45 protein-coding genes (1 of these 45 running past the window's edge) are annotated in these 57,671 nt (G+C 43.7%); 39 read left to right on the plus strand and 6 right to left on the minus strand.

The features are described 5' to 3' along the window. Window positions 1-337 precede the first annotated feature (337 nt). Together M0Q51_08680 and M0Q51_08685 are read left to right on the plus strand one after the other, a co-directional pair. Complete coding sequence (locus M0Q51_08680; protein ID MCK9400049.1) at window positions 338-1,237, plus strand: NAD(P)/FAD-dependent oxidoreductase; 900 nt, start codon at window positions 338-340, stop codon at window positions 1,235-1,237. Beyond that, window positions 1,209-2,162 (plus strand): hypothetical protein, encoded by a 954-nt coding sequence (locus tag M0Q51_08685; protein ID MCK9400050.1) that lies wholly within the window; start codon window positions 1,209-1,211, stop codon window positions 2,160-2,162. Before M0Q51_08680 ends, M0Q51_08685 begins: the two co-directional genes overlap by 29 nt. Window positions 2,163-2,233: 71 nt before the next feature. Here the strand turns inward: M0Q51_08685 and M0Q51_08690 are convergent, their stop codons facing one another. After that, window positions 2,234-2,596, minus strand: a complete 363-nt coding sequence (locus M0Q51_08690; GenBank protein MCK9400051.1) for a four helix bundle protein — start codon at window positions 2,594-2,596, stop codon at window positions 2,234-2,236. 213 nt (window positions 2,597-2,809) lie between these two features. Between M0Q51_08690 and M0Q51_08695 the strand changes: the two genes are divergently transcribed. The 3 genes from M0Q51_08695 (at window position 2,810) to murA (ending at window position 7,227) form a co-directional block, all read left to right on the plus strand. After that, the gene (locus M0Q51_08695; GenBank protein MCK9400052.1) at window positions 2,810-5,122 is read left to right on the plus strand and encodes a UvrD-helicase domain-containing protein; all 2,313 of its coding nucleotides are present in this window, start codon (window positions 2,810-2,812) and stop codon (window positions 5,120-5,122) included. A 147-nt stretch (window positions 5,123-5,269) separates the two neighbouring features. Beyond that, complete coding sequence (locus tag M0Q51_08700) at window positions 5,270-5,926, plus strand: DUF4290 domain-containing protein (protein MCK9400053.1); 657 nt, start codon at window positions 5,270-5,272, stop codon at window positions 5,924-5,926. Next, window positions 5,923-7,227, plus strand: a complete 1,305-nt coding sequence (gene murA, locus M0Q51_08705) for a UDP-N-acetylglucosamine 1-carboxyvinyltransferase (protein ID MCK9400054.1) — start codon at window positions 5,923-5,925, stop codon at window positions 7,225-7,227. The genes M0Q51_08700 and murA overlap by 4 nt, the downstream gene beginning before the upstream one ends. Window positions 7,228-7,246: 19 nt before the next feature. Here the strand turns inward: murA and M0Q51_08710 are convergent, their stop codons facing one another. Continuing rightward, a complete protein-coding gene (locus M0Q51_08710; GenBank protein ID MCK9400055.1) occupies window positions 7,247-8,614 on the minus strand; it encodes a TlpA family protein disulfide reductase in 1,368 nt (455 codons plus the stop codon). A gap of 181 nt (window positions 8,615-8,795) precedes the next feature. Between M0Q51_08710 and M0Q51_08715 the strand changes: the two genes are divergently transcribed. Genes M0Q51_08715 through M0Q51_08730 form a run of 4 tightly spaced genes read left to right on the plus strand, consistent with a single transcriptional unit; the run spans window position 8,796 to window position 12,815 of the window. Continuing rightward, window positions 8,796-9,392, plus strand: a complete 597-nt coding sequence (locus M0Q51_08715; protein MCK9400056.1) for a nucleotide exchange factor GrpE — start codon at window positions 8,796-8,798, stop codon at window positions 9,390-9,392. A 2-nt stretch (window positions 9,393-9,394) separates the two neighbouring features. Beyond that, entirely contained in the window at window positions 9,395-10,549 is a 1,155-nt protein-coding gene (dnaJ, locus tag M0Q51_08720) for a molecular chaperone DnaJ (GenBank protein MCK9400057.1), read from the plus strand. After that, window positions 10,546-11,463, plus strand: a complete 918-nt coding sequence (locus M0Q51_08725) for an ABC transporter ATP-binding protein (protein MCK9400058.1) — start codon at window positions 10,546-10,548, stop codon at window positions 11,461-11,463. The genes dnaJ and M0Q51_08725 overlap by 4 nt, the downstream gene beginning before the upstream one ends. Beyond that, complete coding sequence (locus M0Q51_08730) at window positions 11,460-12,815, plus strand: ABC transporter permease (GenBank protein ID MCK9400059.1); 1,356 nt, start codon at window positions 11,460-11,462, stop codon at window positions 12,813-12,815. The genes M0Q51_08725 and M0Q51_08730 overlap by 4 nt, the downstream gene beginning before the upstream one ends. Before the next feature lie 35 nt (window positions 12,816-12,850). Here M0Q51_08730 and M0Q51_08735 read toward each other — a convergent pair whose 3' ends face one another. The 3 genes from M0Q51_08735 to M0Q51_08745 all read right to left on the minus strand — a co-directional run bounded on the left by M0Q51_08735 (window position 12,851) and on the right by M0Q51_08745 (window position 16,265). Continuing rightward, on the minus strand, window positions 12,851-13,870 hold the full coding sequence (locus tag M0Q51_08735) for a deoxyhypusine synthase (GenBank protein MCK9400060.1): 1,020 nt from the start codon (window positions 13,868-13,870) through the stop codon (window positions 12,851-12,853). Between the two features lie 88 nt (window positions 13,871-13,958). After that, window positions 13,959-14,813 (minus strand): agmatinase, encoded by an 855-nt coding sequence (gene speB, locus M0Q51_08740; GenBank protein MCK9400061.1) that lies wholly within the window; start codon window positions 14,811-14,813, stop codon window positions 13,959-13,961. A gap of 60 nt (window positions 14,814-14,873) precedes the next feature. After that, on the minus strand, window positions 14,874-16,265 hold the full coding sequence (locus M0Q51_08745) for an arginine decarboxylase (GenBank protein ID MCK9400062.1): 1,392 nt from the start codon (window positions 16,263-16,265) through the stop codon (window positions 14,874-14,876). Between the two features lie 320 nt (window positions 16,266-16,585). Between M0Q51_08745 and secDF the strand changes: the two genes are divergently transcribed. The 8 genes from secDF to pyrF all read left to right on the plus strand — a co-directional run bounded on the left by secDF (window position 16,586) and on the right by pyrF (window position 30,733). After that, on the plus strand, window positions 16,586-19,723 hold the full coding sequence (gene secDF / locus M0Q51_08750) for a protein translocase subunit SecDF (GenBank protein MCK9400063.1): 3,138 nt from the start codon (window positions 16,586-16,588) through the stop codon (window positions 19,721-19,723). Between the two features lie 101 nt (window positions 19,724-19,824). After that, entirely contained in the window at window positions 19,825-20,178 is a 354-nt protein-coding gene (locus tag M0Q51_08755; GenBank protein ID MCK9400064.1) for a twin-arginine translocase TatA/TatE family subunit, read from the plus strand. A gap of 70 nt (window positions 20,179-20,248) precedes the next feature. Beyond that, window positions 20,249-22,723 (plus strand): OmpA family protein, encoded by a 2,475-nt coding sequence (locus tag M0Q51_08760; protein MCK9400065.1) that lies wholly within the window; start codon window positions 20,249-20,251, stop codon window positions 22,721-22,723. Beyond that, window positions 22,723-23,892, plus strand: a complete 1,170-nt coding sequence (locus M0Q51_08765) for an AIR synthase-related protein (protein ID MCK9400066.1) — start codon at window positions 22,723-22,725, stop codon at window positions 23,890-23,892. Before M0Q51_08760 ends, M0Q51_08765 begins: the two co-directional genes overlap by 1 nt. A 541-nt stretch (window positions 23,893-24,433) precedes the next feature. Next, complete coding sequence (locus M0Q51_08770; protein MCK9400067.1) at window positions 24,434-24,832, plus strand: hypothetical protein; 399 nt, start codon at window positions 24,434-24,436, stop codon at window positions 24,830-24,832. Window positions 24,833-25,080: 248 nt separating this feature from the next. After that, complete coding sequence (locus M0Q51_08775) at window positions 25,081-28,452, plus strand: gliding motility-associated C-terminal domain-containing protein (protein ID MCK9400068.1); 3,372 nt, start codon at window positions 25,081-25,083, stop codon at window positions 28,450-28,452. Window positions 28,453-28,783: 331 nt separating this feature from the next. Next, entirely contained in the window at window positions 28,784-29,851 is a 1,068-nt protein-coding gene (prfA, locus tag M0Q51_08780) for a peptide chain release factor 1 (protein ID MCK9400069.1), read from the plus strand. 69 nt (window positions 29,852-29,920) lie between these two features. Then, window positions 29,921-30,733 (plus strand): orotidine-5'-phosphate decarboxylase, encoded by an 813-nt coding sequence (gene pyrF / locus M0Q51_08785; GenBank protein ID MCK9400070.1) that lies wholly within the window; start codon window positions 29,921-29,923, stop codon window positions 30,731-30,733. An 87-nt stretch (window positions 30,734-30,820) separates the two neighbouring features. Here the strand turns inward: pyrF and M0Q51_08790 are convergent, their stop codons facing one another. Beyond that, window positions 30,821-31,840 carry a branched-chain amino acid aminotransferase gene (locus M0Q51_08790; protein ID MCK9400071.1) on the minus strand — a complete coding sequence of 340 codons (1,020 nt, stop codon included), beginning with the start codon at window positions 31,838-31,840 and terminating at the stop codon, window positions 30,821-30,823. A gap of 195 nt (window positions 31,841-32,035) precedes the next feature. On the opposite strand from M0Q51_08790, the gene htpG reads away from it, so the two are divergent. From htpG to M0Q51_08900, 22 genes are all read left to right on the plus strand, one after another. Continuing rightward, entirely contained in the window at window positions 32,036-33,940 is a 1,905-nt protein-coding gene (gene htpG / locus M0Q51_08795; GenBank protein MCK9400072.1) for a molecular chaperone HtpG, read from the plus strand. Between the two features lie 74 nt (window positions 33,941-34,014). Continuing rightward, the gene (locus M0Q51_08800; GenBank protein MCK9400073.1) at window positions 34,015-34,617 is read left to right on the plus strand and encodes a LemA family protein; all 603 of its coding nucleotides are present in this window, start codon (window positions 34,015-34,017) and stop codon (window positions 34,615-34,617) included. 31 nt (window positions 34,618-34,648) lie between these two features. After that, window positions 34,649-35,092 carry a TPM domain-containing protein gene (locus M0Q51_08805; GenBank protein ID MCK9400074.1) on the plus strand — a complete coding sequence of 148 codons (444 nt, stop codon included), beginning with the start codon at window positions 34,649-34,651 and terminating at the stop codon, window positions 35,090-35,092. 13 nt (window positions 35,093-35,105) lie between these two features. After that, window positions 35,106-35,924: a TPM domain-containing protein gene (locus M0Q51_08810; protein MCK9400075.1), complete on the plus strand. Its 819-nt coding sequence runs from the start codon at window positions 35,106-35,108 to the stop codon at window positions 35,922-35,924. 311 nt (window positions 35,925-36,235) lie between these two features. Next, window positions 36,236-37,411, plus strand: coding sequence for a c-type cytochrome (locus M0Q51_08815; GenBank protein ID MCK9400076.1), 1,176 nt, complete (start codon window positions 36,236-36,238; stop codon window positions 37,409-37,411). 24 nt (window positions 37,412-37,435) lie between these two features. After that, complete coding sequence (locus M0Q51_08820) at window positions 37,436-40,477, plus strand: TAT-variant-translocated molybdopterin oxidoreductase (protein ID MCK9400077.1); 3,042 nt, start codon at window positions 37,436-37,438, stop codon at window positions 40,475-40,477. A 32-nt stretch (window positions 40,478-40,509) separates the two neighbouring features. Further along, complete coding sequence (gene nrfD / locus M0Q51_08825; GenBank protein MCK9400078.1) at window positions 40,510-41,892, plus strand: polysulfide reductase NrfD; 1,383 nt, start codon at window positions 40,510-40,512, stop codon at window positions 41,890-41,892. Next, window positions 41,879-42,427, plus strand: a complete 549-nt coding sequence (locus tag M0Q51_08830) for a DUF3341 domain-containing protein (protein MCK9400079.1) — start codon at window positions 41,879-41,881, stop codon at window positions 42,425-42,427. The genes nrfD and M0Q51_08830 overlap by 14 nt, the downstream gene beginning before the upstream one ends. 13 nt (window positions 42,428-42,440) lie before the next feature. Further along, a complete protein-coding gene (locus M0Q51_08835; GenBank protein ID MCK9400080.1) occupies window positions 42,441-43,016 on the plus strand; it encodes a c-type cytochrome in 576 nt (191 codons plus the stop codon). A gap of 8 nt (window positions 43,017-43,024) precedes the next feature. Beyond that, on the plus strand, window positions 43,025-44,218 hold the full coding sequence (locus M0Q51_08840; protein MCK9400081.1) for a hypothetical protein: 1,194 nt from the start codon (window positions 43,025-43,027) through the stop codon (window positions 44,216-44,218). Between the two features lie 24 nt (window positions 44,219-44,242). Beyond that, window positions 44,243-45,643: a hypothetical protein gene (locus M0Q51_08845; GenBank protein MCK9400082.1), complete on the plus strand. Its 1,401-nt coding sequence runs from the start codon at window positions 44,243-44,245 to the stop codon at window positions 45,641-45,643. A gap of 128 nt (window positions 45,644-45,771) precedes the next feature. After that, window positions 45,772-48,888 carry a cytochrome c biogenesis protein CcsA gene (gene ccsA, locus M0Q51_08850; GenBank protein ID MCK9400083.1) on the plus strand — a complete coding sequence of 1,039 codons (3,117 nt, stop codon included), beginning with the start codon at window positions 45,772-45,774 and terminating at the stop codon, window positions 48,886-48,888. 161 nt (window positions 48,889-49,049) lie between these two features. Next, window positions 49,050-49,544 carry a cytochrome c gene (locus tag M0Q51_08855; protein MCK9400084.1) on the plus strand — a complete coding sequence of 165 codons (495 nt, stop codon included), beginning with the start codon at window positions 49,050-49,052 and terminating at the stop codon, window positions 49,542-49,544. 9 nt (window positions 49,545-49,553) lie between these two features. Then, window positions 49,554-50,042 (plus strand): DUF4920 domain-containing protein, encoded by a 489-nt coding sequence (locus M0Q51_08860; protein MCK9400085.1) that lies wholly within the window; start codon window positions 49,554-49,556, stop codon window positions 50,040-50,042. A gap of 15 nt (window positions 50,043-50,057) precedes the next feature. Continuing rightward, entirely contained in the window at window positions 50,058-51,647 is a 1,590-nt protein-coding gene (locus tag M0Q51_08865) for an acyl--CoA ligase family protein (GenBank protein MCK9400086.1), read from the plus strand. Window positions 51,648-52,058: 411 nt separating this feature from the next. Further along, window positions 52,059-52,841 (plus strand): SCO family protein, encoded by a 783-nt coding sequence (locus M0Q51_08870; protein MCK9400087.1) that lies wholly within the window; start codon window positions 52,059-52,061, stop codon window positions 52,839-52,841. Window positions 52,842-52,845: 4 nt separating this feature from the next. Continuing rightward, entirely contained in the window at window positions 52,846-54,447 is a 1,602-nt protein-coding gene (ctaD, locus tag M0Q51_08875; GenBank protein MCK9400088.1) for a cytochrome c oxidase subunit I, read from the plus strand. A gap of 20 nt (window positions 54,448-54,467) precedes the next feature. After that, window positions 54,468-55,091: a cytochrome c oxidase subunit 3 gene (locus tag M0Q51_08880; protein ID MCK9400089.1), complete on the plus strand. Its 624-nt coding sequence runs from the start codon at window positions 54,468-54,470 to the stop codon at window positions 55,089-55,091. Window positions 55,092-55,175: 84 nt separating this feature from the next. Beyond that, window positions 55,176-55,493: a cytochrome C oxidase subunit IV family protein gene (locus M0Q51_08885; GenBank protein ID MCK9400090.1), complete on the plus strand. Its 318-nt coding sequence runs from the start codon at window positions 55,176-55,178 to the stop codon at window positions 55,491-55,493. Window positions 55,494-55,575: 82 nt separating this feature from the next. Beyond that, complete coding sequence (gene coxB / locus M0Q51_08890) at window positions 55,576-56,481, plus strand: cytochrome c oxidase subunit II (GenBank protein MCK9400091.1); 906 nt, start codon at window positions 55,576-55,578, stop codon at window positions 56,479-56,481. 28 nt (window positions 56,482-56,509) lie between these two features. Then, a complete protein-coding gene (gene cyoE, locus M0Q51_08895) occupies window positions 56,510-57,400 on the plus strand; it encodes a heme o synthase (protein ID MCK9400092.1) in 891 nt (296 codons plus the stop codon). A 97-nt stretch (window positions 57,401-57,497) separates the two neighbouring features. After that, on the plus strand, window positions 57,498-57,671 hold the 5' portion of the coding sequence (locus M0Q51_08900; protein MCK9400093.1) for a DUF4492 domain-containing protein. It continues 48 nt past the right edge of the window; 174 of the gene's 222 nt are visible here — the first part of the coding sequence; the start codon lies at window positions 57,498-57,500; its stop codon lies off the right edge, out of view.

Raw genomic sequence — 57,671 nt, forward strand, 5'->3', positions numbered from 1 at the left:
CAACAAGGGTTACAGTCCTTATATCTGAGGATGAAGGTGTAAAAGTTAATAGAAACCGCCTTGGTACGATTAAGTATGCCGGGTGGTGTGGGGGGACAGCGGCGTGAGCCGCTTCCTACCCGATTAGAAATGGCGGCATCCCGATAAATTTTTCCCCTCCCGCGACAATCCGTGTTTTTCTTGCCAATATTGGCATGGGAGGGGACTAAGGGGAGGGTATTAAGTACATTTCACATTGAGCATTTCACATTTCACATTGAGCATTTCGCATTCCAATTTTCAATTTTCAATTTTCAATTATAGCTATGGTTTTCTACTTTTACATGAAATTTATTGAATGAAGCATCATGAGGTTGCCGTCATCGGGGCAGGTCCTGCAGGGATCGCCTGTACCATCCAGCTTTCCCGCTATGGGATCATGCCATTGCTTTTTGAACGCGACATTCCGGGGGGATTACTGAAAAATGCCAACCTGGTTGAGAATTATCCTGGCTTCCCGGGTGGGATTAAGGGAACTAAGCTGATTGAAAAGATGACCCGGCAGCTTGATATGGTTAATGTTCCCGTGATTCATGAAAATGTGATAATTGTAAACTATAAGGAAGATCTCTTCAGGATTAAAACTGATCAAAATACCTATATCTCACAAAAGCTGGTCATTGCCTCAGGTACTGTTCCGGCAGAATGGACTGAATTTGCCATTCCTGAAACAATTCGCTATAAAATCTTTTACGAAGTTTATCCGCTGAGGGAATTGAGGGATTCTGTTATTGTCATTATTGGCGCTGGTGATGCCGCGTTCGATTATGCTATCCAGTTGGCGGTTAATAATAAGGTAATGATCATGAACCGGACAGAAGATCTAAAATGTCTGCCTTTGTTATGGCAAAGGGCTAAGGCAAATCCGCGGATTTCTTATTACGAAAATCATGTCCTCCGCCAGGTCACAGAAGTACCCTCTTCATCTCAGTTAAAATTATTATTTCAAACCAAAAATGAGATGGCATCCTTTTTAGCAGATTATGTTATTTTTGCCACAGGTCGCCGGCCTGAACTAAGTTTTTGTGATCCTGAACTCCTTAACCATCTGGATGAATTGCAACAGGATGGAAAACTGTACCTGGCCGGGGACGTGAAGAACGATCTGTTCCGCCAGGCATCGATTGCGGCAGGCGACGGGATAAGGGCAGCCATGGAGATATATTTCAATGAGAGTAATAAAAAAAACAAAGAATAGCAGTTTAGCAGGTGTGTATATTGCTGAATCGGATTCCGGAAAGCTCGTCGAATTCGTCGAATCCACCCAGCCGCCTTTTACCCGTGAGGAGAAGTGGGTGCTGGTCATTTCGACCTTGTACGGTTGTCCGGTTGAATGTAAGTTCTGCGATGCAGGAGGCAATTATAAAGGTAAGATCAGTTATGATGACCTGCTGTTGCAGGTCGATTATCTCATCCGCGAATTTTACCCAGACCTGAATGTGCCTTGCAAAAAATTCAAGATACAGTTCGCAAGGATGGGAGAACCTTCCTTTAATCCAAATGTGTTGCAAGTACTGGAAGACCTTCCCGGGCTTTATAATATCCCCGGTTTTATTCCATCCTTATCAACGATAGCCCCCAGGGGAACCAACTATTTTTTCAACCGCTTGCTTGAAATCAAGAAGACAAAGTACCCTTTGTCATTTCAGCTACAGTTTTCAATCCATTCCACTGACAAAACCCAGCGTGATCAGATAATCCCGGTGAGGAAATGGGATTTCAATGAAATGGCCCGATATGGCAGGCAATTCTTCGATCCGGGAGGCCGAAAGATCACCCTGAATTTCGCACTATCGACGGTTTCCATCATCGATCCAATTGAATTAATCCGTCATTTCGATCCGGATATCTTCATCATCAAGTTAACACCGCTAAATCCGACTTATAAAGTTGCCGCAAACAAATTGCAAACCCTCATCACGCCTGAGCATTCAGACTATGATATCATAGACCAGTTAAAAAGCAAGGGATATGAAGTGATCCTGAGCGTAGGGGAATGGGAAGAAAACCTGATCGGCAGCAACTGCGGGCAGTTTGTGCAGGCTTGCCTGAATTCAAAGAATAAGTTGACTGACGTTTACACGTATGATTTATCCACAAGAAGTAACGAGGTAACGAAGTAACGATGTAGCGAGGTAACGAAGAGAAGGAAGAAGTACCAATTAATTCGCTACGTCGTCAACTCGTTACCTCGTTACTTCGCTACTTCATTTTGTTTAGCTGTTTGTACCAGGCGATAAAAGATGGACACCAGCTGATTGCACTCATCTACTAGATAATTAAATTTTTCGAAATCTGTAATTATACCTGAGCCAAGCATGATCTTAAGATTCACATGGGTTTCACGAAGTTCTTTCAGCACGATGCTGTTTTTGTGGATAAAATCCTTTTTGGATTCTGCGGCCTGGGCTTCGCCATAATTTAACGCAGCACTGGTCCCCGACCGTAGTATTTGAGACGATAAATGCTGGCTGATGAAATTCTGTTTCATTCCAGCGCTTGCTTCCGTCAAACCAATTGCAAATGCAATCAGACGTTCTTCAAGTTCTTTTCTCATAAGTCTTTTATTTTGTTTATCCGGATTTTTGAAAAAAATACCCGGTGGATGGGAAAAAAATGATGTGGCGATGTAACGAAGTAACGATGTAGCGACGTAGCGAATTAATTGGTACTTCTTCCTTCTCTTCGTTACCTCGCTACATCGTTACTTCGTTACTTCGATAAATCTTTAGCTAAAAACCTTACTTTTGTCACCGAATTTGTATTGGAGATGGAAAAGTTGCTAAAAGATCTTAACGAAGCCCAGAAGCAGGCGGTAATCCATACGCAGGGAGCTTCCATGGTACTGGCCGGCGCCGGTTCCGGGAAAACACGCGTCCTGACTTACCGTGTGGCTTACCTCATCCACCAGGGAGTTGATCCGTTTCATATCCTCGCCCTTACCTTTACCAACAAGGCGGCAAGGGAAATGAAAGAGCGTATCACCAACCTTGTCGGGCAGGAAGCACGCAACGTCTGGATGGGGACCTTCCATGCGATCTTCTCCAGGGTCCTGCGTATTGAAGGTTACAGGCTTGGTTACACTTCACAATTTACTATCTACGATACGGAAGATTCAAAAAGGACCCTGCGGAATATTATCAAGGAACTTGACCTTGATCCTAAAGTATACCAGCCGGGTTATGTCCTCCACCGGATTTCGGCCTCAAAAACAAAACTGATCTCAGCCAGGCAATACTTCGATGACCCCGAGATCCGCCTGGCCGACCAGGCCTCCGGAAAACCACATATCGGCCAGATCTACCTGAACTACGCCGAACGGCTGAAAAAATCCGATGCCATGGATTTCGACGATTTGCTCGTCAATATGAATATCATCCTCGAACATTACCCCGAAGCCCTGCTTAAATACCAGCGGAAATTCGAGTTCATCCTGGTCGACGAATATCAGGACACGAATTATTGCCAGTACCTGATCCTGAAACACCTGGCTGCCAATAATGAGAACATCTGCGTGGTCGGCGATGATGCACAGAGTATTTATGCCTTCCGTGGCGCGAGCATCCAGAATATCCTGAACTTCCGGCACGATTATCCCGATCATAGAGTTTTTAAACTGGAACAGAATTACCGCTCTACGAAAAATATTGTCAACGCTGCTAACAGCATCATCCTGAATAATAAAGACCAGATATCGAAGAAAATATGGACACAGAATGATGTTGGGGTTAAGCTTCACCTGATCCGCTCTAAAAGCGATACGGAAGAAGGAACGCTTGTCGTGAACGCGATTTTCGACCTTAAAATGAACCGGCAACTAGGGAATGATGCCTTCGCCATTCTTTATCGTACCAATGCCCAATCGCGTGCTTTTGAAGAATCGCTCCGGAAAATGAACATCCCCTACAAAATTTACGGCAGTGTCTCGTTTTATCAGCGTAAGGAGATCAAGGACGTTCTGGCCTATTTCCGCCTGGCCATCAACAACCGGGATGAGGACGCACTGGCCAGGGTGATCAATTACCCAGCCCGGGGAATCGGCCAGACTTCGGTCGAAAAGATCATTGTGGCTGCCGGCCAGCACCAGGTCAGTGCCTGGCAGGTCATCGAAAACACGGTGGAATACGGGCTTAATGTCAATTCCTCGACACGCCGTAAACTGGAAGAATTCGTGGTGATGATCCAGAGCTTTTCTACCAGGCTCAAATCTAAAAACGCTTATGACATAGCACGGAACATTGCAACCACTGTCGGCATCCTGAAAGATCTTTATGAAGATCAGACTCCCGAAGGGGTCAGTAGGTTCGAGAATGTGGAAGAGCTGCTTAACGCAATCCGGGAATTTTGCGATACCCCACGCCCGGAGCCCGAACCCGGTGAGGAGAATCCTCCGGAAGCCCTGCCTTTCCGCACCCTCGATGAGTTTATGCAGGATGTGGCCCTGATCACCGATGCTGATGATAAAGATAAAGAAGGGCGGAACCATGTTTCCCTGATGACGATCCACGCTGCCAAAGGGCTGGAGTTCCCGCACATTTTCATTTCCGGGTTGGAAGAAAACTTATTTCCTTCGATTCAATCCCTTAATAACAGGGCAGACCTGGAAGAAGAGCGCCGCTTGTTTTATGTGGCGCTGACCCGCGGCATGCAAAGCGTAACTCTTTCCTATGCTGAAAACCGTTATCGTTGGGGCGATCTTATTCCCACAGAACTAAGCCGGTTTATCGATGAAATCGACAGTGAGTTTATAGAAATCCCCAGGAAAGCTTCCCCTTACAAACAAAATTACGATTTCAGGAAAGTCCCTGGTGCAGACTCAAAAGAAACCCTGACCGGTTTTCCCGACCCGGGCAGAAAACTTAAAAAGCTCAGTACTTTCACTAATTCCCTTCCTGCTAAAAGCGGGGATACTGATGAGTTGTCCCATCTACAGCCTGGTATGATGGTCGAACACGACAGGTTCGGCAAAGGAAAGGTATTAAATGTTGAAGGTGAAGGAAGCAACAGGAAGGCCACTATTTTCTTCCAACAGATCGGTCAAAAGCAGTTATTGTTAAAATTTGCAAAACTTAAAATATTATAATCAAATATTTTTCGTACTTTTGCAGATGAATTTTCGATTTGTGACAAACGCGGTCAGATTTTCTTTTCATAAAATTATCTCTCAAACAATCAGATTCTTTTAAAACCGGTCCGTCAGTCGGAAATATTTTCAACAAATCTCAATTTAATGGAATATAACACCCAAAAAAGCAAGCTGGTCATTGCCGAATATGGCAGAAATCTTCAACAGATGGCAGAGGACTGTGCCAAAATCGAAGACCGGGCAATACGCACCCGGACAGCAGAATTTATCGTAAATGTCATGGCCCAGATGAACCCAAAAGTGAAAGAGTCGGGCGACTACCGCCAGAAATTATGGGATCATCTTCATATCATGTCAGACTTCAAACTGGATGTCGACTCACCTTATCCGCAGCCTTCACAGGAAGTCCTCCACCTCGGGCCCAAACAGCTCAAATATCAGCAGACCAATATCAGGTACCGGCATTATGGTAAGAATATTGAGCAGATCATTGAGAAAGCAGCTACTTATGAAGACGGTCCGGAAAAGGAAGCCCTTATCCGCACCATTGCCAATCATATGAAAAAATCTTATCTCAACTGGAACAGGAATTCAGTTGATGATGATGTAATACTCAAAAATCTGGCGGAGCTATCAACAAATCGCCTTCAGCTTTCTGAGGAACATAAACTGAGCCATACAAACGAAATCCTTGCAAGAAACAAGAAAAAGAAATTCATCAAGCCGGGGACAAACCTTTATGGAAATTCTAACGGGAATTCCGGTGGATCTTTTAACAAACTAAGAAAAAAGATCGGATGAGTTCTTTCGAGATCCTCGGTGGAAAAAAGCTGAAAGGCGAAATCCAGCCGCAGGGAGCTAAGAATGAAGCCCTTCAGATACTCTGCGCCGTTTTGCTAACTCCTGAAAAGGTTACGATAAGCAATATCCCGGATATCCGTGACGTCAACTTTCTGATAGATTTGTTAAGAGAAATGGGCGTCAGGGTTGAACGACTGACTTCTGATACTTATACCTTCCAGGCCGACAATGTCAACCTTGAGTATTTACGCACCCCTCAATTCAAGCAGAAAGCCGCCAGTCTCCGCGGATCAGTGATGATCCTCGGACCGCTGTTATCCAGGTTCAAAAAAGGTTATATCCCCCACCCCGGCGGTGATAAAATAGGCCGCCGCAGGCTTGACACGCATTTTATCGGGTTGCAGAATCTTGGCGCTAAATTCATCTTTGATGATGCCGAGCGATTATACAAAGTGGAAGCCGATAATTTACAGGGTTGTTACTTGCTTCTGGATGAAGCTTCGGTCACGGGTACAGCCAATATTGTCATGGCAGCCGTTATGGCCAAAGGTAAAACCGTCATTTTCAATGCCGCCTGTGAGCCTTATATCCTGCAGCTTTGCAATATGCTTAACAGAATGGGCGCAAAGATCAGCGGAGTGGGCTCAAACCTGCTCACCGTAGAAGGTGTTGAATACCTCACAGGTTGCAGTCACGAGATGATGCCGGATATGATCGAAGTCGGCAGCTTTATTGGCCTGGCAGCCATGACACAGTCGGAATTAACGATTAAAAATGTTCAGCTTGATACCCTTGGGCTGATACCGACAGTTTTCAGCCGGCTGGGAATTACTGTCGAACAGAGGGGGAATGATGTTTTTATCCCGGAACATCTGAATTATGAAGTCGAAACATTCATGGATGGCTCCATCATGACTATCGCAGATGCCCCCTGGCCCGGCTTCACCCCTGACCTTATCAGTATAGTGCTGGTCGTTGCAACGCAAGCTAAGGGCAGCGTACTGATCCACCAGAAAATGTTCGAAAGCCGCCTGTTCTTCGTCGATAAACTGATCGATATGGGTGCACAAATCATTCTTTGTGATCCTCACCGTGCAACTGTGATCGGCCTGAACCGTGAACACATGCTGAGGGGCATAGATATGGTCTCACCGGATATCCGCGCCGGGGTTGCTCTTCTCATCGCAGCCTTATCCGCAGAAGGAAAAAGTGTAATCCACAATATTGAACAAATCGACAGGGGTTACCAGCAGATCGATCAGCGGCTGAACCTGCTGGGCGCTGACATTAAGCGAATATAAGCGATCAGCCCTGAGCCGCTTACTTCTGCAAAGCATCTTTTAACTCCGCCAGGCCAGTCGGTTTCGACTTGATCCTCAGGTTGGTATCTATTAATAAAAAAGTCGGGGTCGCATAAACAAAATAATCCTGGATAATTTTACCATCCCATCCTTTCAATTCGGCAATGTTTGCCCAGGAAATCTCATTTTTCTCCAAAGCCGTCCGCCATATTTTTTCATCCTGGTCTACAGAAACCCCTATAAATCTGATTCTGTCCTTGTATTGACCATTGAGGATCTTTAATTCCGGCATAATGGCCTCACAATGTGGACAATCACCTGACCAGAAAATGAGAAGAGTCTGCTTACCACAGGTATCCGACAAGTGGATTGTGTCTCCCGCTGCATCGACGGTCTTAAAATCGGGAGCCGCACTTCCAATAGTAAGTTTTTTAAACCCTTCTATCCTGATCTTTAATTTTTCCTCCTGCTGGTCGCTCACGCAGGATTGTCCAAGGACATAGTGCTCAACGAGATAGGTCAGTACGGTTTCAAAACCATAAGTCTGGAAACCGTTAATCAGGTAATTCACAACCATTTCCCTGACCTTTGGGCCACCTTCAGTAAACTTCATAAGGGAATCCACCGCCTGGATGAAGGATTTTTCCTGGTTTTCGCGGGAAGCGCCCGGCGTAACATATAATGATAGATAATTGACAACTTTGGCAGGCAATAACGGCGTATTCAGGTTCAGCGAATCAGTGAGATCGATGCTGCTGAAATACCGGCTGCGATATTGGGCAACAACTTTCGGCGGCAATTCTCCCGGCCGGATATCAGGCAACTGATCAAGACGGATTATCCTGGTGGCCAGCTTCCCAGGAAAGTTATCCAGCAGGCTGTCAAGATAATGCTTGTAGTTTAAGGATAATCGCTCTGCGTAAGCGGCAGCCTCGTTATAAAATGAATCAACAGGGGGATAATATCTTAAAAAACCGGTCAAAACATCGATCCTGGTTTCCATATCCAGCCTGTGACGATAATAGTCGAAGAATATTTTATTTTCTTCTGATTTATTGACCACAAGGCTTTCCAGGCCAAAATCCGGTCCGGAAGTGATATTCACATCTTCCTTATTGAAGATAAAATCGAGCCCCTGCTTTTTGTCCTTTTCCAACCGGTACATGCCTTCCTGGTCATGCTGATCCATCACAAAAACGACCTTGCCTGAAGCATCGGTAACTGCGGTATCCTGCCTGATCTGCTGATCGCCGTAATAAAAAATCAACCAGATTTTTGAAGCCGGGAGACCATCAATCTGAAAGCTGAGCTCGTAGGTTTTCTGCCCGTAAATCATAATGCTGACGGGCAGTAGCAGAAATAACAATATCGTTTTTCTGATACTCATAAGATAATTGACATTTTGTCTTTCAAAGATATAAATATGTTCTTTTCATTCTCATCTGCCAAAATGTCCTTTCACCTTCACTGGCAAATAATTTGATGGTCGTCCGCTAAGTTTCACTAATTTTGCGCCTTTTAACCGTAATTTAGAAGGCCTGTTTTTATTAATTCAAGTTAACAATATAATGAGTAAAGAAGATAAGATAAAGGAGCAGGAATCTCACGACGAAATACCGACTAGCCGGGAAAAGGATGATCATGTTGGTGCTGAAGGGGTTAAAAGCCATTCAAAAAAAGATAAACAGAAGAAACATGATCATGATGGCGAGGCGATAAAGCAATGGCAGTTGAAATGTGATAAATTGAATGATAAATATCTCCGTTTATATTCTGAGTTTGACAATTACCGCAAGCGTACCCAGAAAGAAAGGATCGAATTCAATAAAACGGCTTCAGAGGACATAATCCTTTCATTATTGCCTGTTATCGATGACCTTGAGCGGGCTTTAAAATCCACCCTTAAAACCGGCGATGAAATGGAAGTGGTCCCGAAAGAAGGACTGCAGCTGATTTACCAGAAATTTAAAGGTCTGCTTGCCCAGAAAGGGTTGGAAGTTATTCCTGCACAGGGGGAAATATTCAATGTCGATTTTCATGATGCGCTGACCAATATTCCTGCTCCATCGGAAGATTTGAAAGGTAAAGTAGTTGACGAGGTTGAGAAAGGATATATGCTTAACGGGAAAGTGATCCGGTATTCAAAGGTAGTAGTAGGAAATTAAAAATGACAAAACGCGATTATTACGAAATCCTTGATGTTCCTCGTACGGCATCTGTCGATGAGATCAAAAAAGCTTACCGGAAGATGGCATTAAAGTACCATCCGGATAAAAACCCGGATGATCCGTCCGCCGAAGGTAAGTTTAAAGAAGCCGCTGAAGCCTATGAAATACTCAGTGATGCTGACAAAAAGCAGCGTTACGACCGATATGGACATGACGGGGTAAAAGGTATGCCTGGCGGCGGCTTCAATATGACCATGGATGATATCTTCTCCAATTTCGGCGATATTTTCGGGGATGCTTTCGGAGGCGCTTTCAGCGATGCTTTTGGATTTGGAACCCGTGGCCGGACGCGCCGCCGGGTAAACAGGGGCACTAATCTCCGGGTTAAAGTGAAACTTAGTCTGGAGGAAATCTCCACAGGGGTCGAAAAGAAGATCAAAGTCAATAAATACATTCCTTGCGACCAGTGCAGCGGGACGGGAGCGGAAAAAGGCGCTTCTATGAATACCTGCCCGGCCTGCCATGGCCAGGGCCAGGTTACACGGGTCACCAGTACTTTCTTAGGTCAGATGCAGACCACCTCTACCTGTCCGACCTGTGACGGAGAAGGTACCGTGATCGGCACAAAATGCAACAAATGCTTCGGGAACGGTATAATCAAAGGAGAAGAAATTATCCCTGTCCGGGTCCCGGCAGGAGTAACCGACGGTATACAACTTTCCATGAGTGGCAAAGGAAATGCTGCCGCAAGGGGCGGAATTCCCGGGGACCTTCTTATACTGGTCGAAGAGCATGAACATGAGCATTTCATACGCGATGGGAATAACCTGATCTACGAGCACTTTATGAGCCTCCCTGAAGCTGCCCTTGGCGTTTCAGTAGATATACCCACACTCGACGGAAAAGCAAGGATTAAAATCGAAGCCGGCACTCAAAGTGGAAGAATTTTAAGATTGAAAGGGAAAGGATTACCTGACCTGAATGGTTATGGTCGCGGTGACCTTTTGGTGAACCTGAGCGTATGGACACCAAGGAATCTCTCACGAGAAGAACAGCAAATTCTTGAGAAATTGCGGGATTCCGAAAATTTCAGGCCAAATCCCTCCAAAAAAGACAAAGGTTTTTTTGACAGAATGAAAGACATTTTCCAGTGAACTTGATTCAAGTTGAAAACGTAACCAAGCGCTTCTCCGGTCACACTGCACTGGCAGAGGTAAGCGTTTCCGTCCCCGAAAAGAGCATTTTCGGCCTGCTTGGCCCTAATGGAGCAGGCAAAACAACACTGATCCGCATCATTAATATGATCACAGCACCCGATGAAGGCCATATTTTATTTGATGGCCACAATATTCAACCCGGTGATATTGATCAAATAGGCTATCTCCCGGAAGAAAGAGGCCTATATAAAAAAATGAAGGTTGGCGAACAGGCCCTTTACCTCGCCCAGTTGAAAGGAATGAGCCGGCATGAAGCACAACTGAAGCTAAGGGATTGGTTTGAAAAATTCGACATCGGTTCCTGGTGGAATAAAAAAGTGGAAGAGTTGTCGAAAGGTATGCAACAGAAGGTTCAATTCATCATCACAGTGCTCCATCAGCCTAAATTGCTCATTTTCGATGAGCCTTTCAGCGGGTTTGATCCCATCAATGTCAACCTGTTGAAGCAAGAGATCCTGAAATTGCGCGAAAACGGGTCCACTATTATATTTTCCACCCATAATATGGCCTCGGTAGAAGAACTATGTGATAATATTGCCCTGATCAACCGTTCCCGTAAAATTCTCGAAGGAAATGTAATGGAGATCAGGAAAAAACATCGCACCGAGACTTACGAAGTGGAAATTTCAGGTTATTACGACAAGGACCTTACCCTGCCGCCTGCCTGCCATATCCTCGAAAAAGCAGAGACTGCAGGTCATACCGTTCTTAAAATCCAGGGCTTCATGAACCATAAGCCAAATGAGCTTCTTTCCCAGCTTATGCGACAGGGAGAGGTGCATGCTTTCCGGGAAATTCTGCCTACCATGAACGATGTTTTTATTGCCACTGTAAACGCTGCCGAAAAATGAAAAAGATCTGGCTCATCATCCAACGAGAATATTTAACGAGGGTTAAAAAGCGGTCATTTGTGATCATGACTTTCCTTGGTCCCATCCTGATGGCATCCGTGTGGATCGTCCCGCTGCTGCTGGCCACTCGTTCAGAAGGCACAAAAACCATTGAGGTCATTGACGAAACAGGACTTTTTTTCGAGCAGTTCAAAGAAACCAACGATACAAAGTTTATTTACATCACGGACGATCTTCAGACAGCAAAAGCTAATCTTGGAAAAAGTGAAGACTTTGCCATTCTTTATATACCCCTTTCATCTTATACAACCCCTAAGGCCTTCTATCTTTATTCTTACAAGAAACCGGGACTAAGCCTGAAAATGTATCTCCAGGAATCAGCCAATAAAATTCTGGAAAACAAGAAACTGATGGATGTATATGGGATCGATGAGGAAACACTGGCTTCGGTTAAATCGAACATTTCATTGGTGGTGGAAGATATTGAGACGAGTAAGAAGTCTTATACCGAGATTAGCTGGGCGCTTGGGTTTGTCGGTGGGATGCTGATATACTTTTTCATCTTTATGTACGGGGCGCAGGTAATGCGCGGCGTTATCGAGGAAAAAACGAGCAGGATCGTTGAAGTAATTGTATCTTCCGTCAAACCGATTCAGCTTATGATGGGTAAGATCATTGGTATTGCCATGGTTGGCCTGACGCAATTCCTTTTATGGGTCGTCCTCACGCTTGGGATTGTTACTGCCTTCACGGCTATTTATGCGGACCAGATCGATCAGTATAAAATGGGTGAACAACCGGTTACTGCTCCCGGTCAGTTTTTTTCATCGGATGCCATGGGGATGCCGGATACACAGCAAGGGTTGGATGCACTGGGATCTGATGAGAATATCGGCCAGATCCTTGATGTTTTCTTCTCAATCAATTACGGGGTGATTATTTTCACCTTCATTTTCTTTTTCATCGGAGGGTACCTGCTCTATGCGGCACTTTTTGCCGCAATAGGATCTGCAGTCGACAATGAGGCCGATACACAGCAATTCATGCTACCTGTTACCATTCCGTTGATTTTCTCGATTATTATCGGGCTTTCTTTCGTACTGAATAATCCGGATGGCAGTGTGGCTTACTGGCTTTCACTGATACCCCTGACCTCCCCTATCATCATGATGATCCGGGTCCCTTTCGGGGTCAATATTTATACGGACCTTATCCCATCGATGATCTTACTGGTTTTGGGGTTCCTGGCCACGACCTGGTTAGCCGCGAAAATCTACCGGACAGGTATCCTGATGTATGGAAAGAAAATTTCTTATAAAGAGTTATGGAAATGGCTTACTTACCGGCCTTAATCCTAACCCTTACCGGATTTGTTTTCCAATATTGATTATTTCTCATACAATTTGCTCCAGCGGAATTTCCCCCTGTTCTTCCAATCGCCACAGTGGTAGGCATAGCTGACAATTAGCGGCAGCACTGAAGTGGCTTCAGCATATACCATTTGCTCGTACACCGTTTCAACTTTTCCCCATGACGAAGCCTCTTTGAGGGTGGAACCGGAACATGCGCCATCACGGGCATCGGCTACTGTGATCTGAACTGCATATTGATGCATCGGAACATCTTTACCCAGGATCTCAGCGCAAATGACGGTATCCTGCGCAAAATTCTTAGGAACCCCGCCTCCGATCATAAAAAGACCGGTGGTTTTTGCTGCCATTTTAATCAGGGTAAGCTCCAGAAAATCCTTTACCGCATCTATGCTGACATGACTCTCCGGCCGCTCCCACTGATGCTTGACCAATCCGAAACCTGCGCTGCTGTCGGAAAATGCCGGGCAGAAAATGGGTACATCATGCTCGTAACAAGCCTGTACTAATGAATCCTTCTTTTTAGAATGATCAACAAGGTGCCGCCCCATTTCCTTGATAAATTCCCTTGAGGAATAAGGCCTGGGTTCAAGCATATCCGCTATCTTCTTTACCGTCTCATCACATTGCTGCAATTCTTCTTCATCAATATAGGTATCATAAATACGGTCAATATAATTGTTTCGCAGCATGTGGTCATCAATAAAAGGCGTTCCTTTATAATGCCTGAATCCCAGCGCCTCAAAAAAATCCATATCAACGATGGAAGCGCCTGTGGCCACAATGGCATCGACCATATTATTTTTCACCATATCGACATAAACCTGCATACAACCACCTGCACTGGTACTTCCTGCGAGAGTCAGGATGATAGAACAACCTTTATCTTTGATCATACGTTGCAGAATATCGGCCGCGTTTGCCGTTTCACGGGAGGTAAATGACATCTTCCTCATGGCTTCGATGATGGGGGTAGCGTCAAAGGATTTAATATCAATATGCTCGATCGTTTGCTTTAAAAGGTCTTTTTTTCCCATTTTTGTAATTATTTTAAATCTGATCGACTTAAACAAACAATTTCTTATCGATCCGGGTTAGTTACATTATCAATAAATTAAAGATCAATTACTTATTTTTACTCATAAACTGATAGCTCAACAATTGATAGATTAGTTTAGAGGCCAGGAAATCAGATGCTTTATTATTATCTATTGGGCATAATTCGACCACATCAAACCCAACAAGTTTTTTCTTAACGATCAGCTTTCGCATGAGATTGATCACATCATAGTAAGCAAGTCCACCAGGCTCCGGAGTGCCTGTAGCGGGCATGATGGAAGGGTCAAATCCGTCCAGGTCAATCGTCACATAAACGTGATAATTAAGCTTTTCGATCACATCATCGATCCAGCCGGAATGCCCTCCAGTAATATCTTTAGCGAAGAAAATCCGGTCTTTGGCCAGGTACGGTTTTTCAACCACATCCATGCTCCGGATTCCTACCTGGACAATAGGGCACCATTCCCTGACACGGGCCATAACGCAGGCGTGATTGAAACGGGATCCCTCATATTCCTGCCTCAGGTCTGTATGCGCATCGATTTGCAACACACATAAACCGGGTATATGTTCTGCAAATGCCTGAACTGCGCCAATTGTAACTGAATGCTCTCCACCAAGGGTAACAACGAATTTTTCGTCTTCCAGGAATTTGATGATTGTTTTATGAACCTGCCGGGTTAAGGCTTCCGGAGAAGTTTTTTCAATCACAGGTTTGGCGGTATGGATACCTTTCAGGTAAACTTCCGAATCGGTTTCAATGTCATAGAGCTCCATATTGGCTGAAGCCTCGAGGATCGCATCCGGGCCCCTGTCAGCGCCTTTTATCCATGTACTGGTCGCATCGAAGGGCACCGGCAGTATTACGATCGATGAGCTTTCATAAGCCGAATAAGTTGGCGGTATTCCTCCAAAATTCATCAATGATCATATTTAATAATTAAGAAAGATACAACTAAAATAAGATTTTTTTTTCAGGTATCAGTAACCAAGGATTTTTAGCATCGATTTGTAGCTTTGTTCTTTTGCAAAAAGCTTCGTATAATATTCACCTTCAGCATCACGGTCGATAATGATATGTTTGGGGGCTGGTATCAGGCAGTGTTGGATACCGCCGTAACCGCCGATGGATTCCTGGTATGCCCCGGTATGGAAAAGCCCGATGTATTGAGGTGTACCGGGCCTCATCTTGGGAAGGAATATCGCATTAGAGTGTGCTTCAGAATTATAGTAATCCATACTGTCGCAAGTCAGTCCGCCGAGGAAAACACGTTCATATTCATAATCCCAGTTATTAACCGCCAGTAAAATAAACCGCTGGTTCAATGCCCAGGTATCGGGCAACGTCGTCATAAATGAACTGTCGATCATATTCCAGCTCTCCCGGTCATTCTGCCGCTTCTGATCAATGATGGAATAGAGGACAGCTCCGCTCTCCCCCACAGTAAAAGATCCGAATTCAGTGAAAATATCAGGTTCCGGAACATTATTCTGGTTACAAATTATTTTGATCTGGGAGATGATCTCTTCTGCCATATATTCGTAATCATAATCAAATGAAAGTGAATTCTTTACCGGAAATCCGCCGCCTATATTAAGGGAATCAAGTTCAGGGCATATTTTCTTCAGTTCACAGTAAATATTAACACATTTTGTAAGTTCATTCCAGTAATAAGCCGTATCGCGGATCCCTGTATTGATGAAGAAATGAAGCATCTTCAGGGCGAATTTATTGTTGTTGCGGATATTTTCCTGGTAATAGGATAAGATATCATTATACCGTATTCCCAACCTGGAAGTATAAAATTCAAATTTGGGCTCTTCTTCTGAGGCAATCCTGATGCCAAGCTTGACTTTCTTCCTGATCCCCTTGGAAAATTTATCAAGTTCAAATATATTGTCAAGAACCGGGATTGTATTCTCAAAACCCCTGTTGATAAGGTTTATAATGTTCTCAATATATTGCGGACGCTTGAATCCGTTACAAATGATAAAAGTTTCTTTATTCAAAAGTCCCTCTTCGTGCATTTGTTCCACGATATGGATATCAAATGCCGATGAGGTTTCAATATGAATATCATTCTTCAATGCTTCCTGGAGGACAAAGGAGAAATGTGAGCTCTTTGTACAATAACAATAGGTGTAATTCCCATTGTAATCAGCCTTTGCCATTGCAACATTGAACCATCTCTTAGCCTTCTGAATCTGTTCACTGATCTTAGGCAAATAGCTTATTTTTAATGGCGTTCCATATTGTTTAATGACATCCATTAAGGGTATTTCATGAAAATTAAGTTCATTATCAATGACTTCGAATTCACTCGAAGGAAAATCAAAAGTCTGCTCGATAAGATCTAAATACTTTACTTTCATATCTATTCAATTTAAATTGAAAAAAGCAAACAAAGTTAATATAATATGCTTATTCTGAATAAATATTTATAATCCGCATAACCTGAATCTTACTTTTTTTATCAATGTAAGTTATGCAAATTTTAATTATGCTCATCTTCAATATATTAAGGGATATTATTTATCCTTCTGGTAATTTTCGAATTTCAATTTTCGAATTTCGAATTTCGATTAAGCATTTTCGTCAATAAAAAATAACAGCACATTGGTAAATTACAAAAAATATGCTAATTTTGCACCCTCCAAAAAATAGATAAAAAAAATCCTAAAATTCTGAAAACATGCAAAGTAAGGGAGCTATTAAGGTATTTGCGATTGCATTTTCAATAGTTTGTCTTTTCCAGTTATCATTTACTTTTTTCAGTTCGAAAGTTGAGCGGAATGCCCGTAGCTATGCTACAAATCAGGATGCGGTCAATCAAGCTGAAGCTCTTGCTAAGGGCGATCAACTGATGAAGACTTTTTATTTGGACTCTTTAGAAAAAGCCCGTGAATCTTACTATATCGATTCATTATCAAATCAGGTAGTCTATAATCTCCTGGTACGGAAATATACCTACAAGGAGGTAAAAGAAAGGGAGATCAATCTTGGTTTGGACCTCAGGGGCGGTATGAATGTCGTGCTGGAAGTATCAATGGGTGATATCATTAATGCATTGGCAGGACCAAATAATGTCAACCCTATATTCCGGCAGGCCATGCAAAGTGCATATGCCAAGCAACGATCGAGCCAGCGTGATTTCGTGACCTTGTTTGGGGAAGCTTTCAGTGAGACAGACCCCAATGCCAAGCTGGCTTCTATTTTTAATACGGTAGAACTTAAAGATAAGATCAGTTACAATTCTACTAATGAAGAAGTTCTTACAGTAATCAGGAAAGAAACCGAGGGTGCTTTTGACATGACTTTTAACATTCTCAGGACGCGTATCGACCGTTTTGGTGTGACTCAGCCAAATATTCAGAAACTGGCCGGAACCGGAAGGATACTCGTTGAACTTCCAGGCATCAAGGACCCGGCCCGCGTCAGGAAACTTCTCCAGGGAACTGCAAATCTTGAATTCTGGGAAACCTACAGTTATTCTGAAATATATACTTATTTCGCTGAAGCAAATAAACGGCTGGTAACCGTACTTGGTACTGAAAAATTAGAAGGGGAATCTTCCCTGGTTGACTCACTGGGTGCAATTAATGCTACTGGTGAAAGTAATGCACTTGTCCAGGGAGAAGCAAAAGATACGGCAACTTCCCTGCTTGAGAAGATCGAAAGCGATACTTCCAAGGCAGCAGATAAAGACCGGTCCTTTGAAGATTATGCCAAGGAAAACCCGCTGAATGCATATCTCCAACCGGCATTTTTTCAGAGCGAAGACGGGAATTATTACCCGGGCCAGACTGCAACTGTCGGCTTTGCTGCCATTAAAGATACGGCCAGTATCAACGCGATGTTGAGCAAGACAAACAGCGTTTTCCCAAGGAACCTGAGACTGGTATGGACCGCCAAACCACGAGACGAAAAGACTGATGTTCTGGAGCTTGTGGCACTGAAAGTCACTTCACGCGATGGTTCTGCAGCCCTGGGCGGTGGCGTCATCGTGGATGCCCGGCAGGATTATGACCAGGCAGGCGGTGTGGAAGTGAGCCTTTCGATGAACAGTGAAGGTGCACGGGTATGGAAAAGACTGACCGGGGAGAATATAGACAAACAGGTTGCTATTGTTCTGGACAATCATGTTTATTCCTTCCCTACCGTAAGGGGCGAAATCCCTAACGGAATGTCTTCTATCAGCGGAGGCGGAATGACTCTTGAAGAAGGCCAGGACCTTGCAAATATCCTCAAAGCCGGAAAATTACCAGCTTCTGCCCGTATCGTGGAGGAAGCTGTGGTCGGTCCGTCACTGGGCCAGGAAGCCATCAATGCCGGTTTATGGTCTTTTGTCATAGCTTTCATGCTAGTCCTGGCATATATGGCATTCTTTTACGCCCGGGCCGGTTGGGTTGCCAACCTTGCCCTGGTAGTCAACATCTTCTTTATTTTCGGAGTGCTCGCCTCCCTGGGCGCAGTGCTCACGCTTCCAGGTATTGCCGGTATAGTGCTGACGCTCGGAATGGCCGTGGATGCCAACGTTATTATATATGAACGAATCAAGGAAGAAATGCGGGCAGGAAAAGGGATGCGCCTGGCCATCTCTGATGGTTACAAAGCCGCTTATTCCGCTATCATCGACGGAAACGTGACCACACTTCTTACTGCTGTTGTTCTTTACATCTTCGGAACAGGCCCTGTACAGGGTTTTGCCACTACCCTGATTATCGGTATCCTCAGCTCACTATTTACAGCGATCTTCATTTCAAGGATCATTTTTACCTGGGCACTGGATAAAAACAAGCATATCACGTTTGATGTGCCCATCACACATGATTTCCTCCATAACACTAAAATAGACTTCCTGAAATTGCGTAAATATGCTTATATCTTTTCCATTACGCTCTCTGTGATTGGTATTATCTCGCTCTTTACCAGGGGACTTGACCAGGGGGTTGACTTTGCGGGTGGCAGAACTTATGTAATTCGTTTCGATCAGGAAATCAAAACCAATGAAATACGTACTGCCCTTACAGCACAATTCGATGGTATGGCCCCTGAAGTCAAAACATTCGGGCCTACTTCACAGGTCAAGGTCACAACCAAATATAAGATCAATGATGAAGGCCCGGAAGTTGATTCGATTATTCAAAATAAACTTTTTACAGGGTTAAAACCATTCTATGCCAAGAAAGACATCACTTACATAGATTTTTCAACAGATGCCACTGAAGTTGGGAAAATACTCGGTATCCGAAGTTCTCAAAAAGTCGGGCCCACTATCGCTGACGATATCCGGAATAGAGCTTTCATGGCTGTTATATTTGCCCTTATAGTAATATTTATCTATATTGCCATCCGGTTCAAAAAGTGGCAATACGGATTTGGTGGTTTAGTATCCCTGTTCCATGATGCCCTGATCACCCTCGGGATTTTCTCGTTGTTATACAGCATCATGCCATTCAGCATGGAGGCTGATCAGACGCTGATTGCTGCTATCCTTACCATTATTGGTTATTCTATTAATGATACTGTTATCATCTTCGACAGGATACGCGAATATGTCACGCTTCATCCAAAGAGGGAATATTCCATCAACGTTAATGAAGCGCTGAACAGCACCCTGTCACGGACAGTGAATACATCTGGCACTACATTGGTCGTTTTAATTGCCATATTTATCCTTGGTGGAGAAATCATCAGGGGATTCACTTTTGCTCTCTTGTTCGGAATTTTCTTCGGCACTTATTCTTCAGTTTTCGTGGCTACTCCTATTGCATTTGACCTGATGAATAGAAAAATAAAAAAAACACTCAAAATAAAAGAGTCAAAATAAACTTTTCATTATTGAATAAAGGCTGGTTTGCCACTAAATGAAAATTTAAGGCAGACCAGCCTTTTTTTATTATTTTTGCAGGTCTATACATCCAGGGCCTTATGCCAGCAGTACTTCTTTTTTTTGATATCAGCGCCGGGGAATTAATGGTTATCCTTCTGGCTGCATTCATCGTTTTCGGTCCCAGCAAAATACCTGAGATCGCCAGGAAAATTGGCCGTGGGATGAATGAGATCCGCAGGGCTTCGGACGAAATAAAAAGAGAGATTACCAAAGAAACAAGAAAAGTTGAAAAAGAATTGAATGTCGAAGGATCCGTTTTTAAAGATTTGAAAAAGACAGCGGATGAGATCAGGCAAGACTTTGAAAACACAGCAAGGCCCTTAAATGATAATATTGATAAACCGGCCGGGGATGTTTCTGAAGGTTCGCCTCCTCCGGATATGAAAGGATAAAACTGATACAGTCAAATAATTATAGCTTTTCTTCGTTAACAATCATTGAAGAAAAAGGCTCCGATTAAGAATGAAAAAGATATCACGCATTTTAACCCTGGTATTATTGGTACTTGTTGTCTGCAACCAGGCAGCGGGTCAAAAACAACGTTCGTTTATCCGGAGTGCTGATGATGCATTTGCAGACGAGCGTTATTCAATCGCCATCGAGAAGTATCAGAAAGCATATACCAAAGTCAAAAAGAATCCCATAGAAAGGAACCGGATTTCTTTTCAACTGGCAGAGTGTTTCCGCAGAACCGGAGACATAAAACGGGCCGATATACAATATAAAAGATTGATTAAAAACGGTTATGACAGCAAGGAGCCTATCATCCTGCTCCATTATGCCAATGCGCAGAAATCTGAAGGGAACCTGGAAGAAGCGAAAACCTATTACGAACTTTATGATAAGAAGATGCCTGATGATCCCAGGGGTAAATATGGGATCCAGTCGTGTGAGAAGATCCCTGACTGGGTAGAATTTGAATCCAAATATGAAGTTGTAGAAGAGAAAGGGCTCAACTCGCGGGAAGCTGATTTTGCGCCCACTTATTCCAGTGAAACGTATAATTCCCTCATTTTCACTTCAACACGCGAAGGAAGCAAAGGAAAAGGGATCGATGAATGGACCAATCAAAGCTTCAGCTGCCTGTTCCAGGCCAGGATGGACCGTAAAAATGAGTGGAGCACACCCGAATTGCTTGATGACCAGGAAAAAGACGGGGTGAACTCTGAGGCGAACGAAGGTGCTCCCGCAATGACCAGCGACTTCAGCACATTATATTTTACCCGCTGTCCGGATGAAGATGGTACCACAAATGGTTGCCAGATCTACACATCCAGGCGGACAGGAAGATATTGGAGCAAACCTGAATTGATGCCGCTGGGACTGGATTCAACGGAAGTTGTCGGTCACCCGGCCATTAGCCGGGATGAAATGGTTATTTATTTCTCTTCGAACCGTACAGGTGGAATGGGTGGAAAAGACATTTGGGTGGCCTTCCGTGAAAGCAGGAGTGAACCGTTTGGCCGACCTTACAACCTTGGTCCGATCATCAATACGCCTGGGGATGAAATGTTCCCGTTCCTCAGGGCAGATACCCTGTTATATTTCACTTCCGATGGCCATCCAGGCCTGGGGGGACTTGATATTTTTTATACGATCCCGGATACAGCCAGGATGTGGACAACACCAGTAAATATGGGTATCCCGATCAATTCAACTGCCGATGACTTCGCCATTATTTTTAATCCTGAAGGGGAACAAGGATTTTTCTCCTCAAACCGGAGTGGAAAAAAATCAAAGGAAGATATTTATTCCTTCATTATACCTCCGGTGGCATTCACGCTGAGTGGCGCCGTAAAGGATGATCGTACGCTTCAATTTATTCCAGGGGCGAGGGTCGATATTGTCGGGTCAGATGGCATCTCCATGACTGCCAGGACTTCTGAAACCGGCGTTTACATGTTTGGCAGGAGTCAGATCATGCCCAATACGACTTATGAGATGACCGTTTCAAAAGATGAATATTTCAATTCCAGTGGCAGAGTTACAACAGTCGGCTATGAAAAAAGCAAGGACCTTACGCGCGATTTCATTCTTCAACCAATTCCTGAAGAACCAATAGTACTTCCAGAAATCCTTTACGATCTTGCTAAGTGGGACCTTAAGCCCGAATACCAGGATTCATTGCAAGGCCTCATAACCACACTTGATGAAAACCCCACGCTGATTATTGAGCTTGCTTCTCACACGGATGCCCGGGACACTTACGAACGCAATGATATCCTGTCGCAGCGCCGGGCGCAGTCGGTGGTCGATTATCTCATCGAACGGGGGATCGATCCGGATCGCCTTATCGCCAAAGGTTATGGGGAAAGGGTGCCGAGAATCTTATTGAAAGATGTAACACGTGACGGATTTCTGTTTAAAGAAGGGACCGTCCTGACAGAATCCTATATCGATTCACTGTCCACAGTTCCGTATAAGGAAGCTGCTCACCAGTTGAACAGGCGGACCGAGTTCAGGGTTATCAGTAAAGATTTTGTACCTAAACCTAAAAATGTTGAACTCGGAAAAACCGTTCAAATCCAGCTTAACCCTGACGATAACGTCTTAAAATATACCCTGGCACCCAAATCCGGATTCATTACGGCGCCTTGCATTATCAATGGCTATACAGTTCAGTTCACTTTTGATGCAAAACTTATCGCGCAAATTTCAGTGGACGAGGCAATGAGATTACTGGCCACCGGCGCAATCGGTAAAGAAGATTTCAAAGGCAATCCCGATGAGATTTTAGCCAATGCGACCATTGCCAACCGTGCCATCCTTGTCATTAAGGAATTCACCATTGCCAATGAAACGGTAAAAGATGTTGAATTCATGGTTAACTCAAACCTGGGATACCCGTTAATAATCGGAAATACGGTTCTGGCGGCTTTCGGGGATTATACGATTGATAATCAGCGACAGCAGATCATTTTCAGGAAGAAGAAATAATGGCAGATGACCTGAAATATTCACTTCGGGGTGTATCGGCATCCAAGGAAGATGTGCATGCTGCCATCAGGAATATCGATAAAGGCATTTTCCCACAAGCTTTTTGTAAAATCGTCCCTGATCTGATAGGAGGTGATCCAGAGTGGTGCAACATCATGCATGCCGATGGGGCCGGGACGAAATCTTCCCTGGCTTATATTTACTGGAAAGAAACCGGTGACATTTCCGTCTGGAAAGGGCTCGCACAGGATGCCATCGTAATGAATATTGATGACCTGCTTTGCGTCGGAGCGACTGGTACAATATTAATTTCTTCCACTATTGGCAGGAACAAAAAGCTTATTTCCGGAGAGGTCATCTCGGCCATCATTGAAGGCACGGAGGAATTCCTGGCAAAGATGCGTAGTCTCGGAATTGAAATCTATTCAACAGGCGGCGAAACAGCCGATGTCGGTGATATTGTGAGGACTATCATCGTGGATTCGACCGTCACAGCAAGGATGAGGCGCGAAGATGTGATCCGCAACGACCAGATCCAGCCTGGCGACGTCATTATCGGCCTGTCGTCTTACGGGCAGGCCTCTTATGAAGATACTTACAATGGCGGAATGGGCAGCAACGGCCTGACTTCCGCCCGTCATGATATGTTCAATAAGGTTTACCGGGAGAAATACCCTGAAAGCCTTGATCCTGAGATGCCGGCAGATCTTTCATATACCGGGCCTTTCCGGGTCACTGATCCTTCCGGAGTTCCAGGTGTTAATATTGGCAAACTGGTCTTATCCCCTACCCGCACCTATGCCCCGGTGATGCTTAAAATCTTAGCAGAACACCGGGCAAATATCCATGGATTAGTACATTGCAGCGGTGGAGGACAGACAAAAGTTCTTAATTTCATTGAAAATCTTAAAGTAGTAAAAGACAATCTTTTCCCCATCCCTCCCCTTTTTCAGCTTATCCAAAAGCATTCAGGCACGTCATGGCAGGAGATGTTCAAGGTCTTTAACATGGGCCATCGTTTTGAAATTTACCTTCCTGAAAAATTCGCCGGTGATGTGATTAAAGTTTCGCAGCAATTCAACATCGAGGCGAAGATCATCGGGCATTGCGAGGTATCAGAGAAAAGGTCATTGGTCATTCGTCATCAGGAAGAGGAATTGGCGTATTGATGTATTTGATCCCTCCTTTGAGGGGATGACGCAGCGGAGATTGCAAACAGATCCCGACGAAGGAGGGATCTGCCGGCCAACACTCCGCATCTCGCCCGCTCGCCTGTTCGCTCTTTCGCCCGATCTCTGAAAGAAAGATTTCTCCTGATCAAAAATATTTCTTAAACACATGGTACATTTTAAGTTATTTATGATTAACTTTAGCTCCCCCCACTTAATGGCCAGGAAAATTAAATATTGTCAAATTTCATGTCTACTTACGCATTTCCATAAGCTCTTCAATACCTTATATCATTTTCTGAATCTCAGTACCTGGATCCCGAATCATAATTCAAGGATTTATTCTCCTTCTTCTACTCTCAAGCATTCATTTTCCCTTCCCCAATTTCGAATTTCCATTTTCGATTACCTAATGTCAGTTATTCCAGTCTGCCACTCGCCTCCTGCATGTAAGGGCTAATTTAACCCCATAATGAAATGATTTAAACCAAAATAATTCAACATCCAAAAATTTTTGTCTTACCTTTAAAATCTGATTCTTATGAAAAAATTAGCTTCCATATTGTTTATTATTCTTCTGGGCTCTTCATCATTATTAAGTCAAACCACAACTGGCCATGTAAGAGTTACCTGGAATCCGCAATTATGTGAAGCATGTTGCCTTGGGATGCAATACGGTCCCTGTATAACAGTGGTAAGGGTATTTGACGATTATGTGATTGTAGACGATTCGTGCGTTGTTGTAAGTAATACTGATCACTACGATTTTTCATTTACCATGCCTCAATGCACATCAAATTGGGACATCATAGTCTATGCCGCCGTTTGGGCCGGTTGTGACGGAGGTCCATTATGCTGTCATGGTAAAAACCAAGGCCTAACCTTTACTTGTTCTCAATTAGAAAGTGGACAAATAGTGCCCGTTTTGTGGGATGAATAGTTTATAACTTAGCGCTATATCAGGCTGTTTGCCTGATATAGCGTATTGAAATACAATGATATATGTTGAGTCCTCTAAAATATACTCTTATTATTACCTTGAAATTAATAATGGTTCAAAGTTTATGTTCCCAGCATCAGGCTGATAACTGGATCTTTGGACAATGGGCCGGTTTGAAATTTAGCACGGGCCAACCGGTACCATGGTTACCTATGGTAAATGGAGCTGGCTTTAGTAATGGAACGATTATGAGTGATTCACTTGGTAATTTATTGTTCTATTCCGAAGGCGACAAAGTATGGAACAGGAATCAGGAAATTATGGACAATGGCGATAACCTTCTGCCAGGTTGTTGTTGTTGGGATCAAACTGCAATTAGTTTTCCCCGGCCTGGTTTTGGAGATCAGTATTATTTATTTACTATTTCAGGTTGGAATAGCCCGGAAGGATTATATTATTCAATTATAGATATGTCTTTGGATGGGGGACTTGGAGCAGTGACTGATGTTAAAAATATCAAACTGGAAGCGGCATTCTGGGCACATGACCATCAATTTGTCACGAAAAGCCGATCGGGTGATTCCTATTGGGTTGTCACAAGACTTTATAATGATGACAGATATGCAAGTTTTCTTGTCGATGAACAAGGAGTGCACACGAATCCTGTTTACAGTCCGACAGGGATTTTCAGGGAATTTACAAATAGTGATAATGGCAATATTAAAATTTCTTCAAACAAAAAGTATCTAATAACTGGTCATCGTGAAGGAGATGATGAAGTTCAAAAGCATTATTTACAATCATTTGAGGTCTGTACTTTTAATGATGAAACAGGTGAAATAGGTTATCTATATATGGTAAATAAGAAAAATGTCGGAGGGTGGTACGATCCTGCCTATTGTTGTGAATTTTCACCGGATTCAAAATATTTGTATCTTACTTTTGAGGGAGGCGATTCAAGAAACATGTTAGGTTATTTATATCAATATGAAATGCAATATATTGGTGATTCGGCTGCTTTCGTTAATTCTGCAATCGAGATTTCTAATCTCAGCGGTACAAATATTCAGCTTTCTAATGATGGGAAAATCTATACATCTGTTCCAAATCCCGGTATTCCTAATAATAAATATTATATTGGTGTAATTAACAAACCGTGGGAAAATGGCCAGAATTGCGATTTCGATCCAAATGGAATTTATTTATTGGGACGAGATTGTGAATGGAATTTACCAAACTTACTACTTGATTATTTATACCGTTTCGAATGGGAGGCAGATGATTATTGCCTGGGAACAGCAGTTCATTTTATTCCGCATTTCGTACCAACACCCGACAGCATACAATGGAATTTCGGTGAATTTGGCCCGGGAAGCATATCTCATGAACTCTCCCCAACATATACATTTCAAAACGCAGGAATCCATGAAGTGGAAGTTGATATATGGTATCCTACAGGCAGATATGAACATACGTCGAGAGAAATTGAGATTTACCCGGTGCCTCAACCTGATTTAGGGCCTGACCTGACGATATGTGAGGGTAATATCGTTACACTTAACGCGAATTGCGAGGCAGATCTCTATTCCTGGTCCACCGGCCAGTTCGGAAGCCCGACAATTACTGTATCAGATTCCGGAACCTATTGGGTTCATGCAACTTTTGCTGAAACCGGTTGTATGGGAAGTGACGATATCCACATTAGCTTTTATCCTGCCATAACAATGGACGAATCTGCTCTGGAAATTACACCCACCGCTTGTAGCGGCTCAAGCGGTTCGATTACCGGCCTCCAGGTTATGGGATCCCCGCCATTCACATTTCTCTGGGAAGACTTGTCAGGCAATGTTTACGGTACAGATCCCGACATTTCTAATCTACCTGCAGGACAATATTTACTAACGATTACCGATGGCAACGGCTGCAAAACACAAACTCCGGTTTATACCATCGAGGATGCAGGCAATTTGCAGGTCACGGAAGTACAAACCATAAGGCCTCATTGTTTCAACAACGACGGACAGCTTATCATTTCCGCATTTTCGCCATCCGGTTCAGCGCTGGAATACTCAATAGATGACGGCGTGACTTATCAGTCCGATAGTGTGTTCACCGGGCTGGTTGGTGCGAGTTACGTGATACGGGTTACGGATGAGTATGGATGTTTCGGATTTTATTTGGATAATCCTGTTGTTTTGGAAGATATCCCCGGGCCGCAGGTAAACCAGATTATTGTCACAAATGAGTCGGATTTCCTGGGAAACGGGGCAATAGAAATCATTGCAAATGGATCCACACCAGTTATTTATTATTCCATCGATAGCGGATACACATGGCAATTAAACGACGGAAATTTTTACAATTTACAGTCTGGGATTTACAATTTACAAGTTAAGGATGAGAATGGGTGTGATACTGCTTTTACTGTTGAAATTCAGAATGTTATCCTGACTTATCTGCATGCTGTTACGAGTGAAGGAGGTCATTGCCTTGGCAATACGGCAATGGTGCCGGTGAATGTCGATAACTTCAATTCCGTAGCAAACTTCCGCCTCAAACTCAGCTACAACGCAGATAACCTGCAATGCGAAGGCTTTACCAATGTCCATCCACAGCTTGCCGACAGTCTCACCGGCTGGGTTGACCAGGCCGCCGGAGAGATCAACCTGACGTGGAGATCTACGGTATCGGTCACTTTTATGGCATCTGAAAAAGTAGCCGACCTGGTCTTTACGACGAAAAATCCCGGCCAGGGCGAACTGGCCTGGTACACCGGCTCGACAGAAAGCTATTTCACCAATGCCGGCGGCATGCCCATCCCGGCAGAGTTCCAGACTGGCGAAGTGACCATCTATGAACCGCCTGAAATTCTCCTTTCAACCTCTAAAACAGTCTGCGAAGGACAGATGGTGAGTATTATGAGCATTGCCTCCGGCAATCAGCCCCCGATAAGTTACCGCTGGACTTATCCATCGGGTGACACCTCCGGCACCGATCCGTTCATATTCAATGTAACCTATTCAGATGCAGGCTTTTACACCCTGCTGGCTACTGACATTGTCGGCTGCACCGATCAGAAAAGCATCGAGTTGATTGTCAGCGACAATCCGGTAGCTGCTTTTCATGGAACCGACACGATGGAATTGCACATTGGCGGTTTGCTGGACGCCGGGGGAGGGATGGCATCGTACAGATGGAGTCCTGGAGATACCACGCAAAGCATTGTGATCCAGGCAAAAGGAATGTACGTGGTTGAGATGGAATCCCTGGCAGGATGCATCGGAAAGGACTCCATCTATATCAAATTAACCTCCGATGAAATCCCATCAAACAATATCTTCATCCCTAACGCCTTCTCTCCCGATGGTGACGGGCTGAACGACACCTTCATGGCCATCGCGACCAGCGATTATATCCAAAAATTCCACATGCTCATCTTCGACCGATGGGGCGGACAGATTTTTGAGTCGAATGATATTATGCGCGGCTGGGATGGAACGATGCACGGAAAGCCTTTGCCCGGCGGAATGTATACCTACAAGATAACCTATAGTATTTATCCGTCTATCGGGGATCATTCGGAGCAGGTACGGCTTGGGACGGTGATGCTCGTCAGATAATTACACGATTCGGCATTCGATATTGTCGATGTAATTTTCGAAATAAAATCGTCCGATCGGCAAATTGACAAATCATCCAATCCTTTCGCATCTCGCATGATCGACTGATCGCTCGTTCGCCTGATCCTTCTGTCGTCCCTATGGGACTTTAGATTTTGATCCGACATCTTTACCCGGCACTGACGTGCCGGGCTACTATATGTCATCCCTTTGGGATTCAATTCACCAAATCCCCAAATAGCCTAATCGTGACAAATCACCCAATCTTCCAATCACCCAATCACCCAATCATTTTTCTTCTTACCTTTGCATGCTAGACTAATAAAGAGATATGCTGGGAAAACTGGAGGAAATCCACAAAAAATACCTGGAACTTGAAAAGCAGATAAATGATCCTGATTCGATGAGCGACATGAAAAGATACATCCAGCTCAGTAAGGATCATAAAGAGCTGCAACCGATTGTCGCTGCTTATAAGAATTACAGGAATGTAATGACTTCCCTTGATGCGGCGAAAGAGATCCTTGAAAAGGAGAAAGATGAGGAACTTCGTGCGTATGCAAAGGAAGAGCTTATCGAGCTTACAGGCCAGCGCGACCAGATGGAGGAAAACATCCGCCTGATGCTGATCCCGGAAGATCCGCAGGACAGGAAGAATGCAGTTATTGAAATCCGCGCCGGCACCGGTGGTGATGAGGCAAGTATTTTTGCCGGTGATCTTTACCGCATGTACCTGAAATTCTGTGAAACCAAAGGCTGGAAAGTCGAACCGGTCAGCGCTACAGAAGGGACAGTCGGCGGCTATAAAGAGGTTATCTTCGATGTGATTGGCGAAGGTGTTTATGGTCAGATGAAATATGAATCAGGTGTGCACCGTGTCCAAAGGGTTCCCAAGACCGAAACGCAGGGACGTGTCCATACTTCAGCCGCTTCGGTCGTCATCCTTCCTGAAGCCGATGAGTTTGATGTGGATGTCAAGGAAAGTGATATCAGGAAAGATACTTTCTGTTCCTCCGGACCTGGCGGACAATCGGTAAATACGACCTATTCCGCCATACGTCTTACTCACATTCCAACCAACATTGTCGTCAGCTGCCAGGACCAGAAATCTCAGATCAAGAATTATGAAAAAGCATTGATTGTACTGCGGACAAGGATCTATGAGCGGGAATACAAGAAATTCCTCGATGAGATTTCTTCAAGACGGAAAACGATGGTTTCCACCGGCGACCGGTCAGCGAAGATCAGGACCTACAACTATCCCCAGGGAAGGGTTACCGACCACCGTATCGGGTTCACATTGTACAATTTGCAGGAGATCACCAATGGCAATATCCAGGAACTGATCGACCAGTTGCAATTGGCGGAGAATGCCGAGAGGCTTAAGGCGGAGATTTAAGAAAGTTGACAGTTGACAGTTGGCAGTTGGCAGTCCAAGTTTCAAATTTCAAATTTCAAATTTCATATTATGACCAGGCAGGAACTTATCGTAATCATTAAAAAGAAAAAGTCCTTCCTTTGTGTCGGGCTTGACAGTGAGATCAGCAAAATCCCTCCTCATCTTTTAAAGGAAGAAGATCCGGTTTTTGAGTTTAACCGGCAGATCATCGATGCAACGATCGACTATGCTGTGGCTTACAAACCGAACCTGGCCTTTTATGAAAGTTCAGGATTGAAAGGCTGGATCAGCCTTGAGAAGACCATTTCATACCTCCATTTGAAAAAAGACCGCGTTTTCCTGATTGCAGACGCCAAACGGGGCGATATCGGGAACACTTCAAAGCAATACGCTAAGGCCTTTTTCGAGATACTAGATGTGGATGCTCTTACTGTAGCCCCCTACATGGGTTCCGATTCGGTGCAGCCGTTTCTCTCTTATCCTGACAAATGGGTAGTTTTGCTGGCACTCACTTCAAACCAGGGGGCATCCGATTTTCAATATTTAAAATCCGGAGAATCCCATCTTTTTGAGCATGTCCTGCGTACATCAAGCCAATGGGGAACACCTGACAATATGATGTACGTTGTGGGTGCCACCCAGGCACAGCAACTGGCAATTATCCGCAAAATCGTTCCTGATCATTTCCTGCTTGTTCCCGGCGTTGGTGCCCAGGGTGGCAGCCTGCAGGAAGTTGCCCGTTATGGCATGACTAAAGAAATCGGTTTGCTCGTAAATGCTTCCCGCAGCATCATTTTCGCTTCAAATGGGGAAAATTTTGCAGATAAGGCAAGGGAAGAAGCAGCGAAGCTGCAGGCAGAAATGGAAAGACTTATGATATAATATAGGATTTACAATTTACAATTTACAATTTACAATTTACAATCTAATATCTAAGATCTTAAACTGTAAATTGTAAATTTAAAATCTTCACTCAACAACCGTGCACCACCCATAGATATCAGGTTCTTCACCGTATTGGATAGCCCTGAGTTTGTTATAAAGCCTGGTTGATATCGGGCCGGCATTTCCGTCTTTACAGTATTGATGTTCCTTTCCGGTTTTCCTGTCATGGATCTTCTTTATAGGAGAAATGATAGCTGCCGTTCCGCATGCGCCCACCTCATCGAATTCAGCAAGCTCTTCAACCGGGACACGTCTGACTTCTACGTTCATTCCTATCTCTTTAGCTAAAACCTGGAGACTATTATTGGTGATAGAAGGGAGGATGGTATGTGATGCCGGTGTAACATAAGTGTTCCCTTTAATACCGAAAAAATTTGCAGGTCCGGCTTCATCAATATATTTCTTTTCTTTTGCATCCAGGAAAAGCACTGTTGAGCAGCCCTCTTCTTTAGCTCTTGCAGCAGGAAAAAGGCTGGCAGCATAATTTCCACCCACTTTAATATGACCTGTACCAAGAGGTGCTGCACGGTCAAAATCATGCAGCAACTGGACACACACAGGCTTGAAACCTTCCTTGAAATACGGCCCGACCGGTCCGACAAAAACTATGAACAAATATTCGGTAGCGGGCTTCACACCTACCTGGGGGCCTGTCCCGATCAGCAATGGCCTGAAATATAACGCAGCGCCGGTTCCATACGGCGGTAAATATTTCACATTCATCTTCAGGGCAGTCATGATCGCTTTCTCAAACAATTCATCCGGGACTTCTGCCATCATGATCCCATCGGCTGACCTGCGGAAACGTTTTGCATTCTCCTCCCACCGGAAAACCCGGATCTTTTCGTCTTTCCCCCGAAAAGCCTTCATCCCTTCAAAGGCTTCCTGGCCATAATGCAGGCAGGTCGCTGCAATGTGAATGTTCACATATTCGGAAGAAGAAATCTCAATTTCCCCCCATTTCCCATCCCTGTAATAACACCGGATGTTATAATCGGTCCTGAAATAACCGAAAGGCAAGTTCCCCCAGTCAATATTTTCCATATTCAACTTATTTTATTGTAAAATCAGTCTGGCTTTTAACGTGGCTAAAATAGATAATTTTCCGGAAAGAAAAGATCAAATTTCTATCTAAATTCAGTATAAATAGCACGAATATGCATGATTGTACAGTCAAAATGTCAGCTTATTTTTACGGTATATACTTTGATCCATTAACCGCCTAAAAAATCTCATATTATGCAAACCGGTAAGATAAACGTTCAGACGGAAAACATTTTCCCTATCATTAAAAAATTCCTTTATTCAGATCATGAAATATTCCTGCGTGAATTGGTGTCTAACGCGGTGGATGCCACCCAGAAGCTAAAAACCCTGGCCTCGGTCGGGACGTTCAAAGATGAGCTCGGTGATTTGACCATTCGTGTCGAACTTGATAAGAAAGCCGGCACCATTACCGTTAAAGACCGCGGTATTGGAATGACAGCTGAAGAAGTGGATAAATATATCAACCAGATCGCTTTTTCCAGCGCCGAAGAATTTGTTAAAAAATTCAAAACCAAAAGCGAAGCTGAGCGGAACGCCATCATCGGTCATTTCGGCCTGGGTTTTTATTCTTCATTCATGGTCTCCGATAAGGTTGAGATCTTCACAAAGACATATAAAAAAGGCGGTCAGACCAAAGCGGTAAAATGGGAATGTGACAGCAGCCCTGACTATACCCTCACAGAGATTGACCGGAAAGAAAGAGGCACCGAAGTAGTGGTTTATATCGACAAGGAAAATAAAGATTTCCTTGAAGAAGCTAAAATCCTTGAAATTCTGAAAAAATATTCCCGTTTCCTTCCTGTTCCCATCGAATTTGGAAAGGAGAAAACCTGGGAGAAAATTGAAGGGGAAAAAGACGAGAAGGGTAACGACAAAGAAGTCATGGTTGAAAAACCACGAATAATCAATAATCCCGACCCCTTATGGAAAAAGAAACCTGCGGAATGTACTGATGAAGATTATAAAAAATTTTACCGTGAGCTCTATCCATTAAATTATGAAGAGCCGCTCTTCCAGATCCACCTGAATGTCGATTATCCATTCCACCTGACGGGTATTCTATATTTTCCCAGGGTCAAAAGGAATGTTGAAATTCAGAAAGACAAGATCCAGCTTTACAGCAACCAGGTTTTTGTGACCGATTCAGTTGAAGGTATCGTTCCAGAATTCCTGACTTTGTTGCACGGCGTGATCGATTCGCCGGACATCCCGTTAAATGTTTCCCGGTCCTATTTGCAAAGCGATTCGAACGTAAAAAAGATCTCCGGTTATATCATGAAAAAGGTCTCGGAAAAGCTGGAAGAACTTTTCAAAAAAGACCGGCAGGGCTTCGAATCCAAATGGGATGATATCAAAGTATTTATTGAATACGGCATGATCAGTGAAGAGAAATTTTATGATAAAGCCGAAAAATTCGCCCTGTTTAAAAATGTTGAAGGCAAATATTTCACTCTCGAAGAATACAAAACCCATGTCGAACCTGGTCAGAAAGATAAAGAAAACAAGTTGATCTATCTATATGCCAGCAACAAAGAGGAGCAGCATGGTTTTATCCAGGCAGCTACTGAAAGGGGCTACGATGTAATTGTGATGGATGGCATCCTGGATAATCATTTTATCAACACGCTCGAACACAAGTTGACGGACATCATGTTCCGGAGGGTGGATTCAGATACCATCGACAAGCTGATCAAAAAGGATGAAACCAGTTTATCAAAGCTGGATGATGCGCAGAAAGACCGGCTGAAAGGGATTATCGAAAAAAGTATCGAAAAGGAGAAATTTTCGGTTGTATTTGAAAACCAGAGTGAAACGGAAGTCCCGTTCCTGGTTGTTCAACCGGAATTTATGAGAAGAATGAAAGATATGTCGGCCCTTGGCGGTGGATACATGGGATTGGGCACAATGCCGGAATTCTTCAACCTTGTCGTGAATGTCAATCATCCTTTGATGCAGACCATCCTGGACCAACAGGATGAAGATAATCAGGATAAGTTGGTCCGTCAGCTCTATGACCTGGCATTGATCTCTCAAAACCTGCTAAAAGGTGAGAAAATGACCACTTTTATTAAGCGGAGCATTGAGATGATAAAATAACTTAATTTAGAAATATACAGTCACTTAAGGAATAATTGTAATTTAGCACAACCATTAATTAATTCCAGAAAATCATGAAAAAATCTTTATTAGTTCTTATCGGTGTATTTGTATTCCTTGGCCTGATCGTGCTGATCGGTTTTCTTACTTCGATTTCCACTTACAACAAGATGGTGCAATATGACGAAGCTGTCACCTCATCCTGGTCACAGGTTGAGAATGTTTATCAACGGCGGGCTGACCTGATCCCTAACCTGGTAAATACTGTGAAAGGATATGCCGATTTCGAGAAGTCAACGCTAACTGCCGTTATAGAGGCCCGTGCGAAAGCAACCTCTGTAAATATTTCAGCGGATAACCTGAATGAGCAGACAATGGCGCAGTTTCAACAGGCTCAGGATGGTCTGAGTTCAGCCTTATCGAAATTGATGGTTGTAGTAGAAAGATATCCTGACCTGAAAGCCAATCAGAATTTCCTTGAACTCCAGGCCCAACTGGAAGGTACGGAGAACAGGATCGCCAATGAACGGATGAAGTTTAACGAAACTACGAGAACTTATAATGTTTATATCAGGAGATTCCCGGCCAGGATTTTTGCCAGCATATACGGTTTTGAGCAGAAGCCCTATTTCAAAGCTGTTGAAGGTGCTGAAAAAGCGCCTGAAGTAAAGTTCTGATGGGCCGAATCCTCTTATATCGTTGAATATTATGATCAAAACTGCGAAAGTTTTTTTTACCAAAGAACAACGGGAAGATATCCGGCAGGCTGTTCTTAATGCCGAATTGGATACTTCCGGTGAAATAAGGGTCCATATCGAAACAAGCTGCAAAGGTGATGTACTTGACCGTGCGGCTTTTATTTTTGATAAAATGGGCATGCAAAAAACTGAAAAGCGGAACGGGGTACTTTTTTACCTGGCTGCAAAAAACAGGAGATTCGCTGTAGTGGGCGATAAAGGAATCAATGCCGTTGTTTCGGAAGATTTTTGGGATGATCTTAAAAATTTATTGCTGAACTATTTCCGCGAAGAAAGATTTACGGAAGGGTTTATTGAAGGAATATCCATGGTCGGAACTAAACTTAAAGAGCATTTTCCTTACCAGACAGATGATGTGAATGAATTATCGGACAACATTAGTTTTGGGAAATAAAGATTACTTACAGATGAAATTAATTCGGAACATTATTCTTGCATCTCTGCTCCTGGTCACTTTGCCGGGGCGGGGTCAGGATATTCCTGAACCATTATCTCCTCCAAGGCTGGTCAATGATTACGCCGGCATACTGAATGAAAACCAGTTCCGTCGCCTGGAATTAAAGCTGGAAAGATTCAACGATAGTTCTTCGACGCAGATCGTTGTTATCCTGGTCAAGTCATTGAACGGGATTACAAAGGAAGAATATGCAGACCGTGTTGGCGAGAAGTGGGGCGTGGGCCAGAAAGGTAAGAACAATGGGATCATAGTTCTCGTAAAACCAAAATACCAGAATGAGAAAGGGGAAGCGAGTATATCCGTCGCTTACGGCCTGGAGGGGGTAATCCCCGATGCCACTGCAAAACGTGTTGTGGAGAATGATATGATGCCATATTTTAAAGCCGGTGATTATTTCACCGGTATTGACCGGGCAACCAATACGCTTATTTCCCTTTCCAAAGGCGAATTCACTGCCGACCAATATAAAAAGAAAACAGAAGGAAGCCCGTTCAGGCTTTTAGTTCCGATCATTATTATCATTATTATTATCATTTTCATGCGCAGTAATTCCGGCAACCATTATACGACCGGCAGTAAAGGAACCTCTATCTGGACCGCTTTATGGCTGGCTTCCATGATGGGCAGCCGCGGTGGCGGAGGCTCCTGGGGGGATTTCCGTTCAGGTGGCGGTAGCTTTGGCGGTGGCAGCTTTGGAGGCGGCGGTGGCGGTTTCGGAGGTTTTGGCGGCGGCTCTTTCGGAGGCGGCGGAGCGGGAGGAAGCTGGTAGAAAATTCCAAATTCCAAACAAATTCAAATACTCAAATCTCAAAAATCAAACTATTTTGAATTTTAGTTTTTGAATTTAATTATTTGTTTAGAATTTGGTGCTTGGGGCTTGGGATTTTTCAGGCATCCTTCCGCATACTTTTCCAACATCTTCATTAAAAAAAATGAGCTTTTTGTGAAGAGCTAATTTATTTCTATTTTTATCCACTGATTATACAATGGATTGAATTTGCTTTGCTGATAAAATAAGCATCCTGTAAATCATACTATTATTCTCGAGTTTTTAGCAAGGATTCATCAAATAACATTTATATGTATAGATATTTACGCCGGACCATGCGCAAAATCCTGCCCGCCTTATTGCTCATGACCATCCTGCTCACAGATGGGATATTCGCGGAAAGAACATTTTCCCAGGCTCCGGATGGAGCCCAGTTATTTCAGGCCTGTGCAATTTGCCATTACATCGGAAAAGGTAAACTGATCGGGCCTGATCTTTATCAGGTAACCCAGCGCCGCGACCGGGAATGGCTGATCCGCTTTATCCGGAATTCCCAGGAAGTCGTGCAATCCGGCGATGAATATGCCGTAAAGTTATTTGAGCAGCACAATAAGCTTCCAATGCCACCTTTTGCCTATTCGGATGAGCAAATTAACGCCGTACTGAACTATATTGAGAATTATAACAATACCAAAGTTACCACGGCAGTTATAAGTGATGCGACGACTGAAGAAACAAAGGCAGCAGATAATTTTTTCACTGATACCAAAGATCACAAGCGACAGTTTGGCACCACTTTTATTATTTCACTTATTCTTTTGTTAGCCTCTGCATTTGATCTCTTTGTCACCAAGCTGATCAAAGCACGCTTTGTTAATGTTATCGTCATATTAATTTCAGCTTTCATCATTACTGAAATCACAGTAGTGGAAGCTAAAAATCTTGGCCGTCAGCCAGGTTATGAACCCGACCAGCCGATCCTTTTTTCCCATAAAATCCATGCAGGTGATAACCAGATTGATTGCAAATATTGTCATATCACTGTAACACAAAGCAAGCTTGCTGGCATTCCCTCTGTCAATCTGTGCATGAACTGCCATACGGCGGTCAGAAATGGCCGAAACACCGGGACAGTGGAGATTGCAAAGATTTACAGTGCAATTGAAACCGGAAAACCCATCCAATGGATCAAGGTTCACAATCTCCCTGACCATTCTTATTTCAATCACGCACAGCACGTCGTTACAGGCAAAGTGCAATGCGAATCCTGCCATGGCGATGTCAAAACCATGGACCGCATCCGGCAGATGCAGCCACTCAGCATGGGATGGTGCATCGACTGTCACCGCAAGACACAAGTACAATTCACGGAAAATGGTTATTACCAGAAATTCGTGAAACTGCATGAAGAGCTTAAATCCGGCAAACGAACCCGCATTACTGTTGAAGATGTCGGTGGCACCGAATGCTCAAAATGCCATTATTAATTTTCTATTCAGAATTCTATACACATGGATGATATAAAACAATACTGGAGGAGCCTGGAAGAGTATGACGGCATGACTCCGCAAGAGTCGGGCCAGGAAAAGCTGCAACCAGAAAAAGAGTTTTTAGCAGAAGACCTTGCCCTGGAAGAAACGTCTGATAAGCCTAGCCGTCGTGATTTTCTTAAAATGCTCGGTTTTACGGTTGGCTATGCTGCCCTTGCCAACAGTTGCGAAATGCCTGTCAGAAAGGCTATTCCGTACCTCAGCCAGCCGGAAGAGATCACGCCCGGAATCGCAAACTACTATGCTTCAACGTTTTTTGACGGTCATGATTACTGCAGTATCCTGGTCAAAACAAGAGAAGGAAGGCCGATCAAGATAGAAGGAAATGCCCTTTCCAAACTGACCCAGGGCGGGACCAATGCCAGGGTGCAGGCTTCAGTCCTTAGCTTATATGACCAGGCCAGGCTTAAGGAGCCTCTGAAGGATAATCAAAATGCCAGCTGGCAGGTTATCGATCAGGAAGTTACTGATAAATTGAAGGCTATCAGCGGCAACAACGGGAAAATCGTCATTTTAAGCCCTACCATAATCAGCCCTTCATCCCGCAAGGCAATTGAAGATTTTAAAGCTGCTTATCCGACTACTGAATGGGTCGTTTATGACACGGTTTCTGCAGCCGGATTGCTGGATGCCAATGAGGCCAACTTCGGCATCCGGGCCATTCCGTCATACCATTTTGATAAAGCCGCACTGATCGTTGGATTTAATGCCGATTTTCTTGGCAACTGGATCCTTCCGGTGCAGTATTCAAGGGATTATGCCAAAGGAAGAAAGCTGATCAATGAGAACAAAATGTCGAGGCATATCCATTACGAATCATGCCTCACCCTGACAGGTTCCAATGCCGATACGCGGGTGCAGATTAAACCATCGGAAGAGCTGATCGTCCTGCTGAGCCTTTTCAATGAATTAGCCGGCGAGAATGGAATGCAACCTGTAAGTGTTGCATCATCACCCGTTGACGTAAAGACTCTTGCCAAAGAACTAAAGGAAAACAAAGGCAAATCGCTGGTAGTATCCGGCACTAATGACTTTTATGTCCAGGCGGCAGTAAATTCGATTAACATCCTGCTTGAAAATTACGGCACAACCCTGGATATGGCTCCGGTGATGTTAAAGCAAGGCAGCGACCGTGAAATGGCGCGGGTGGTAAATGAAATGAACGCCGGCACTGTCAGTGCCCTTTTCCTTTACGGGGTCAATCCTGCTTACGACTATGCTGAACCGGAGGTGTTCATGGACGGGCTGAAAAAATGCGAACTCACCGTATCATTTTCTGACACCCTTGATGAAACCGCGCTTTTATGCAAATATGTGTGCCCTGATCACCATTACCTTGAATCATGGAATGACGCTGAGCCGCAAAAGAATTATTACAGCCTGGCCCAACCTGTCATCAACAATCTCTTTGACACCAGGCAGGCTCAGGTAAGCTTGCTGAAATGGACTGGGCAGGAAACCGGTTTTTACGAATTCATACAGGCTTACTGGGAAAAAGAAATCTTTCCGAAACAAACTGAATTTCTTTCTTTTATACAATTCTGGAACAAGAGCTTACAGGATGGCGTTGCATTAATTGACCCCGGAACAGTCACTATTCCCGAATTTAAAGCAAGTGACCTGAGCCTTGCACCAGTTAACAGAATAGAAGGCATTGAACTGGTTCTTTATGAAAAAATAGGGCTTGGAACCGGCAGGCACGCCAATAATCCATGGCTTCAGGAATTACCAGACCCGATCTCCAAGGCGGTTTGGGATAATTACGTTTGTGTGGCCCCGTCATTCGCCAAAGAGCATGAGCTGAAGAATGAGGATGTAGTATTAATTAATAGAAGCATTGAGTTGCCGGTACTTGTCCAACCCGGCCAGCATAAGGATACAATCGGCATTGCTATTGGATATGGCCGTACCAACGCAGGAAAAGTAGCTGACGGAATAGGTAAAAATGTTTTCTCACTGGCACTAATAATGAATGGGTACCGGCAACTGGCAGGAAGAATGGTGACTATTGAAAAAGTTAACGGCAAAACCTATCCGCTGGCAACCACGCAAACCCATCATACCATGGAAGGGCGGGCGATTATCAGGGAAACTACCCTGGAACAGTGGAATGAAGATCCTATGGCAGGCAATGAAATGCATGAGGAGATCATGAAGCAGAACCAGACCCTTTACAACCTGCCGGTTTTTGACAGCTATCACTGGAGTATGGCTATAAACCTGAATGCATGCATCGGTTGCGGCAACTGTGCGATAGCCTGCCAGGCCGAAAATAACATAGCAGTTATCGGCAAGGAGCAGGTGAAAAACCGGAGGATCATGCACTGGATCAGGATTGACAGGTATTATTCGGAAGAAGTGGATAATCCGGAAGTGACCCATATGCCTGTTATGTGCCAGCATTGTGATAATGCACCCTGCGAGAATGTCTGCCCTGTGGCGGCCACCCCGCATAGTTCCGAAGGCCTGAACCAGATGGCCTACAATCGTTGCATCGGGACACGGTATTGCATGAATAACTGTCCATTCCGGGTCAGGAGGTTTAATTGGTTTGAATATACTAATGAGAAAAGGTTTAATTACAACATGGGCAACGAACAGGAAAAACTGGTGCTAAACCCGGATGTTACCGTACGGTCAAGGGGAGTAGTCGAAAAATGCTCCATGTGTATCCAGAGGATCCAGGAGCAGAAGTTGAATGCCAAATTAGAAAATCATATGGTCCGCGAAGGGGATATAAAGACTGCCTGCCAGCAGTCATGTCCCGGAGATGCCATCGTTTTCGGCGACATCAATGATCCGAACAGCGAGGTAGCTAAGCTGAACCAGAACCCGAGGACTTACCAGCTTCTCGAACAGCTCCATACGCTGCCTTCGGTTAGTTACATCACCAAGGTCCGGAATATGGATCCAAAGGATAAAAAACGGAATTATTCCATTAATTATCCGACTTATTCTTCCGGGGAAACATTGCCGGATGAGCACCAGGAAGAGAAACACTAAGTTCAAAGATCAGGTAATAAAAATCTCTCAATATGTATAAAGCAGAAGTCAGGGGCGAACTTATAAATGGAAATAAGAATTACGGGCAGATCACCCGCGAGGTCTTACGGCCATTTGAAGCCGACAGGCCACCCAAATGGTGGTACATAGGATTATTTATCGGATTGGCAATGGTCATTATCGGCACCTGGAGCGTTATTACACTGGTCTCTACCGGTATCGGGATATGGGGACTGAACAATAATGTCGGCTGGGGATGGGATATCATCAATTTTGTCTGGTGGATCGGGATCGGGCATGCCGGTACGGCATTTTCGATCTTTCTTCTTATACTTCGCCAAAGATGGAGAACTTCTATTAATAGGGCTGCCGAAGCCATGACTGTGTTTGCAGTTCTCTGTGCCGGCCTGTTCCCCATGCTTCACATGGGAAGGGTATGGGATGCCTTTTTCATCCTGCCTTATCCTAATACCCGCGGACCTTTATGGGTGAACTTCAACTCGCCTTTATTCTGGGACGTAGTAGCCATCAGCACTTATCTTATGGCATCCGGTGTTTTCTGGTACATGGGGATGATCCCCGATTTTGCCTCCATCAGGGAAAGAGCGACGTCTAAATTAAGAAAGAATATTTACAGCATCCTCAGTTTCGGATGGGTCGGTACAGCACGTGGTTGGTTAAGGTTTGAAACTGCCGCCATCCTGCTTGGCGGCTTAACCGCACCGTTGGTAGTTTCCGTCCACTCTATCGTATCTATGGACTTTGCTACATCCGTTATGCCTGGCTGGCATACGACAATTTTCCCGCCTTATTTCGTGATCGGTGCTATCTTTTCCGGGTTCGGCATGGTGATGACGCTGATGATCATTGTCAGGAAGGTTTTTAAATATGAAGATTTCATTACACAGGGCCACCTCGATGCCATTGCCAGGATCCTGACATTTATCAGCCTGATCATGGGGACTGCTTACATGACCGAATTATTTATAGCATGGTATGGTGGTACTGAATATGAAATGTTTACATTTATGAAGAACAGGATCACAGGTGACTACACTTTTGCATTCTGGACAATGATAACCTGCAATGCCATCATCCCACAACTTTTCTGGTTTAAGAAAATCAGAAAAAACCTGACCATGGTCTTTATCATGTCCATTATCATTAATATCGGGATGTGGTTTGAGCGTTACGTGATCGTGGTTACGTCCCTTTCCAAAGACTTTCTGCCTTCGAGCTGGGCAGCCTATCATCCCACCATTTATGATAAGGCCTTATTTATCGGAACACTGGGTATTTTCCTGCTCGGGATACTGTTCTTCTTCAGGTTTATTCCCATGATGGCTATCAGTGAGCTTAAAGGTATTTTAAAAGAAACAAGTATTAAGAAGGATAAAAACCATGGAAAGAATTAATATAGTAGGGATATATGACGACCCGGATGTCCTCGTGGCTGCTGCTAAAACGCTGAAGGAAAAGGATGTACGCATTAAAAACATCTTCAGCCCCTTCCCAATCCATGAGTTGTGGGATGTGCTGGGGTTAAAAACCCGGCTTCCTCTGCTGACCTTCATTTACGGGACTGTTGGTCTGATTGTCATCTATGCATTCCTTTACTGGACTTCGGTTGTCAATTATCCCCTGAAATTTGGCGGTAAGCCGCTGAATTCCCTTTCTTTTATCATCATCATGTTTGTCGGGACGATTTTCGTTGCGGTACTCTTTACTTTTTCGACCTTTTTTATCCGGCAGAAAATTGGCCCTGGCAAGAATGTCGTAATGATTGACCCACGTACGACTGATGATAAATTCGCCATCGTGATTGAAAAATCGGCCGAATTTACCGATGAAGAAGTCAGACGGATCAAAACCATCCTTAAGGAAACCGGCGCTGTTGAAATATCGGAAAAAATCCAGCCTGATCATTATATTGAAGAAGAAAACGACTAATAGTTGGTTCATTATGATAAAGAGCTTTTTTAAATTCCCGGTCATCCCTTTGCTGGCAGTCATGCTTTTCATGAGTTCCTGCAACCATAAACGCAATCAACCCGGGTATGCCTACATGCCTGACATGTATTATTCGGAGCCTTATGATGCGTATACTGCAAATCCGGTATTCCGTGACAGCCTGACCATGCAGTTGCCGGTAAAAGGCACGATCGCGAGGGGGCATTACCCGGCTTATCCATACAAGCCTAAATCAGTTGAAGATCAAAAAAGGGCCGGGTTAGAACTGGTGAACCCGGTACCTGTCAGTACAGGGGCCCTTGCTAAAGGCAAAGAACAGTATACTATATTCTGTATCAATTGTCATGGCGCTCTGGGAGATGGCAAAGGATACCTTTACACAAGCAAGCGTTTTCCTGCCCAACCCACTTCACTGATTGGAGATATTGTGAAAAATAAACCTGACGGTGAGATATACCATGTCATTACCCTGGGCTCTCTTTCAGGACTGATGGGCGCTCATGGCTCCCAGATTGCTCCCGAAAACCGCTGGAAGATCGTAAATTATGTCAGGGAGCTGGGTAAATAGTTATTTTGATGGAAGGAGAATCAATTATGGAAAATTTTAATATGGATAAACAGCTCGTGATTTCAAAGAGGTTCAATTACCTGACCTATGTCCTGATGGGGATCGGGTTTGTCACAATTGTTGCCGGCTTCTTTGTCAATCCAACGAAAACCTGGGCTAATTACCTGATGAATAACTATTACTTCCTTTCACTGGCTATAGGAGCAACTTTTTTTGTGGCTCTTCAGTATATCACCCAGTCAGGATGGGCAAGTGCTTTTATCAGGATACCGCAGGCCATGGCAAATGTGATCCCTGTGATCGCTGTCCTGATGATTCCGATCCTGATTTTCGGCTTGCCGGATATATACCACTGGGCACACCCGGGAGCTGCAGCCCATGATCCGATTATCGCTCATAAAAGCCCTTACCTGAACCTGCCATTCTTCATCTCCAGGTATATTATCTTTTTTGCCATATGGATTTTCCTTACCCAATACCTGAAGAGATTATCGCTAAAAGAAGACAGGGAGGGCGGAATGGCCAATTTCTACAGAAGTGCATTATTTTCCAAGATATATATTTTCACCCTGGCTATCACTTTTTCACTTGCCACTTTCGACTGGATCATGTCGGTTGATATTCACTGGTTCAGTACTATATTCGCTTTCAGGAATTTCGCCATGTCATTTTATCATGGAACAGTAGTAATAACCTTGATTGTGATCATTCTAAGCAAGATGGGTTACCTGCCTTTTCTAACCAAAGCCCACATGAAGGATTTTTCAAAATATATCTTTATCCTTAGCATCATCTGGACCTACCTCTGGTTTGCCCAGTATATCCTGATCTGGTACGCAAATATCCCGGAAGAGACTGTTTATTATTTACCCAGGACCAAAGGCGAGTTCAAACCCCTGTTTTACCTTGAGCTGATCATTAACTTTGCAATCCCGTTCGCATTGCTGCTTTCCAACTACCTGGTAAGCCATAAAAACACATTGCTTGCCATTTGTATTATCATCATCCTGGGACATTGGGTTGATCTATACCTGCAAATCATTGTTGGTACTTACGGAAAACTTCAAATCGGCCTGATTGAAATAGGCATGTTTACCGGATTTGCCGGAATGTTTGCCTATACTGTAGCTCACGCCCTCAAAGCAGCACCACTGGTACCGAAAAATCATCCTTACCTGGAAGAAAGTTTGGGACATCATTGATATTATCCGGTTATAAGCTGAATTATGAAAAGACAATTCGTATATTTAATTAGCATTGGGATACTTAACTTTTTTTTATTTATAGGAGTGTTCAAACTTCTTCAAAATGAGAAAATTTACCATAATACACTTGGCGTTATCTCAGAAAACTATGAAAGAATTGGGGGGTGGGACAATTATGAAATAAAAAAGACATCTAAACCATTTCTTCAGATAAAAAATGACAACTTTGAAACTTGGGATGCCGCAATATACAAATGTGTCAGTGAAAGAATGTATTGTCCTGAAAATGATTGCTACGGTAATGTAAGGGCTGCTTTTTTTCCTCTTTTCCCGGTTCTTTGGAAAATAACATTTAGTTCGCCCATAGGTATTTCAATTATTAACTATTTTCTCTTTATTTTATCCATTGCGTTTCTTGTGATGTTTTTATTTAAGACAACATTATTTAATAAATTGGTCACGTATTCTATTCTTATTACCCTGCCCTCTACCATCATTTATTATATACCCTATACGGAGGCTCTGTTCTTGTTTACGATGACGGCGGCTGCAATTGGGATAATAAAAAAGAAATATTGGTTGTTTTTTGCAGGTAGTTTTTTAATGTCGATGGTGAGACCAGCTTCCGTTTTTATACTTATTGCAATAGTGTTTGCTGAATTAATAATTCTCATTAAAAACAAGAATTACCGCTTATTCATAAATGAAATAATCTTTAAATCCTTACCATTCATAATTGGATATTTCTGTGTTATATTTATTCAATATTTATATACTGGCTCCTGGTCTGCAATGATAGAAGCTCAAAAGCATTGGGCAGGAGGAGTTCAGGTAGTTAAAGGATTCTCAGACTGGTCTATTGAAGGGTTTGGACTGTCTTCTTTTGCTATATTCTTTGTATGCTTACCAGCTCTGCTATTTACCTTATTTTTGCTTATTAACAGGAATAAAAAAACTAAAGGAGATTATATTCTAAACATTAAGAATTATGACATCGGGTATTTATTATTAATTTCTGTTTTTTATTTAATTGGAATTTTTGCTTTTACACTAATAACATCAGGAGGGAATTTACATAGCTTTTTCAGATTTACGTTAGCTTCCCCTTTCTTTTATATAGCCTTATTATTTTTTCTTAATTATTTATACGAAAAACCGGTAAAATTATTTTTTTCAATTTTTATCATCTTAAATGTTTTACTAATACTGTTTCTGAATTTTGAGGATTATGGTGGCGGGAGAATGCAGTTTTCGTTTTTCGGACTTTATATGTTTATTGCGACAGGTTTATTCCTTATCATAAAAAAAATAATATCCCAACCAATTCAAATAGTAATAATAATAGCACTAATTATACTGAATACTATTTGGAATACTTATTTATTAAATGTTTTTTTTAGCAATGGTTGGATATTCACATAAAATTCGGCTTCTATACGACATAAGCGTTGAGTATTAACAGATGCTTGGCGCTTTTTTTGTTTTAATTTAAACTCATTCTTTATAATTCTTCTTTTTAGCTATTTTTGCTTGCATAAAAATCTTCATTTATGCGAAAATTATTTGACTTTATATTTTCCATGCAATTTGCAGGGACCCTTATGCTGGTCTTTGCTGCAGCTATCGGAACAGCAACATTTATAGAGAATGATTTCAGCACGCTTGCCGCCAAATCTGTAGTTTATGATGCCAGATGGTTCGAGGCCCTTTTATTGCTGACTGCCATCAGCCTGGTCGGTAGTGTGTTCAAGTATAAATTATATGAACGAAAGAGATATAATGTGTTATTGTTCCACCTTTCTTTTGTTGTCATCCTTGCCGGGGCTGCTATTACCCGCTATGCAGGCTATGAAGGCACGATGATGATCCGGGAAGGGGAATCTTCCAGCCAGATTATCTCTGAAAGCCCGTTTGTCCAGGTAACCGTTGAAAAGAATGGCCAGAAGGGTTATTTCTATGACGATTACTTATTCACGGAGTTCAAGAAGAACCACTTCGACGAAACATACACATTTGACGGAGAAGACTTTCGTCTTGAATTTCAGAAATATATTCCCAATGCAGCCGAGGCTGTCGTGGAAGATCCGGATGGGATACCGATGATGACTTTTGTCACGGTGGAAAACAGTGAAAGAAAAAATGCCCTGATTAAAGCCGGTGAAAACAAAAAAACAGCAGGGCTCAATCTGAGCTTTAATGCCGAAACATCGGATCCGGAAGCAATCCATATTAATTATACCCCGGAATCAGGGTTGACTTTCCGCGCACCTGTCGATGCTACCGTCATGAACATGATGGCCGGAACTACTGACACCCTTAGCAAGGATTCTACGTATACCTTGAACCCAATGCAGTTATATAGTTTTGATGGCATTCAGCTTGTAGTCCGGCAATTTTACGCCACCGGGAAAACCCAGATGGTTTCCTCCCCGCATGAAAAAAGCGGAGCTGCCGCCATAGTAATGAACCTGAGCTATAAAGGCCAGACAGAAGAAATCAGTATGCTTGGCGGGAAAGATATGATCGGTCAACCGGTCAAAACCATCATCGGTGACGCGGAATTTTCACTCGCATACGGCTCCAGGATCATCGAAATACCCTTCTCCATTATGCTGAGAGATTTCCAGCTTGAAAGATATCCCGGATCCCAAAGCCCTTCTTCCTTTGCCAGTGAAGTAACCGTGCTTGATCCTGCAAAAAATGTGGAAAAACCATACCGGATTTTCATGAACAATATCCTGAATTATGGCGGATTCAGGTTTTTTCAGTCCTCTTATGATAAAGATGAAAAAGGAACCATTCTTTCCGTGAACCATGACAAATGGGGAACAATGGTGACTTACATCGGCTATATTATCCTGGCGGCAGGACTTCTTTATAATTTCTTCAGTAAAAACAGCCGGTTCAGGAAGCTGGCCCGGACATCTTCACAATTGAAGAAAAAGAGTGCACTGGCTTCCATAGGAATTCTTGTGGTTATCAGCATGGCTTCTTTTTCTTCCATGGCCCAGCATGGTTCAACCCCTGATCCACAAAAAATCAGTAAAGATCATGCTACAAAATTCGGACAGTTATTGGTTCAGGACCAGGATGGCGGACGGATGAAGCCTGTCAATACCCTTTCTTCGGAAATTTTGCGTAAAATTTCCCGCAAAGACAAGATGATGGGGTTGAATAGCGACCAGATATTCCTGGGAATGCTGACAAACCCGATTTATTGGGAGACTGTACCGATGATCAAAGTGAGTGACAAGGAACTCAAAAAAGTCATCGGCGTAGAAGGAAAATATGCCTCATTTAATGATTTTATCGACCAGGAAATGGGCTCTTATAAGCTTTCTGAACATGTTGATGCAGCTTATAATAAAAAACCTGTCGAGAGAACCAGCTTTGACAAGGATGTGATTAAAGTTGATGAACGGGTGAATGTTTTCTACATGGCTATAACCGGTGATTTCCTGACCGCATTCCCGGAGCCACGACATCCTGATAACAAATGGCACACCGCAGAGGATCCTTATTCCGTTTTTGATTCGACAGACGCCGGTTTTGTAAGTAATATCCTGCCGGTTTATTATCATGCCGTTGTCGATGGAATGAGTTCAAACGATTGGGCGCAAGCTGATTCCACTCTTGGATACCTTAAAACGTTCCAAAATAAATATGGTGCTGAGGTTATTCCACCTAAGTTAAAAACCCAGCTTGAAATTACTTATAACAATATCAATATTTTCAAACGCCTTTTCCCGTTTTACGGGCTGGTTGGTTTAATTTTTATTGTCGTGCTCTTTATGCAGGTCCTTAGCCGGGGAGTTGACCTGAAATGGATCGTACGGATTCTGATCTGGCTCATCATTGCAGGGTTTATCCTGCATACACTTGGTTTGGCAATAAGGTGGTACGTGGCGGAACACGCACCCTGGAGCAACGGATATGAAACCATGATCTACATTGCCTGGGGCACGGTCCTCTCAGGGATCCTTTTTTCCAGAAAATCTAAAATCACCCTTGCAACCACTGCCATTCTCGCATCAGTGACACTTATGGTAGCCAACCTGAGCTGGCTCGACCCACAGGTGACCAATCTGGTCCCGGTGCTGAAATCATACTGGTTAGTCATCCATGTTGCGATCATTACGGCAAGTTACAGTTTCCTTGGCGTCGGTGCCCTTTTGGGATTCCTGAACCTGATCCTGATCAGCCTTCAGAATAAGAACAATTTCGGAAAGCTGAAAGATACCATAGAAGAGCTTACCAATATCAATGAAATGAACCTGATTATCGGTGTATTCCTGGTAACCATCGGCACCTTCCTTGGAGCTGTCTGGGCAAATGAATCATGGGGCCGGTATTGGGGATGGGACTCCAAAGAGACCTGGGCACTAGTCACGGTTCTGGTTTATTCTTTCATCGTCCACATGAGACTTATCCCTGGCTTGAACGGGGTCTTTGCCTTTAATTTTGCCGCCCTTATCGGTTTCAGCTCTGTGCTGATGACTTATTTCGGCGTGAACTATTACCTGTCGGGCATGCACTCCTATGCTGCAGGTGACCCGGTCCCGGTGCCTACTTTTGTATACTACACTGTTGCTATTGTTGCCCTGGTTTCATTGCTATCGTACCTTAATCATTTAAGAATGGCTAAGAGCAAGAAAGCGAGCGAGTAGATTAACAGGATAGAATTGGAAAAAAGCACAAAAATAAGCTGCTAACTTTATTGTGAAATCTGCACCAGCCAAAAAATTAACCTCAACTATCTATTTAAATGGGATATATTGGTTAATTTTACCTCCTCTGAAACATTTCAAAATAATTAAATACGACAACCATGAAAAAATTAAATTTTGTTTTGGTTTTAGGGGTTATGGGAATTGCTTTTGTAATGAACTCCTGTTCATCGGGTTCCGAGCAGAAAACCCGGAAGCCGGAAACCATTATCCAGAAAGACCCTGGAGCAACCGAAGCAGCAGTAAACACCAATGAAATGGCCGCACAGGTGGCCCGTGGAGAACAAATCTACAAAGAGAAGTGTATTGTTTGTCACCAGGCTGATGGAAAAGGCCTTCCAGGTGCATTTCCTCCATTAGCCAAGTCGGATTACCTGTTGGCCGACAAGGTAAGGGCTGTTGTTCAGGCACTTAATGGCTCAAATGAACCAATAACGGTCAACGGCCAGGTTTTCAATGCTCCTATGCCGCCCCAGGTTAACACGAAAGAAGATGCTGTTGCCATCATTAATTATGTGCTGAATAATTTTGGAAATAATGGCGGTTACATCACCCTGGAAGAAGTTAAAAGCGTTGTGATTAAGCCACGTCCATAATTAATTATTATGAGAATCTTTAGTTTTATTTTAATACTGGCTTTCTTATCTTCCTGTCAGCAAACACCACAGAAAGTGGAGCCGGCAGTGAAATCAGATCAACCATCAACCGGCAGCTTCGGGAAAGAGATACCTTCGGAGAAAGCCATCGCGGCTGCTGATTTGATCAGTGTTTTCGCTGTTTCCGATACGGTTGAAGCTATAATATCAGGTAATATTACTGCTTCATGCAAACATACAGGCTGCTGGATGGATCTTGATATGGGAAAAGGCGAAACGGTCCATGTGACTTTTTTAGATGAGTCGTTCACGATCCCGTTAGATGCAGCAGGTAAAAATGCCGTTGCTCAAGGCATCGCCATCAGGGAGCTGATCCCGGTTGAAACCTTGCAAAATTATGCCAGGGAAGAAGGGAAAAGCGAAGAAGAAGTTGCTGCGATTACAGAACCTGTCTATGCCTATGAATTTATTGCCAAAGGAGTCCTTATAGAGGAATAACCAAACCCTTGAACCATGTTTGCTGAACATCATCAGAAAGTTTACAGGACTGAACTGACGCCCATCAGCTTTCTGCGCCGTTCAGCTAATGTTTATCCTGAGAAAATTGCCATTATCCATAATGAGAGGCGTTACACCTATCATGAATTTGAAGAACGGGTCAACCGGTTTTCTTCGCAACTTAAAAAATGTGGGCTAAAAAAGCATGACCGGGTCGCTTTTTTATGCCCGAACATCCCTGCTCTGCTTGAAGCCCATTTTGCAGTCCCGACCGCCGGGGGTATCCTGGTACCGATCAATACCCGCCTGAATGCAGAAGAAATCGGTTATATCATACAGCATTCAGGCTCAAGGTTTTTATTTGCAGATAGTGAGTTGAAACCGGTTGTTGATTCGCTCGATCTTTCAGGGTTAAGAATTATTGAAGTTAATGATACAGGGTTGCAGGAAGATCCTTATGAAGCATTCCTTTCAGAAGGTACGCCAGAACCAGTTGACAGTATGCTTGAAGATGAAGAAGAACCAATCTCGCTTAATTACACTTCCGGCACGACCGGCCGGCCAAAAGGGGTGATTTACACCCATCGGGGCGCCTATCTTAATTCATTGGGTGAAGCCATTGAAACCAGGCTATGTCCTGAAAGCGTATATCTCTGGACATTACCTATGTTTCATTGTAATGGATGGTGTTTTACCTGGGCTGTCACGGCCGTTGGAGGCACTCATGTCTGCCTTCGTAAAACCGATCCGGGAATGATCTGGGACCTGATAAAAAATGAAAATGTCACCCATTTCAACGGCGCCCCGACGCTACAGATCAACTTGCTGAACCATCCGAAAGCGGAACCTGTTCTCCATCCCGTGACCGTCACCATTGCCGGCGCCCCGCCTTCCCCTACCCTGCTGGAAATGATCAAATCCTATAATTTCAAACCGGTTCACGTCTATGGATTAACTGAAACATACGGCCCGATTACTGTTTGCGAATGGCACCCGGAGTGGGATAAGCTGCCTGTCGAAGAGCAGTCCTTATACAGGGCAAGGCAGGGACAGGCTTACCTGACGGCTGATATGGTAAGGGTGGTGGATGAGAACCTGGAAGATATCCAAAAAGATGGCAAGACCTTAGGGGAAGTGATCATGCGGGGGAATAATGTAATGAAGGAATATTATCTTCAGCCGGAGGCGACTGCCAGGGCATTTCTCGGGGGCTGGTTCCATTCCGGCGACCTGGCAGTCTGGCATCCTGATGGTTACATCGAGTTGCGTGACAGGCTGAAAGATATTATTATTTCAGGGGGCGAAAATATTTCTACTATTGAGATCGAGCAACTGGTGGTCAGGCACCCTGCCGTGCTGGAATGCGCCGTCGTAGCTATCCCGGATGAGAAATGGGGAGAACGTCCGAAAGCTTTCGTGACTTTAAAAAGAGATGCCAGGGCTACAGAAGAAGAGATCATCAGCTTCTGCAGGGAACATGCTGCACATTTCAAATGCCCTGTTGCCGTTGAGTTTGGAGAATTGCCAAAGACCTCTACCGGTAAGATCCAGAAGTATATTTTACGTGAAAAAGAATGGGCTGGAAAGAGGAAGAGGATTAATTAAGGAGTAGTCCCGCGAGGATTGGGCGGATTATTTTATCGGACGAACGAGCGATCGAACGATCAGGTGATATTCGATTTGTTCCACAAGATTTGTCCCGCCAGGGACGACTGAAAATAGCCCCGGACACCCGTCCGGGGATTGATATGATGGCCATTAATTTCAAGTCCCTTTGGGGACGGCCGAAATATGGAGATGTCATCTCGTTTAAATATCGTTTCATTCGTCCCGAAGGGACTTTTTAATTGACACCGCTCCTTTTTCCCCGGATTTCATCCGGGTCTACTTTCATACCTCCCTGACGGGAGGTGTTAATATAAAGAATATTTTGATTTTTCATTCAATTATTTGCAACCTATTTAGATTTATTCTAAATTTGCACCCGATTTCTTAGCCTAAAAAAAACCAAATCATATGTTGAAAATCAACTTTTTACTTGTCATTATTTTTCTATCTCTTCTTGCACCGTTCATTATAAAGGCGCAAGAGGAATTAGGAATTTATGAGCATTTGGACGAATATATTCCGAATGACCTGGTATTTGTAACTGATAAATATGATACCGTAAACCTTCTCAAGCAGATAGACAAACCAACGGTAATTGTGCCGGTTTACTACGAATGTCCCGGCCTGTGTAGCCCGCTGCTGGAAGGGGTTGCCGATGTTATCTCAAAAGCCTCCATCGAACTTGGAAAAGATTACCAGGTTTTCACTATCAGCTTTAATCCGGATGAAAAAACGAGACTTGGCAAAGAGAAAAAGGAAAATTATGCCAAACTGGTTAAAAACAACAGCGATATGGAGCATGGATGGATCTTTCATACCGGCGATAGCACAAATATCAGCAAACTGCTTAATAGCTTAGGATACAAGGTTAAAAGAGAAGGAAAGGAATGGATACACCCGGCAGCGATCATCGTTCTTAGTCCGGATGGAAAAATTACCCGTTATCTTCATGGAACCTATTTTCTTCCATTTGACCTCAAAATGGCGGTCGTTGAAGCCTCTCATGGAAAATCGGGCCCTACCATCAATAAAATGCTGAAGTTTTGCTTCAGCTATGATGCACAAGGCAAGAAGTATGTTTTTAATATCACCAAGGTTTCCGGCAGTATTATTATGCTGATGGTCCTCGGTTTTTTTGTCTCATTGGTGTTGAAAAGCAAAAAGAATAAGAAACCCTCTATTGAAAACTGATGATATGTCAACTTTAACTTCCAGTCCTGATCTGTCGTTTTATCAGGTTGCCAAAGGTATCCGGTCGTGGATTTTTACACTTGACCATAAAAGGATTGCCCTGTTGTACTTCTATTCCATTAGTACCTTTTTCCTGGTTGGGGTTGTCCTGGGATTACTTTTGCGGCTTGAACTTATTGCCCCGGGCAAAACCATTGTGGAGCCGCATACTTACAACCAGCTATTCACATTGCATGGGGTGATCATGATCTTCCTTTTCATTATTCCTGTCATACCGGCGATTTTCGGTAATTTCTTCCTTCCGATTATGTTAGGGACAGATGATGTATCCTTCCCCAGGGTTAACCTGCTTTCATGGTATTTGTATATCCTTGGAGGTATCCTGGCTTTACTGACGCTCGTTGTAGGAGATGGCCCGCCAGATACAGGTTGGACTTTTTATGCGCCTTACAGTGTCAAAACAGGCACGAACGTTTCCATCGCGGTGCTTGCAGCTTTCATTCTTGGCTTTTCTTCTATTTTGACTGGCCTTAATTTTATCGTTACCATCCACAGGCTCCGTTACCCGGGCATGTCCTTCTTCCAAATGCCCTTATTTGCCTGGGCATTATATGCGACAGCCTGGATACAGGTCCTTGCAACACCGATAATTGGCATCACCCTGTTAATGATCTTTGTTGAGCGGGTTTTCGGCGTAGGTCTTTTTGATCCCAGCATAGGTGGTGACCCCATTCTTTACCAGCACCTTTTCTGGATCTATTCCCATCCTGCGGTTTATATCATGGCGCTGCCCGCCATGGGTATTATCTCAGAGATTATTCCCACCTTTTCACACAGAACTATTTTTGGTTATAAAGCCATCGCCTTTTCCAGCCTGGCCATCGCTTTCGTTGGTTATTTCGTATGGGGACACCACATGTTCACTTCCGGCATGAGCGGCCCTGCACGCATTATCTTTTCCATTCTCACTTTCCTGGTGGCCATTCCGTCGGCCGTAAAAGTATTCAACTGGGTAGCGACCATGTATAAAGGGTCCATCGACCTTCAACCCCCGATGCTTTATGCCATGGCATTCATTTTCCAATTCCTTATAGGTGGTCTTACCGGATTGGTCGTTGGTGCACTGGCAACCGATATACATTTGCATGATACTCATTTTGTTGTCGGTCACTTCCATTACGTCATGTTCGGAGGTGCGGGCTTTGCCTTTTTCGGAGGTATTCATTATTGGTTCCCAAAAATATGGGGCAGAATGTATAACGTGCGATGGGCAAATATTGCCTTCACACTCCTTTTTATCGGTTTTAACACGCTGTATTTCCCTATGCTTATTTTAGGGATAATGGGGATGCCTCGCCGGTATTATGACTATTTACCTGAATTTCAACCATTGAATGTAATCTCTACAGTTGGTTCCTGGATCCTGTTCATCGGGTTGATCATCATGATCGTCAACCTGATTAACGGCTATCGTAAGGGCGCAATAGCCGGCCGTAATCCGTGGGGAGGTGTTACACTTGAATGGCAAACAAAATCTCCACCACCGCTGCAGAACTTCGACAAAGCTCCTGAATTATCGGAACACGGTCCTTACGATTTTAAATAAAACTATTTTCAAAATTTAGTATGGAAACAACCTTCGTATTGCCGAATTCCGGGCACAACCGCGATGATATGTCCTCCAAGATGGGGATGTGGCTCTTCCTTTTTACGGAATTGTTGCTTTTCGGCGGCCTCTTCCTGGTATATATGATCTACCGGTTCGTCTATCACGATGATTTCCTTGAAGCTTCCCTCAATCTGCAAGTATTATTCGGAGCGGTGAATACGATCGTCCTGCTGACCAGCAGTATGACCGTAGCTATGTCGATCACGGCCATGCAGAAAGGAAACGCTCAGTTGTCAAAAAGGCTTATTTGGTTGACTATTCTTTCGGCAGGCATCTTTTTGGTAATTAAATTTTTCGAATGGTCCGCCAAGTTTGAACATGGATTGTTCCCGGGGATGGCGCATTACGGGGAATTAGCAAACGGGGAAAGATTATTTTTTTTCCTGTATTTCTTCATGACCGGTCTCCATGCTCTGCACGTCATTATTGGAGCTATCTTCCTACTCTATGTTATAAAGTCCATTCAGAAGCAAAAAGTCAGGCAGGATAAATACATGCTCCTGGAAAACGCAGGCCTTTACTGGCACCTTGTCGATTTGATCTGGATTTATTTGTTTCCGTTGTTTTACCTTATTCATTGAGAAGAAGACAGAAATAGTGGAATAGTGGAACAGTGGAACGGTGAAACAGTGATTTTAAAATTTAAAATTTGGAATAAATAGTATATGAACCATCAAGATAAACCATCAAGCCACGCACACGAAGTGCATATTACAAGTTACAAGGACCATGCGAGCACTTTTCTCGGTTTGGTCCTGTTAACCATCATGACAGTTACGGTTTCCGTATTTGGCGCTGATCTTTACACACTGACGGTTCTGACAGCCCTGGCCATTGCATCGACAAAAGCCATTGTGGTAGCCTTGAATTTCATGCACCTAAAGCATGATCCTAAGATCTTCCGGGCCATGATCGGGATCGTCCTGCTGTTGTTTATTGTGTTCGCTGTGCTGACACTGGTGGATTACATGATAAGGCCATAGAGATAGTGAATAGTGAAACAGTCGAACAATCGAACCTTGATTCTGGAATTTGAAATTTTAATAAATAAGTAAAAACAAAAAAATGTCTGGTGCCTCAAATTTTGTTCAGGGTGTAGATCTTACCTTCATCATCATACTGGGGGTTTCTGTATTTTTCCTGGTAAGCATCACTGCAGTGATGATTTATTTCGTTATACGTTACAGCAGGAAGAGAAATCCAAAGGCCACCAATATCGAAGGAAATAACACCCTCGAGATCGTCTGGACCGTAATTCCGTTGATTTTGGTACTGATCATGTTCTACTTTGGATGGCTCGGATTCCGTCCGATGCGCAACGTGCCGGAAGGTGCCATACCGGTCAAGGCCATCGGTCAGATGTGGAGCTGGATGTTCGAATATGAAAACGGGAAAAATTCTGCAGAACTGGTTGTGCCGCTCAATAAGCCGGTGAAACTCAATCTGTCCTCCCGCGATGTCATCCATAGTCTTTATATCCCGGCGTTCCGCATCAAGGAAGATGTTGTCCCGGGAAAGAATAATTATTTGTGGTTCACCGCCCAGGAGGAGGGTGAATATGATATTTTTTGTGCGGAGTTTTGCGGTGACCGGCATTCATATATGCTCAGCAAAGTAAGGGTGCTGCCCGAAGCTGAATACAACTCCTGGTTAGCGTCTTCAGATATCCCTGCCGGTGAGCACCCCGGGCTAACGCTTATGAAGCAAAATGCCTGTGTTACCTGCCATTCACAGGATGGAAGCAAAATTATCGGTCCTTCATTTAAAGGATTGTTTGGAAGAAAGGAAATAATTATCGCTGATGGGATTGAAAAAGAAATCACCGTGGATGAAGCCTATATAAAACGTTCCATTTATGAACCAAATGCTCAGGTAGTCAAAGGATTCAACCCCGGCCTGATGATCTCCTATCAGCAACAGCTATCTGAAGAAGATATTCAGAAGATTATTGATTATATGAAGGGGTTGTAAGCAGAATACAGAATACAGAAGTCAGAAATTGAAATCAGAAATCGAAAATCGAAAATCGAAAATCGAAAATCTTACGGTTTTCCTTGAATTGTCGAAGGTGAAAATAACCTTCGCGGTTGCATTAACGACCATTACGGGATACCTTTTGGCCGGGGGTTCTTTTGATATTGGACTGATCCTGCCAACACTCGGGATTTTCCTGCTGGCCTGCGGATCTTCAGCAATCAATCATTTCCAGGAACGTGACCAGGATGCGAAGATGGAACGGACCCGCAACCGTCCAATCCCGTCCGGAAGAATTTCACCGGCTGGTGCGCTGGTCTTTGCCTTCCTGCTCTCTGCCTCAGGCTCGGTGCTCCTTTACCTGGGTAGTGGCATGCTCGGCATGCAGTTGGGTCTTATCGCGCTCATCTGGTATAATGCCATCTATACCCCCCTGAAAAAAAAGACCGCCTTTGCCGTTGTTCCCGGAGCTGTCATTGGCTCGATACCGCCACTCGTTGGCTGGGTTGCAGCAAGAGGACATCTTGGCGACCCCAGGGCAATCTTTATGGCATTTTTCTTTTTCATCTGGCAGGTACCTCATTTTTGGCTTCTAATGCTCAAATATGGCGATGAATATGTCAAAGCAGGCTTTCCTTCTATTACACAGCTTTATACATCCAGGCAGATCAAGCATATCACCTTTATCTGGATTCTGGCCACTGCCGTGTCAGCAATGATGCTTCCCGTATTCGATGTGGTGGATTCATGGGTGGTAATGGGTGGATTGCTGATCTCCTCTATCTGGCTTGTCGGGCAGTTTACCAGGCTGCTTTCTATACGTGACCTCCCCTTCAACCCGATCCGGTATTTTATGAAGATCAATTATTTCGTGCTGGCAGTAATCATCTTTCTTTCCCTCGACAGGTTTATTTAACCTCGTTGCATCCATACCATTCATCGCCTGATTTCGGTTTCGATATGAATTGAATCTTTTACATCCCTGATATTTTATACTTATTTTTGTAAGTGTCATGAGGGTATTTAAAAAGATATTCTTCTTTTATTATGATGGTTTCCATTCCATGACATGGGGCAGGAAACTCTGGATCATCATCCTGATCAAGATTTTCATTATGTTTGCCATTCTCAGGGTTTTCTTCTTTCAGGATTTCCTTGACAGTCGTTTCGGCTCCGACCGGGAAAAG

The sequence above is a fragment of the Bacteroidales bacterium genome, from assembly GCA_023229505.1.
In the GTDB taxonomy this organism is placed as follows: Bacteria; Bacteroidota; Bacteroidia; order Bacteroidales; family JAGOPY01; genus JAGOPY01.

Bases quoted from the DNA above. Each gene is read 5' to 3' on its own strand.
- htpG (MCK9400072.1), top strand. From the start codon at position 32,036: ATGCAAACCGGTAAGATAAACGTTCAGACGGAAAACATTTTCCCTATC.
- M0Q51_08770 (MCK9400067.1), top strand. From the start codon at position 24,434: ATGAAAAAATTAGCTTCCATATTGTTTATTATTCTTCTGGGCTCTTCA.
- M0Q51_08685 (MCK9400050.1), top strand. From the start codon at position 1,209: ATGAGAGTAATAAAAAAAACAAAGAATAGCAGTTTAGCAGGTGTGTAT.
- M0Q51_08865 (MCK9400086.1), top strand. From the start codon at position 50,058: ATGTTTGCTGAACATCATCAGAAAGTTTACAGGACTGAACTGACGCCC.
- M0Q51_08835 (MCK9400080.1), top strand. From the start codon at position 42,441: ATGATAAAGAGCTTTTTTAAATTCCCGGTCATCCCTTTGCTGGCAGTC.
- M0Q51_08745 (MCK9400062.1), bottom strand. From the start codon at position 16,265: ATGAAAGTAAAGTATTTAGATCTTATCGAGCAGACTTTTGATTTTCCT.
- M0Q51_08700 (MCK9400053.1), top strand. From the start codon at position 5,270: ATGGAATATAACACCCAAAAAAGCAAGCTGGTCATTGCCGAATATGGC.
- M0Q51_08880 (MCK9400089.1), top strand. From the start codon at position 54,468: ATGGAAACAACCTTCGTATTGCCGAATTCCGGGCACAACCGCGATGAT.
- ccsA (MCK9400083.1), top strand. From the start codon at position 45,772: ATGCGAAAATTATTTGACTTTATATTTTCCATGCAATTTGCAGGGACC.
- prfA (MCK9400069.1), top strand. From the start codon at position 28,784: ATGCTGGGAAAACTGGAGGAAATCCACAAAAAATACCTGGAACTTGAA.
- M0Q51_08815 (MCK9400076.1), top strand. From the start codon at position 36,236: ATGTATAGATATTTACGCCGGACCATGCGCAAAATCCTGCCCGCCTTA.
- M0Q51_08775 (MCK9400068.1), top strand. From the start codon at position 25,081: ATGAGTGATTCACTTGGTAATTTATTGTTCTATTCCGAAGGCGACAAA.
- M0Q51_08840 (MCK9400081.1), top strand. From the start codon at position 43,025: ATGGAAGGAGAATCAATTATGGAAAATTTTAATATGGATAAACAGCTC.
- M0Q51_08680 (MCK9400049.1), top strand. From the start codon at position 338: ATGAAGCATCATGAGGTTGCCGTCATCGGGGCAGGTCCTGCAGGGATC.
- pyrF (MCK9400070.1), top strand. From the start codon at position 29,921: ATGACCAGGCAGGAACTTATCGTAATCATTAAAAAGAAAAAGTCCTTC.
- M0Q51_08755 (MCK9400064.1), top strand. From the start codon at position 19,825: ATGCCAGCAGTACTTCTTTTTTTTGATATCAGCGCCGGGGAATTAATG.
- M0Q51_08845 (MCK9400082.1), top strand. From the start codon at position 44,243: ATGAAAAGACAATTCGTATATTTAATTAGCATTGGGATACTTAACTTT.
- secDF (MCK9400063.1), top strand. From the start codon at position 16,586: ATGCAAAGTAAGGGAGCTATTAAGGTATTTGCGATTGCATTTTCAATA.
- M0Q51_08695 (MCK9400052.1), top strand. From the start codon at position 2,810: ATGGAAAAGTTGCTAAAAGATCTTAACGAAGCCCAGAAGCAGGCGGTA.
- M0Q51_08760 (MCK9400065.1), top strand. From the start codon at position 20,249: ATGAAAAAGATATCACGCATTTTAACCCTGGTATTATTGGTACTTGTT.
- murA (MCK9400054.1), top strand. From the start codon at position 5,923: ATGAGTTCTTTCGAGATCCTCGGTGGAAAAAAGCTGAAAGGCGAAATC.
- M0Q51_08790 (MCK9400071.1), bottom strand. From the start codon at position 31,840: ATGGAAAATATTGACTGGGGGAACTTGCCTTTCGGTTATTTCAGGACC.
- M0Q51_08710 (MCK9400055.1), bottom strand. From the start codon at position 8,614: ATGAGTATCAGAAAAACGATATTGTTATTTCTGCTACTGCCCGTCAGC.
- speB (MCK9400061.1), bottom strand. From the start codon at position 14,813: ATGAATTTTGGAGGAATACCGCCAACTTATTCGGCTTATGAAAGCTCA.
- dnaJ (MCK9400057.1), top strand. From the start codon at position 9,395: ATGACAAAACGCGATTATTACGAAATCCTTGATGTTCCTCGTACGGCA.
- ctaD (MCK9400088.1), top strand. From the start codon at position 52,846: ATGTCAACTTTAACTTCCAGTCCTGATCTGTCGTTTTATCAGGTTGCC.
- M0Q51_08715 (MCK9400056.1), top strand. From the start codon at position 8,796: ATGAGTAAAGAAGATAAGATAAAGGAGCAGGAATCTCACGACGAAATA.
- M0Q51_08870 (MCK9400087.1), top strand. From the start codon at position 52,059: ATGTTGAAAATCAACTTTTTACTTGTCATTATTTTTCTATCTCTTCTT.
- M0Q51_08765 (MCK9400066.1), top strand. From the start codon at position 22,723: ATGGCAGATGACCTGAAATATTCACTTCGGGGTGTATCGGCATCCAAG.
- M0Q51_08810 (MCK9400075.1), top strand. From the start codon at position 35,106: ATGAAATTAATTCGGAACATTATTCTTGCATCTCTGCTCCTGGTCACT.
- M0Q51_08820 (MCK9400077.1), top strand. From the start codon at position 37,436: ATGGATGATATAAAACAATACTGGAGGAGCCTGGAAGAGTATGACGGC.
- M0Q51_08855 (MCK9400084.1), top strand. From the start codon at position 49,050: ATGAAAAAATTAAATTTTGTTTTGGTTTTAGGGGTTATGGGAATTGCT.
- M0Q51_08830 (MCK9400079.1), top strand. From the start codon at position 41,879: ATGGAAAGAATTAATATAGTAGGGATATATGACGACCCGGATGTCCTC.
- M0Q51_08885 (MCK9400090.1), top strand. From the start codon at position 55,176: ATGAACCATCAAGATAAACCATCAAGCCACGCACACGAAGTGCATATT.
- M0Q51_08735 (MCK9400060.1), bottom strand. From the start codon at position 13,870: ATGGGAAAAAAAGACCTTTTAAAGCAAACGATCGAGCATATTGATATT.
- M0Q51_08805 (MCK9400074.1), top strand. From the start codon at position 34,649: ATGATCAAAACTGCGAAAGTTTTTTTTACCAAAGAACAACGGGAAGAT.
- nrfD (MCK9400078.1), top strand. From the start codon at position 40,510: ATGTATAAAGCAGAAGTCAGGGGCGAACTTATAAATGGAAATAAGAAT.
- M0Q51_08730 (MCK9400059.1), top strand. From the start codon at position 11,460: ATGAAAAAGATCTGGCTCATCATCCAACGAGAATATTTAACGAGGGTT.
- M0Q51_08860 (MCK9400085.1), top strand. From the start codon at position 49,554: ATGAGAATCTTTAGTTTTATTTTAATACTGGCTTTCTTATCTTCCTGT.
- M0Q51_08800 (MCK9400073.1), top strand. From the start codon at position 34,015: ATGAAAAAATCTTTATTAGTTCTTATCGGTGTATTTGTATTCCTTGGC.
- M0Q51_08690 (MCK9400051.1), bottom strand. From the start codon at position 2,596: ATGAGAAAAGAACTTGAAGAACGTCTGATTGCATTTGCAATTGGTTTG.
- coxB (MCK9400091.1), top strand. From the start codon at position 55,576: ATGTCTGGTGCCTCAAATTTTGTTCAGGGTGTAGATCTTACCTTCATC.